Annotated in this window: 52 protein-coding genes and 3 pseudogenes (1 of these 55 running past the window's edge); 30 read left to right on the top strand and 25 right to left on the bottom strand. The window is 68.0% G+C overall.

Annotated features, from left to right (window positions below):
• The first annotated feature begins 478 nt into the window (after positions 1-478).
• Positions 479-1,327 (top strand): ureidoglycolate lyase, encoded by an 849-nt coding sequence (locus BTE28158_RS10390; RefSeq protein ID WP_151049298.1) that lies wholly within the window; start codon positions 479-481, stop codon positions 1,325-1,327.
• A gap of 199 nt (positions 1,328-1,526) precedes the next feature.
• Here BTE28158_RS10390 and BTE28158_RS10385 read toward each other — a convergent pair whose 3' ends face one another.
• Complete coding sequence (locus tag BTE28158_RS10385; RefSeq protein ID WP_059508454.1) at positions 1,527-1,910, bottom strand: VOC family protein; 384 nt, start codon at positions 1,908-1,910, stop codon at positions 1,527-1,529.
• 100 nt (positions 1,911-2,010) lie between these two features.
• Between BTE28158_RS10385 and BTE28158_RS10380 the strand changes: the two genes are divergently transcribed.
• Entirely contained in the window at positions 2,011-2,655 is a 645-nt protein-coding gene (locus tag BTE28158_RS10380; protein WP_151049296.1) for a CGNR zinc finger domain-containing protein, read from the top strand.
• Positions 2,656-2,707: 52 nt separating this feature from the next.
• On the opposite strand, the gene prpR is transcribed toward BTE28158_RS10380, so the two are convergent.
• Positions 2,708-4,687 (bottom strand): propionate catabolism operon regulatory protein PrpR, encoded by a 1,980-nt coding sequence (prpR, locus tag BTE28158_RS10375; protein ID WP_059598929.1) that lies wholly within the window; start codon positions 4,685-4,687, stop codon positions 2,708-2,710.
• Between the two features lie 171 nt (positions 4,688-4,858).
• Here prpR and prpB point away from each other — a divergent pair, with 171 nt between their 5' ends.
• From prpB to BTE28158_RS10350, 5 genes are all read left to right on the top strand, one after another.
• The gene (prpB, locus tag BTE28158_RS10370; RefSeq protein ID WP_059598930.1) at positions 4,859-5,752 is read left to right on the top strand and encodes a methylisocitrate lyase; all 894 of its coding nucleotides are present in this window, start codon (positions 4,859-4,861) and stop codon (positions 5,750-5,752) included.
• Between the two features lie 115 nt (positions 5,753-5,867).
• Positions 5,868-7,040 (top strand): bifunctional 2-methylcitrate synthase/citrate synthase, encoded by a 1,173-nt coding sequence (prpC, locus tag BTE28158_RS10365; RefSeq protein ID WP_031400290.1) that lies wholly within the window; start codon positions 5,868-5,870, stop codon positions 7,038-7,040.
• An 82-nt stretch (positions 7,041-7,122) separates the two neighbouring features.
• Entirely contained in the window at positions 7,123-9,717 is a 2,595-nt protein-coding gene (acnD, locus tag BTE28158_RS10360) for a Fe/S-dependent 2-methylisocitrate dehydratase AcnD (RefSeq protein WP_059598932.1), read from the top strand.
• A gap of 26 nt (positions 9,718-9,743) precedes the next feature.
• On the top strand, positions 9,744-10,934 hold the full coding sequence (gene prpF, locus BTE28158_RS10355) for a 2-methylaconitate cis-trans isomerase PrpF (RefSeq protein WP_151049294.1): 1,191 nt from the start codon (positions 9,744-9,746) through the stop codon (positions 10,932-10,934).
• 518 nt (positions 10,935-11,452) lie between these two features.
• A complete protein-coding gene (locus BTE28158_RS10350) occupies positions 11,453-12,505 on the top strand; it encodes a CaiB/BaiF CoA transferase family protein (RefSeq protein ID WP_151049292.1) in 1,053 nt (350 codons plus the stop codon).
• A gap of 274 nt (positions 12,506-12,779) precedes the next feature.
• On the opposite strand, the gene BTE28158_RS10345 is transcribed toward BTE28158_RS10350, so the two are convergent.
• Positions 12,780-13,223 (bottom strand): PaaI family thioesterase, encoded by a 444-nt coding sequence (locus tag BTE28158_RS10345; RefSeq protein ID WP_059467287.1) that lies wholly within the window; start codon positions 13,221-13,223, stop codon positions 12,780-12,782.
• 271 nt (positions 13,224-13,494) lie between these two features.
• Between BTE28158_RS10345 and BTE28158_RS10340 the strand changes: the two genes are divergently transcribed.
• Positions 13,495-15,123 (top strand): methyl-accepting chemotaxis protein, encoded by a 1,629-nt coding sequence (locus BTE28158_RS10340; RefSeq protein WP_151049290.1) that lies wholly within the window; start codon positions 13,495-13,497, stop codon positions 15,121-15,123.
• Here BTE28158_RS10340 and BTE28158_RS10335 read toward each other — a convergent pair.
• Entirely contained in the window at positions 15,096-16,205 is a 1,110-nt protein-coding gene (locus BTE28158_RS10335) for an AGE family epimerase/isomerase (RefSeq protein WP_151049288.1), read from the bottom strand. The genes BTE28158_RS10340 and BTE28158_RS10335 overlap by 28 nt on opposite strands.
• A gap of 105 nt (positions 16,206-16,310) precedes the next feature.
• On the opposite strand from BTE28158_RS10335, the gene BTE28158_RS10330 reads away from it, so the two are divergent.
• The 4 genes from BTE28158_RS10330 (at position 16,311) to BTE28158_RS10315 (ending at position 19,513) form a co-directional block, all read left to right on the top strand.
• On the top strand, positions 16,311-17,009 hold the full coding sequence (locus tag BTE28158_RS10330) for an MgtC/SapB family protein (protein ID WP_124624448.1): 699 nt from the start codon (positions 16,311-16,313) through the stop codon (positions 17,007-17,009).
• A 104-nt stretch (positions 17,010-17,113) separates the two neighbouring features.
• Complete coding sequence (locus tag BTE28158_RS10325; RefSeq protein ID WP_151049286.1) at positions 17,114-18,559, top strand: flagellar hook-length control protein FliK; 1,446 nt, start codon at positions 17,114-17,116, stop codon at positions 18,557-18,559.
• Positions 18,560-18,734: 175 nt separating this feature from the next.
• Entirely contained in the window at positions 18,735-18,890 is a 156-nt protein-coding gene (locus tag BTE28158_RS10320) for a hypothetical protein (protein WP_170296432.1), read from the top strand.
• Positions 18,891-19,033: 143 nt separating this feature from the next.
• Positions 19,034-19,513, top strand: a complete 480-nt coding sequence (locus BTE28158_RS10315) for a GNAT family N-acetyltransferase (protein ID WP_059598939.1) — start codon at positions 19,034-19,036, stop codon at positions 19,511-19,513.
• Positions 19,514-19,681: 168 nt separating this feature from the next.
• On the opposite strand, the gene BTE28158_RS10310 is transcribed toward BTE28158_RS10315, so the two are convergent.
• Complete coding sequence (locus tag BTE28158_RS10310; RefSeq protein WP_174919842.1) at positions 19,682-22,495, bottom strand: heavy metal translocating P-type ATPase; 2,814 nt, start codon at positions 22,493-22,495, stop codon at positions 19,682-19,684.
• 378 nt (positions 22,496-22,873) lie between these two features.
• Here BTE28158_RS10310 and BTE28158_RS10305 point away from each other — a divergent pair, with 378 nt between their 5' ends.
• Both BTE28158_RS10305 and BTE28158_RS10300 read left to right on the top strand, forming a co-directional pair.
• On the top strand, positions 22,874-24,313 hold the full coding sequence (locus BTE28158_RS10305; RefSeq protein WP_151052380.1) for a DUF1254 domain-containing protein: 1,440 nt from the start codon (positions 22,874-22,876) through the stop codon (positions 24,311-24,313).
• Positions 24,314-24,465: 152 nt separating this feature from the next.
• Complete coding sequence (locus BTE28158_RS10300; RefSeq protein WP_174919840.1) at positions 24,466-28,254, top strand: DUF748 domain-containing protein; 3,789 nt, start codon at positions 24,466-24,468, stop codon at positions 28,252-28,254.
• Between the two features lie 69 nt (positions 28,255-28,323).
• Here BTE28158_RS10300 and BTE28158_RS10295 read toward each other — a convergent pair whose 3' ends face one another.
• Positions 28,324-28,545 (bottom strand): hypothetical protein, encoded by a 222-nt coding sequence (locus tag BTE28158_RS10295; RefSeq protein WP_059448952.1) that lies wholly within the window; start codon positions 28,543-28,545, stop codon positions 28,324-28,326.
• Positions 28,546-28,834: 289 nt separating this feature from the next.
• Between BTE28158_RS10295 and BTE28158_RS10290 the strand changes: the two genes are divergently transcribed.
• Entirely contained in the window at positions 28,835-30,511 is a 1,677-nt protein-coding gene (locus BTE28158_RS10290) for an alkaline phosphatase family protein (protein ID WP_151051823.1), read from the top strand.
• Positions 30,512-30,590: 79 nt separating this feature from the next.
• Here the strand turns inward: BTE28158_RS10290 and BTE28158_RS10285 are convergent, their stop codons facing one another.
• The gene (locus BTE28158_RS10285) at positions 30,591-31,487 is read right to left on the bottom strand and encodes a LysR substrate-binding domain-containing protein (protein WP_151051825.1); all 897 of its coding nucleotides are present in this window, start codon (positions 31,485-31,487) and stop codon (positions 30,591-30,593) included.
• Positions 31,488-31,649: 162 nt separating this feature from the next.
• Here BTE28158_RS10285 and BTE28158_RS10280 point away from each other — a divergent pair, with 162 nt between their 5' ends.
• The 6 genes from BTE28158_RS10280 (at position 31,650) to BTE28158_RS10255 (ending at position 36,304) form a co-directional block, all read left to right on the top strand.
• The gene (locus BTE28158_RS10280) at positions 31,650-32,501 is read left to right on the top strand and encodes an ABC transporter permease (RefSeq protein ID WP_151051827.1); all 852 of its coding nucleotides are present in this window, start codon (positions 31,650-31,652) and stop codon (positions 32,499-32,501) included.
• Between the two features lie 7 nt (positions 32,502-32,508).
• Positions 32,509-33,540: an ABC transporter ATP-binding protein gene (locus BTE28158_RS10275; RefSeq protein ID WP_151051829.1), complete on the top strand. Its 1,032-nt coding sequence runs from the start codon at positions 32,509-32,511 to the stop codon at positions 33,538-33,540.
• Positions 33,541-33,575: 35 nt separating this feature from the next.
• Complete coding sequence (locus tag BTE28158_RS10270; protein ID WP_151051831.1) at positions 33,576-34,664, top strand: extracellular solute-binding protein; 1,089 nt, start codon at positions 33,576-33,578, stop codon at positions 34,662-34,664.
• A 10-nt stretch (positions 34,665-34,674) separates the two neighbouring features.
• On the top strand, positions 34,675-35,505 hold the full coding sequence (locus tag BTE28158_RS10265) for an ABC transporter permease (RefSeq protein ID WP_174919838.1): 831 nt from the start codon (positions 34,675-34,677) through the stop codon (positions 35,503-35,505).
• A gap of 70 nt (positions 35,506-35,575) precedes the next feature.
• Positions 35,576-36,046, top strand: coding sequence for an SLOG cluster 4 domain-containing protein (locus tag BTE28158_RS10260; protein WP_420868020.1), 471 nt, complete (start codon positions 35,576-35,578; stop codon positions 36,044-36,046).
• A 63-nt stretch (positions 36,047-36,109) separates the two neighbouring features.
• Positions 36,110-36,304: a YqaE/Pmp3 family membrane protein gene (locus BTE28158_RS10255; protein WP_044848494.1), complete on the top strand. Its 195-nt coding sequence runs from the start codon at positions 36,110-36,112 to the stop codon at positions 36,302-36,304.
• 103 nt (positions 36,305-36,407) lie between these two features.
• On the opposite strand, the gene BTE28158_RS10250 is transcribed toward BTE28158_RS10255, so the two are convergent.
• Genes BTE28158_RS10250 through BTE28158_RS10240 form a run of 3 tightly spaced genes read right to left on the bottom strand, consistent with a single transcriptional unit; the run spans position 36,408 to position 39,017 of the window.
• Entirely contained in the window at positions 36,408-36,587 is a 180-nt protein-coding gene (locus BTE28158_RS10250) for a hypothetical protein (protein ID WP_059598950.1), read from the bottom strand.
• Positions 36,559-37,566: a cytochrome d ubiquinol oxidase subunit II gene (gene cydB, locus BTE28158_RS10245; protein WP_151052346.1), complete on the bottom strand. Its 1,008-nt coding sequence runs from the start codon at positions 37,564-37,566 to the stop codon at positions 36,559-36,561. Before cydB ends, BTE28158_RS10250 begins: the two co-directional genes overlap by 29 nt.
• Before the next feature lie 29 nt (positions 37,567-37,595).
• On the bottom strand, positions 37,596-39,017 hold the full coding sequence (locus BTE28158_RS10240) for a cytochrome ubiquinol oxidase subunit I (protein WP_124624418.1): 1,422 nt from the start codon (positions 39,015-39,017) through the stop codon (positions 37,596-37,598).
• 491 nt (positions 39,018-39,508) lie between these two features.
• Here BTE28158_RS10240 and BTE28158_RS10235 point away from each other — a divergent pair, with 491 nt between their 5' ends.
• From BTE28158_RS10235 to ltaE, 3 genes are all read left to right on the top strand, one after another.
• Entirely contained in the window at positions 39,509-39,835 is a 327-nt protein-coding gene (locus BTE28158_RS10235; RefSeq protein ID WP_059598953.1) for a hypothetical protein, read from the top strand.
• Between the two features lie 13 nt (positions 39,836-39,848).
• Positions 39,849-40,376 (top strand): hypothetical protein, encoded by a 528-nt coding sequence (locus tag BTE28158_RS10230; RefSeq protein ID WP_174919836.1) that lies wholly within the window; start codon positions 39,849-39,851, stop codon positions 40,374-40,376.
• Between the two features lie 218 nt (positions 40,377-40,594).
• On the top strand, positions 40,595-41,608 hold the full coding sequence (gene ltaE, locus BTE28158_RS10225) for a low-specificity L-threonine aldolase (RefSeq protein ID WP_151050228.1): 1,014 nt from the start codon (positions 40,595-40,597) through the stop codon (positions 41,606-41,608).
• A 110-nt stretch (positions 41,609-41,718) separates the two neighbouring features.
• Here ltaE and BTE28158_RS10220 read toward each other — a convergent pair whose 3' ends face one another.
• The 3 genes and pseudogenes from BTE28158_RS10220 to BTE28158_RS10210 form a co-directional block, all read right to left on the bottom strand.
• Entirely contained in the window at positions 41,719-41,931 is a 213-nt protein-coding gene (locus BTE28158_RS10220) for a DUF1059 domain-containing protein (RefSeq protein ID WP_059598956.1), read from the bottom strand.
• Positions 41,932-42,037: 106 nt separating this feature from the next.
• A complete protein-coding gene (locus BTE28158_RS10215) occupies positions 42,038-42,943 on the bottom strand; it encodes an HTH-type transcriptional regulator ArgP (protein ID WP_151050226.1) in 906 nt (301 codons plus the stop codon).
• Between the two features lie 217 nt (positions 42,944-43,160).
• Positions 43,161-43,337: pseudogene (locus tag BTE28158_RS10210) on the bottom strand (integrase core domain-containing protein); the annotation flags it as partial.
• A gap of 95 nt (positions 43,338-43,432) precedes the next feature.
• On the opposite strand from BTE28158_RS10210, the pseudogene BTE28158_RS10205 reads away from it, so the two are divergent.
• A pseudogene (locus tag BTE28158_RS10205) lies at positions 43,433-43,837 on the top strand (DNA adenine methylase); the annotation flags it as partial.
• A 39-nt stretch (positions 43,838-43,876) separates the two neighbouring features.
• On the opposite strand, the gene BTE28158_RS10200 reads toward BTE28158_RS10205, so the two are convergent.
• The 5 genes from BTE28158_RS10200 to BTE28158_RS10180 form a co-directional block, all read right to left on the bottom strand.
• A complete protein-coding gene (locus BTE28158_RS10200) occupies positions 43,877-44,587 on the bottom strand; it encodes an immunity 52 family protein (RefSeq protein WP_151050224.1) in 711 nt (236 codons plus the stop codon).
• A 12-nt stretch (positions 44,588-44,599) separates the two neighbouring features.
• On the bottom strand, positions 44,600-44,968 hold the full coding sequence (locus tag BTE28158_RS32910) for a restriction endonuclease fold toxin 5 domain-containing protein (protein ID WP_338084137.1): 369 nt from the start codon (positions 44,966-44,968) through the stop codon (positions 44,600-44,602).
• Between the two features lie 118 nt (positions 44,969-45,086).
• Entirely contained in the window at positions 45,087-45,566 is a 480-nt protein-coding gene (locus tag BTE28158_RS10190) for a hypothetical protein (RefSeq protein WP_239007227.1), read from the bottom strand.
• Positions 45,559-46,062 (bottom strand): DUF4123 domain-containing protein, encoded by a 504-nt coding sequence (locus BTE28158_RS10185; protein WP_151050220.1) that lies wholly within the window; start codon positions 46,060-46,062, stop codon positions 45,559-45,561. The genes BTE28158_RS10190 and BTE28158_RS10185 overlap by 8 nt, the downstream gene beginning before the upstream one ends.
• 4 nt (positions 46,063-46,066) lie before the next feature.
• Positions 46,067-46,474, bottom strand: a complete 408-nt coding sequence (locus BTE28158_RS10180) for a PAAR domain-containing protein (protein ID WP_151050218.1) — start codon at positions 46,472-46,474, stop codon at positions 46,067-46,069.
• 412 nt (positions 46,475-46,886) lie between these two features.
• Between BTE28158_RS10180 and BTE28158_RS10175 the strand changes: the two genes are divergently transcribed.
• Entirely contained in the window at positions 46,887-47,957 is a 1,071-nt protein-coding gene (locus BTE28158_RS10175; RefSeq protein WP_124624409.1) for a rhodanese-like domain-containing protein, read from the top strand.
• Positions 47,958-48,081: 124 nt separating this feature from the next.
• Positions 48,082-48,741, top strand: a complete 660-nt coding sequence (locus BTE28158_RS10170; RefSeq protein WP_059608119.1) for a glutathione S-transferase family protein — start codon at positions 48,082-48,084, stop codon at positions 48,739-48,741.
• Between the two features lie 136 nt (positions 48,742-48,877).
• Here the strand turns inward: BTE28158_RS10170 and BTE28158_RS10165 are convergent, their stop codons facing one another.
• The 3 genes from BTE28158_RS10165 to BTE28158_RS10155 form a co-directional block, all read right to left on the bottom strand.
• A complete protein-coding gene (locus tag BTE28158_RS10165; protein ID WP_059608079.1) occupies positions 48,878-49,573 on the bottom strand; it encodes a phosphatase PAP2 family protein in 696 nt (231 codons plus the stop codon).
• Between the two features lie 227 nt (positions 49,574-49,800).
• The gene (locus tag BTE28158_RS10160; protein WP_151050216.1) at positions 49,801-50,064 is read right to left on the bottom strand and encodes a hypothetical protein; all 264 of its coding nucleotides are present in this window, start codon (positions 50,062-50,064) and stop codon (positions 49,801-49,803) included.
• 18 nt (positions 50,065-50,082) lie between these two features.
• Entirely contained in the window at positions 50,083-50,721 is a 639-nt protein-coding gene (locus tag BTE28158_RS10155; protein ID WP_059608120.1) for a 2-hydroxychromene-2-carboxylate isomerase, read from the bottom strand.
• 163 nt (positions 50,722-50,884) lie between these two features.
• Here BTE28158_RS10155 and BTE28158_RS32905 point away from each other — a divergent pair.
• Positions 50,885-51,100 (top strand): annotated as a pseudogene (locus tag BTE28158_RS32905) (amidohydrolase family protein); the annotation flags it as partial.
• 25 nt (positions 51,101-51,125) lie between these two features.
• Here the strand turns inward: BTE28158_RS32905 and BTE28158_RS10145 are convergent.
• From BTE28158_RS10145 to BTE28158_RS10135, 3 genes are all read right to left on the bottom strand, one after another.
• Positions 51,126-51,602: an SRPBCC family protein gene (locus BTE28158_RS10145; RefSeq protein WP_151050214.1), complete on the bottom strand. Its 477-nt coding sequence runs from the start codon at positions 51,600-51,602 to the stop codon at positions 51,126-51,128.
• 120 nt (positions 51,603-51,722) lie between these two features.
• A complete protein-coding gene (locus BTE28158_RS10140) occupies positions 51,723-52,208 on the bottom strand; it encodes an SRPBCC family protein (RefSeq protein WP_151050213.1) in 486 nt (161 codons plus the stop codon).
• Positions 52,171-52,548, bottom strand: coding sequence for an ArsR/SmtB family transcription factor (locus tag BTE28158_RS10135; RefSeq protein ID WP_124624388.1), 378 nt, complete (start codon positions 52,546-52,548; stop codon positions 52,171-52,173). The genes BTE28158_RS10140 and BTE28158_RS10135 overlap by 38 nt, the downstream gene beginning before the upstream one ends.
• Positions 52,549-52,744: 196 nt before the next feature.
• On the opposite strand from BTE28158_RS10135, the gene BTE28158_RS10130 reads away from it, so the two are divergent.
• Positions 52,745-53,275, top strand: coding sequence for a GNAT family N-acetyltransferase (locus BTE28158_RS10130; RefSeq protein WP_124901698.1), 531 nt, complete (start codon positions 52,745-52,747; stop codon positions 53,273-53,275).
• 171 nt (positions 53,276-53,446) lie between these two features.
• Positions 53,447-54,025 carry a hypothetical protein gene (locus tag BTE28158_RS10125; protein WP_151050211.1) on the top strand — a complete coding sequence of 193 codons (579 nt, stop codon included), beginning with the start codon at positions 53,447-53,449 and terminating at the stop codon, positions 54,023-54,025.
• 164 nt (positions 54,026-54,189) lie between these two features.
• On the opposite strand, the gene fabV is transcribed toward BTE28158_RS10125, so the two are convergent.
• Positions 54,190-55,325, bottom strand: the 3' portion of a protein-coding gene (fabV, locus tag BTE28158_RS10120; RefSeq protein ID WP_151050209.1) for an enoyl-ACP reductase FabV. Its footprint extends 67 nt past the window's final position; 1,136 of the gene's 1,203 nt are visible here — the last part of the coding sequence; its start codon lies off the right edge, out of view; its stop codon occupies positions 54,190-54,192.

Genomic DNA, 55,325 nt, shown 5'->3' with positions numbered 1-55,325 from the left:
CGATGACAGGTTCATAAGAAATATTCGCAATTCATCTTTTGGTGTCGACGGACGGCGGCATTTGGCGTAAAGCCGAACGGTTTGGCAGGCCCGATGCTGCGGTGCAACCTCCATGGGCGCACCAATAGTCGGTATCCGTCGCGCGCCATTTCACGGCGGGCCGCCGATGGTACAAAGAGCGGCGGGCCAGCGACGGCGCGGCCGCGCGTGAAGCCGGCCGGCACAGCACAGGCCGGCACGTGTCGCGAATGCCGGGCCGTCGTCGCCGATGCGCAGACCGGCGGCCGCCCGTTCGATGCGCGTCGCACTCCGGTGCGGCGCCGCGATCGCTGCGCCTGCGCGAGCCTCGCGTGTCGATTGGCCTGCCGGATGCGGCGCCGACGCGCGTCATCGACGATCGACATTCAGTCCGGCGAGTGGCCGTCAACGGCTGCGTCGGCCGGTATCCTGTCACATTCGACAACAGAGGTTGAGCACGATGAAACTGCTTCGCTATGGCCCGCCGGGCCAGGAAAAGCCCGGTATTCTCGACGCGGACGGCCGGATTCGCGACCTGTCCGCGCACGTGCCGGATCTTGCTGGCGACGCGCTGTCCGACGCCGCGCTCGCGCGCCTGCGCGCGATCGATCCGGCCACGCTGCCGCTCGTCCCTGGCGAGCCGCGCATTGGCGCGTGCGTCGGGCGCGTCGGCAAGTTCATCGGCATTGGTCTGAATTATGCCGATCACGCGGCCGAAGCCGGCATGCCGGTACCGAAGGAGCCGGTAGTATTCGGCAAATGGACGAGTTCGATCTGCGGCCCGAACGACGGCATCGACATCCCGAAGGGCTCGGTGAAGACGGACTGGGAAGTCGAGCTGGGCGTCGTGATCGGCGCGACGTGCAAGGACGTCGACGAGGCGCGCGCGCTGGATTACGTCGCCGGCTATTGCGTCGTCAACGACGTCTCTGAGCGCGAGTGGCAGATCGAACGCGGCGGCCAGTGGGACAAGGGCAAGGGCTTCGATACGTTCGGCCCGATCGGCCCGTGGCTCGTGACGCGCGACGAGGTGCCCGATCCGCAGCGCCTCGACCTGTGGCTCGAGATCGACGGCGACCGCTACCAGAACGGCAACACGCGCACGATGGTGTTCACCGTCGCGCAACTGATCGCCTACCTGTCGACCTGCATGACGCTGCAACCGGGCGACGTGATCACGACCGGTACGCCGCCGGGCGTCGGGATGGGCATCAAGCCATCGCCGGTGTTCCTGAAGGCCGGCCAGACCGTGCGCCTCGGGGTCGAGGGGCTGGGCGAGCAACGGCAGGGCACGCGCAACGCGCAGTAGGCCAGTGTGCGGCGCGGGCCGGATCGTGGGCGCAATCGACCGCAACCCGGCCGCGCCGTCCGGCCGCCCGCTCGGCCACTGGCGTGATTGCGCGCGGTGGCCGTCGCGAACCGGCCATCGATGCAGCAAAGACAAGGGCCCGATTCCGCGCGATGCGGAATCGGGCCCTTGTCGTTCACCCGTGTCGGTGCGAACCGGATCAGACGACGTTGTCCAGCTCGCAATGGGCTTCGAGCCGATACCCGTCGGGATCGACGACGAATGCCGCGTAATAGCCGGGGCCGTAGTGCTCGCGCTTGCCCGGCCCGCCATTGTCCTGTCCGCCGTGCTGCAGCGCGGCGCGATAGAACGCGTCGACTTCCACGGGCGACGAGGCGCGAAACGACACGTGCAACCCTGAGTCGGGATCGGCGACGACCGGACGCGCCGCGTGCTGCAACCACAGCACCGGTTCGCTGGTGCCGTAGCCGAGGGATCCGTCGTCGCTGTACAGCCGCTTGTAGCCGAGCGCGCCGAGCGTGTTGTCGTAGAACGCGCGGCTGCGGTCGATGTGGGCAACGCCGAACGAAAGGTGATCGATCATCTGTGGCTCCTTGAACTGAAGAGGGGACGTCAGTGCAGCAAACCTTCTTTAACCACCATGCTGGTTATGTTAGAAAGCGTCCGGCCACTTGTCAACCGGTATGGTGGTTAGATACGATCGCGTCATGAGCAAAACGCAACCTTCCGTCGCGGACTGCCTGGTTCCGGCGCCGTCCGAAACGCTGAGCATCGATTTCGCGAACACGCTGTACTGGCGCGGCGCGGACGCACCGACCGAAACCTTCGGCACGCTGGATGACCTGTTCACATGGTGCTGCGAGCAGGCGGGGATGCCGGCCGGCCTGGCCGACGTATGTCGTGCACAAGTGAAGGAGAAGGAGAGCGAGCCGGCGATGCTGGCGCGCGCGCTCGCGTTACGCGAGGCGCTGTATCGGCTCTTTCACGCGCAGGCCGAGCGGCGCGAGCCGCAAGCCGACGATCTCGCGCTGCTGGGCGGTTTTCTGGCGGAAGCGGCGCCGCGCGTCGCGCTCGCGCGGATCGACGGCGGCTACGCGTGGCGGATCGGGGCAGCGGACGCGACGCTCGCGAGGTTGCTGAGCCCGGTGCTGTGGTCGGCGACGGACCTGCTGGGCGGCGCGCGGCTCGCGAAGGTCAAGCGCTGCGCGAACGACGCATGCCAGTGGCTGTTCATCGACGACAGCAAGAACGGCAGCCGTCGCTGGTGCTCGATGTCTTCGTGCGGGAATCGCGCGAAGGCTTACCGCCACTATCACAAGGCCGATTGACGGCGGCGCGCGTCCGGCGCGTCATTACCTGCCGCTCCTGCCTCGCCCGAACCTATTTCGCCGACAGCTTCCGCCACAGCGTCGTCTTGCTGATGCCGAGCATCGCGCACGCGCGATCGCGATCGCCGCCGCACGCGTCGAGCACCGCGCGGATCTCGTCGGCTTCGGCGCGGCGGCGGCGCGCGTGGAGTGTCTGCGCGTCGTCGGTGTCGGTCGAGTCCGGCGGCGCGGCGAACAACTCGGGCGCGATCGCCTGCAGCGCATCGGGGGTGAGCGCCGCGCATGAGGCGCCCGGATGCGCGTCGACTTCCTCGGCCAGTTCCACCGCGATCCGCTCGACCACGTTCTGCAGTTCCCGCACGTTGCCGGGCCATCGGTAGCGAGCGAGCGTCGCCTGCGTCGCGTCGAGCACGCGCACCGCATCGCCGACCTCGCGCACGCGTTCGGCCAGCCGCGGTTCGCGCCGCGCGGCCTGCACGAGCAGCGTGGCCGCGAGCGCCGGAATGTCGGTGGCGCGCTCGCGCAGCGGCGGCAGGCCAATGTTCAGGATGTTGAGACGGTAATACAGGTCCGCGCGGAACGTGCCGTCCTCGACGGCCGCGAGCAGCGGGCGGTGCGTCGCGGCGATCACGCGCACGTCGATGCGGATCGGCTCGGTCGAGCCGAGGCGGATCACCTCGCGCTCCTGCAGCACGCGCAGCAGCCGGCTCTGCAGCGACGGCGGCATTTCGCCGATCTCGTCGAGAAACAGCGTGCCGCGGTGCGCGGCTTCGAACAGGCCGGTCTTGCCGCCGCGCCGCGCGCCGGTGAACGCGCCTTCCTCGTAACCGAACAGCTCGCTCTCGAGCAGCGCCTCCGGAAACGCGCCGCAGTTGATCGCGACGAACGGATAGCTGTGCCGCACGGACAGCGCGTGCAGGCTCTGCGCGATCATCTCCTTGCCGGTGCCGCTTTCGCCGAGCACGAGGACGGTCGCGTCGGATTTCGCGTAGCGCCGCACGAGATCGCGCACGCGCGCCATCGGCGCGGACGCGCCGATCACGTCGTCGAGCGTGTAGCGCGCCGCGAACTGCTGCGTGTTCGGCTGCGAACGCAGCGCGCGGTCGAGCCGTTCGACCGCGCGCGATTCCTGGAACGTCAGCACGCTGCCCGACGTCACGCCGCGATCGACGAGCGGCCCGCGATGCACGACGTAGCGCACGCCGCGCACGGTCGCAAGCGCGTCGCCGTCCTCGCCGCGCAGCGTGCGCAACTCCGGGCGCAGGTCGACCAGCGCGCGGCCGACGGCCGCCGCGGGTTCGACCCCGAGCGCCGACGCGAGCCGTTCGTTGATGGCTTCGACGCGACCGCGCGCATCGAGCGCGACCACGCCGTCGCGCAGATGCTGCAACAGGTTGTCGAGCCGCTGGCGGCGAAACGCCTCGGCGTGCGTCGCGTACGCGACTTCGAGCGCCGTCTCGACCGCCTGGCGCACCGACGCGTGCGAATACAGGAACACGGCGCCCATGCCGGCGCTCGCCGCGAGATCGGTGACGAGGCCGGGGCCGACGATCGTCTCGATGCCGCGGTCGTGCAGGTCGTGCACGCAGGCTTCCGCTTCCTGCGCGGACTGATATGACGCAAACTGCACGTCGAGGCCGTAAGCGGCGACGAAGCGACGCACTTCGGGCGGCGTTTCGCCGGCGCTGACGAGCGCGATCCGCGTGGCATCGCGCCGTGCGCGCGCGAGCGCCTGCATCACGTCGAAGCCGGTCGGCGACACGACCACGACCGGCACCTGCGCACGCGTTTTCAGGAAGCCGCCGTTCGAGCCGGCCGCGACGATCACGTCGGGCCGCGCGGTGCCGGCCTCCGCGATCGCGCTCAACGCATCTTCGTACGCGCGCGTGACGATGCGCACGTCGGCACGCTCGTCGAATTCGCCGGCGATCTCGCGAAACAGGTCGCGCAGGCGGCTGATGCCCATCGCCCAGATGCGCGGGCGAACGGTGCGGTCGGCCGGGCCGACGGGCTTGGTCGAGGAGAGGTCCATGGCGATCGATTATGCGCGCGGGATTTCATTTCTGAAACATGAAATTGCCAAATTGAAATCACCGGACGATTCATCGCATGTGCCGGTTGCTTAAGAATCAGTGGGTTAGCGGTGTTTCGCGAGCTGGCCCGGTCCTTGCTGTTTGATGGGCATTCCTTCAGGAGGCCGTTCATGAGCAACACGCATCTTCAGAGCGCCGGCGCGAAATTCCGCGCGGCAGTCGCGGCCGAGCAGCCGCTGCAGGTGGTCGGCGCGATTACCGCGTATGCAGCCAAGATGGCGCAGGCCGTCGGCTTCAAGGCCGTCTACCTGTCGGGTGGCGGCGTCGCCGCGAATTCGCTCGGCATCCCCGATCTCGGCATCAGCACGATGGAAGACGTGCTGATCGACGCGAACCGGATCACCAACGCGACCGACCTGCCGCTGCTGGTCGACATCGACACGGGCTGGGGCGGCGCGTTCAACATCGCGCGCACGGTCCGTTCGTTCATCAAGGCCGGCGTCGCGGCCGTCCACCTCGAGGACCAGGTCGGCCAGAAGCGCTGCGGCCACCGTCCGGGCAAGGAAGTCGTGCCGACCGACGAAATGGTCGATCGCGTGAAGGCCGCGGTCGATGCGCGCACCGACGACCAGTTCGTGATCATGGCCCGCACCGACGCGGCCGCCGCCGAAGGGATCGACGCCGCGATCGAGCGCGCGATCGCATACGTGGAAGCCGGCGCCGACATGATCTTCCCGGAAGCGATGAAGACGCTCGACGACTACCGCCGCTTCAAGGCCGCCGTGAAGGTGCCGATCCTCGCGAACCTGACCGAATTCGGCTCGACGCCGCTGTTCACGCTCGACGAGTTGCGCGAGGCGAACGTCGACATCGCGCTGTACTGCTGCGGCGCCTATCGCGCGATGAACAAGGCCGCGCTGAATTTCTACGAGACGTTGCGTCGCGACGGCACGCAGAAGGCTGCGGTGCCGACCATGCAGACCCGCGCCGAGCTGTACGACTTCCTCGGCTATCACGAATACGAGCGCAAGCTCGACGAACTGTTCGCGCAGGGCAAGAAGTAACGCGGCCCGCGCGCCGGGACACGGTTCCCGGAATGCTTTGCATGAAGCCGGAACGCGCGCACCCGCGCCGCGCCCGGCCGACATGACACCCCGATACCCATTGGAGAATCGAAACATGAGCGAGACGAAAGACGCAGCAGCACCGGCCGCCGCAGGCGCATTCAAGCCGAAGAAGTCGGTGGCGCTGTCGGGCGTGACGGCCGGCAACACGGCGCTGTGCACGGTCGGCAAGACCGGCAACGACCTCCACTACCGCGGCTACGACATTCTCGACGTCGCCGAATCGTGCGAGTTCGAGGAAATCGCGCACCTGCTCGTGCACGGCACGCTGCCGAACCTGACCGAACTGGCCGCGTACAAGACCAAGCTGCGCGCGCTGCGCGGCCTGCCGAACGCGCTGAAGGCCGCGCTCGAGCAGATCCCGGCGTCGGCCCACCCGATGGACGTGATGCGCACCGGCGTGTCGGTGCTCGGCACCGTGCTGCCCGAGAAGGACGATCACAACCTGCCGGGCGCGCGCGACATCGCCGACCGCCTGATGGCGTCGCTCGGCTCGATGCTGCTGTACTGGTATCACTTCTCGCACAACGGCAAGCGCATCGAGACGGAAACCGACGACGACTCGATCGGCGGCCACTTCCTGCACCTGCTGCACGGCAAGACGCCGTCGAAGTCGTGGGTCGAAGCGATGCACACGTCGCTGATCCTGTACGCGGAGCACGAGTTCAACGCATCGACGTTCACCGGCCGCGTGATCGCGGGCACGGGCTCGGACATCTATTCGGCGATCACCGGCGCGATCGGTGCGCTGCGCGGGCCGAAGCATGGCGGCGCGAACGAAGTCGCGTATGAAATCCAGAGCCGCTACAGCTCGCCGGACGACGCCGAAGCCGATATCCGCCGCCGCGTCGAGAACAAGGAAGTCGTGATCGGCTTCGGCCATCCGGTCTACACGATCTCCGATCCGCGCAACAAGGTGATCAAGGGCGTCGCGCACAAGCTGTCGAAGGAAGCGGGCGACCTGAAGCTGTACAACATCGCCGAGCGCCTCGAGTCGGTGATGTGGGAAGCGAAGAAGATGTTCCCGAACCTCGACTGGTTCAGCGCCGTGTCGTATCACATGATGGGCGTGCCGACCGCGATGTTCACGCCGCTGTTCGTGATCTCGCGCACGTCCGGCTGGAGCGCGCACATCATCGAGCAGCGCATCGACAACAAGATCATCCGCCCGAGCGCGAACTACACGGGTCCGGAAGACCTGCAGTTCGTGCCGATCGAGAAGCGCTGAAACGCCTGCCGCTCGCGCCGGCGCCCGTGATGCGGGTTGCCGGCGCGCGCGGAACGTCTTACCCCGATTTCCGCCCCACATCATGAATACCGCCTACCGCAAACCCCTGCCCGGCACGTCGCTGGACTTCTTCGACGCGCGTGCCGCGGTCGAAGCGATCGCCCCCGGCGCGTACGACACGCTGCCGTACACGTCGCGCGTGCTCGCCGAAAACCTCGTGCGTCGCTGCGATCCGGCAATCCTCGCCGATTCGCTGAAGCAGATCATCGAGCGCAAGCGCGAACGCGACTTCCCGTGGTTCCCGGCGCGCGTGGTGTGCCACGACATCCTCGGCCAGACGGCCCTCGTCGACCTCGCGGGCCTGCGCGACGCGATCGCCGAGCGCGGCGGCGACCCGGCGAAGGTGAACCCGGTCGTGCCCGTGCAGCTGATCGTCGACCACTCGCTCGCCGTCGAGTGCGGCGGCTTCGATCCGGACGCGTTCGCGAAGAACCGCGCGATCGAGGATCGCCGCAACGAGGATCGTTTCCACTTCATCGAATGGACCAAGCAGTCGTTCGAGAACGTCGACGTGATCCCGCCGGGCAACGGCATCATGCACCAGATCAACCTGGAGAAGATGTCGCCGGTGATCCAGGCGCAGGATGGCGTGGCGTATCCGGACACCTGCGTCGGCACCGACAGCCACACGCCGCACGTCGACGCGCTCGGCGTGATCGCGATCGGCGTGGGCGGGCTGGAGGCGGAGAACGTGATGCTCGGCCGCGCATCGTGGATGCGCCTGCCCGACATCGTCGGCGTCGAACTGACCGGCAAGCGCCAGCCCGGCATCACCGCGACCGACATCGTGCTCGCGCTGACCGAATTCCTGCGCAAGGAAAAGGTGGTCGGCGCGTACCTGGAATTCCGCGGTGCGGGCGCGGCGAGCCTCACGCTCGGCGACCGCGCGACGATCTCGAACATGGCGCCCGAATACGGCGCGACGGCCGCGATGTTCTTCATCGACGGCCAGACGACCGACTATCTGCGCCTCACCGGCCGCAGCGACGAGCAGGTCAAGCTCGTCGAGACCTACGCGAAGGCAGCGGGCCTGTGGGCCGACACGCTGAACGGCGCGCAGTACGAGCGCACGCTGACGTTCGACCTGTCGAGCGTGGTGCGCAACATGGCCGGCCCGTCGAACCCGCACAAGCGGCTGCCGACATCCGACCTCGCCGCGCGCGGCATCGCTGGCCAGTGGGAAGAGAAGCCGGGCGAGATGCCCGACGGCGCGGTGATCATCGCCGCGATCACGAGCTGCACGAACACCAGCAACCCGCGCAACGTGATCGCCGCGGCCCTGCTCGCACGCAACGCGAACGCGAAGGGCCTCACGCGCAAGCCGTGGGTGAAGAGCTCGCTCGCGCCGGGCTCGAAGGCGGTCGAGCTGTATCTGGAAGAAGCGAACCTGCTGCCGGAACTCGAGAAGCTCGGCTTCGGCATCGTCGCGTTCGCGTGCACGACCTGCAACGGGATGTCGGGCGCGCTCGATCCGAAGATCCAGCAGGAGATCGTCGATCGCGACCTGTACGCGACGGCCGTGCTGTCCGGCAACCGCAACTTCGACGGCCGCATCCATCCGTATGCGAAGCAGGCGTTTCTCGCGTCGCCGCCGCTCGTCGTCGCGTATGCCATCGCCGGCACGATTCGCTTCGACATCGAGAAGGACGCGCTCGGCCACGATCAGGACGGCAAGCCCGTCACGCTGAAGGACATCTGGCCGACCGACGAGGAGATCGACGCGATCGTCGCATCGAGCGTGAAGCCCGAGCAGTTCCGCAAGGTCTACGAACCGATGTTCGCGCGCAGCGCGGATGCGGGCGAGCGTGCGGCGCCGCTGTACGACTGGCGTCCGCAAAGCACGTACATCCGCCGTCCGCCGTACTGGGAAGGCGCGCTGGCCGGCGAGCGCACGCTCAAGGGCATGCGCCCGCTCGCGGTGCTCGGCGACAACATCACGACCGACCACCTGTCGCCGTCGAACGCGATCATGGCGAACAGCGCGGCCGGCGAATACCTCGCGAAGATGGGCCTGCCGGAAGAAGACTTCAACTCGTACGCGACGCACCGGGGAGACCACCTGACCGCACAGCGCGCGACCTTCGCGAATCCGACGCTCGTCAACGAGATGGCGGTGGTCGACGGTGTGGTGAAGAAGGGCTCGCTCGCGCGTGTGGAGCCGGAAGGCAAGGTCATGCGGATGTGGGAAGCGATCGAGACGTACATGAATCGCAAGCAGCCGCTGATCGTCGTCGCCGGCGCCGACTACGGCCAGGGCTCGTCGCGCGACTGGGCCGCGAAGGGTGTGCGGCTCGCGGGCGTCGAGGCGATCGTCGCCGAGGGCTTCGAGCGGATCCACCGCACGAACCTGATCGGGATGGGCGTGTTGCCGCTCGAGTTCAAGCCGGGCACGAATCGCGCAACGCTCGGCATCGATGGCACCGAGACCTTCGACGTGGTCGGCGCGCGCACGCCGCGCGCCGATCTCACGCTCGTGATTCACCGCAAGAACGGCGAGCGCGTCGAGGTGCCGGTGACGTGCCGGCTCGATACGGCCGAGGAGGTGTCGATCTACGACGCAGGCGGCGTGCTGCAGCGTTTCGCGCAGGACTTCCTCGAATCGTCGCAGGCTGCCTGACCGGGTCACACAGGGACAACGCAAACATGGCTCACATTCCTCAAATCAGGATTCCGGCGACGTACATCCGCGGCGGCACCAGCAAGGGCGTGTTCTTCCGGCTGCAGGATCTGCCAGACGCCGCGCAGGCGCCGGGCGCCGCACGCGACGCGCTGCTGCTGCGCGTGATCGGCAGCCCCGATCCGTACGGCAAGCAGATCGACGGGATGGGTGGCGCGACGTCGTCGACCAGCAAGACGGTGATCGTGTCGAAGAGCACGCGGCCCGGTCACGACGTCGACTACCTATTCGGGCAGGTCTCGATCGAGCGCGCGTTCGTCGACTGGACCGGCAACTGCGGCAACCTGTCGGCGGCCGTCGGCCCGTTCGCGATCAGCGGTGGCCTCGTCGATGCGTCGCGCGTGCCGCGCGACGGCATCGCGACCGTGCGTATCTGGCAGGCGAACATCGGCAAGACGATCGTCGCGCACGTACCGATCACGAACGGCGCGGTGCAGGAGACGGGCGATTTCGAGCTGGACGGCGTCACGTTTCCGGCCGCCGAAGTGCAGCTCGAGTTCATGGACCCGGCCGCCGAGGAAGAAGGCTCGGGCGGCTCGATGTTCCCGACCGGCAACCTCGTCGACGACCTCGTCGTGCCGGGCATCGGCATCCTGAAGGCGACCATGATCAACGCGGGGATTCCGACCATCTTCGTCGAGGCCGAGGCGATCGGCTATACGGGCACGGAGTTGCAGGACGCGATCAACGGCGACGCGAAGGCGCTCGAGAAGTTCGAGACGATCCGCGCGCATGGCGCGCTGCGCATGGGCCTGATCGACACGCTCGACGAGATCGCGACGCGTCAGCACACGCCCAAGGTCGCGTTCGTCGCGAAGCCGGCCGATTACGTCGCGTCGAGCGGCAAGCGCGTGAATGCGGGCGACGTCGACCTGCTGGTGCGCGCGATGTCGATGGGCAAGCTGCACCACGCGATGATGGGCACGGCGGCGGTCGCGATCGGCACGGCCGCGGCGATTCCCGGCACGCTCGTCAACCTGGCGGCGGGCGGCGGTGAACGCAACGCGGTGCGCTTCGGCCATCCATCGGGCACGCTGCGCGTCGGCGCGGAAGCCCGGCTCGAAAAGGGCGAATGGACCGTCACGAAGGCGATCATGAGCCGCAGCGCGCGTGTGCTGATGGAAGGCTGGGTGCGGGTGCCGGGGGATGCGTTCTGAGTGTGTCGCGGTTCGCGCGCGCAACCCTGCAGTGCTGAAACGGACTGATCCCTGCGAAGCGGACCTGCTGCGCAGGGATTTTTCGTTTGGCGCACGTGTGATGACGGCAATTCGCGACGCAACGCGTCGCATCGGTGACCGTGCCGGTGCGTTGAAGCGCATTGCGGTCATGATGCACGCGGTTCGCGCTGGCTTGAGTCATCGCGGATCGACCGCAACGGATGGGGCCCGCGTAGGCGCTAAGGCGCTAACGCTGGTCGACCGCGAAGCATGGGACCAGCGTAAGTGTCAAAGCACGAACGCTGGTCGACCGCGAAGCATGGGGCCCGCGTAAGCGCTAAAGCACGAACGCTGGTCGACCGCGAAGCATGGGACCCGCGTAAGTGCTGAAGCACTAACGCTGGTCGACCGCGAAGCATGGGACCCGCGTAAGCGCTGAAGCACTAACGCGGGTCGACCGCGAAGCATGGGACCCGCGTAAGCGCTAAAGCGCCAACGCGGGTCGACAGGAGAATCGTATGTCGCTTGGTGTCCCGCTTTCCGGCGTCCACATCGTCGAATTCGAAGGCCTCGGCCCCGGCCCGCTCGCGGGCTGGATGCTCGCCGGGATGGGGGCGCGCATCACGCTGATCGCGCGTCCCGCGGGCCGCACCAGCGCGCCGGACGCGCTGCAGGGCCGCGACGGCGACCTGCTGCGCGAAGGCAAGACGATCGTCGAACTCGATCTGAAGACACCGGCCGGCCGCGATGCGGCGCTCGCGCTGATCGCGCAGGCCGACGCGCTGATCGAGGGGCTGCGGCCCGGTGTGATGGAGCGCCTCGGTCTCGGCCCGGACGATTGCGCACGCGACAATCCGAAGCTCGTGTACGGACGGATGACGGGCTGGGGCCAGGACGGACCGCTCGCGACGGCCGCCGGGCACGACCTGAACTACGTCGCGCTGACGGGGCTGCTGTCGCTGTCCGCGCCGCGCGACGGCCGGCCGGGCGTGCCGCCGACCGTCGTCGGCGATGCCGGCGGCGCGCTCGGGCTCGCATTCGGGATCATCTGCGCGCTGTTCGACGTGCGCGGCGGCGGCCCGGGGCGCGTGGTCGACGGCGCGATCGTCGACATCGTGTCGATGCTCGGCTCGCTCGCGCTGTGGGCGCGCGCGAACGGGCAGCTCGATGGCACGCAGCCGAGCCTCTTCCACGATGCGCCGTTTTACGACGTGTATCGCTGCGCGGACGGCGAATGCGTGACGATCGGTGCGCTGGAGCCGCCGTTCTACGCGCTGCTGGTCGAGCGGCTCGGGTTGACCGACGTCGATCCGGCGTCGCAGTACGATCGCGCACGCTGGCCGGCGCTGAAGGCGCGTTTTGCCGACATGTTCGCGCAGCAGCCGTCCGCGCACTGGCGCGCGCTGCTCGAAGGCACCGACGTGTGTTTCGCGCCGGTGCTGAGCGTGGCCGACGCGGTCGAGCATCCGCACAATGCGGCGCGCGGGATTTACCGCACCGACGCGAGCGGTAACGTTCGGGCGCGCGTGGCGCCGCGGTTTCTGCCGTTGAAAGCGGGCACTGCGGAATAGGTCGGCCGAAGCGTCGATCCGCGGATTCGGTTCGACACGACCCGTTCAAATCCCGGCTTGCCGGGCGGATCGAGCGGAAGTGATCGTGCTGGACGTCGCAGTCGGTCGCCGTGATCGCGACGCCGTCTATCGCTGCCGCGATGAAGCGATGGAACCGGACGGTGCGCGTCGCGCGTGCCGCGGCTGGTGGTTGCGATGTCGCATCACAGGCACGGGGCGCGATCGTCAGGACGACGCCGGCAGGTAATCCGATGGCCTTTGCGTCCGGGACCATTCACGCCGTTTCCTCCGGCGCATCCGGCATCTTGCCGTCGCCGACGCGATTGATCGTGCCTTGCGCGATCGCGACGAGCCGCTCGTGATCGCCGTCGATGACGAACACATGGCACTGGCAGGTCGCCTGGTGCCGCCCCGCGTAGACGACCTTCGCGCGCGCGACGAGCGTGCCGTTCACGGCGGGCCGCAGGTAGTTGATCTTGTATTCGGCGGTGATGACGCGCGGGCCGAGCACGAGCGCGCCTGCGAACGTCAGCGCGTTGTCGGCGAGGTAGCCGATCACGCCGCCGTGCACGAAGCCGTGCTGCTGCCGCAGTTCTTCCCGCACGGGCAGGCACAGCGACACTTCGTTGTCGCCGATATGCATCAGCTCCGTGCCCAGCAGCATGCTGAACGGTTGCGCGCGCAATGCGCCGCGCGCGTGGTCCGTGATGTCCGTCATCGACTGCCCTCGCAATGCGTGTCCGCTTGCGCTGAACTCTAGGAAGGGGGCTGCGGATAAGCAAGGAAATTCGTCCGCATTTCGCACAATGGCCGGCGCGATGCGACGCGATTATTGCGTCGAACGCGCACATCGTTCTCGTTTGCTGGCGATTCGGCGGCAATGGCGGGGCTCGGCCGGCCGCTTCTCACCCGCATTCCTAAAGTCCGACGAAGAAATGCCGCTAATGCCGGGGCATTGCTCCATCGTCGCCTTTCCAGGAATCTCCCCCATGTTCGGAAAAATCAAGCTCGCGTCGGGTCTGCTCGGCGTGTTGACCGTGTTTTGCCTCTTTCTGTTCGCGATCGAGGCACTCGGCTTCTGGGCGCTCGCATCGACGCGCAGCGGCGTCGACGATCTGTCGAACGTCGCGATCGGGCAGGTCGACGCGGCCAGCCAGGCGACCGAGCGCCTGCTCGACGCACGCGTGAACCTGTCGCGCGCGGGCACGCGGATGGTACGCGGCGGCCCGAAGCCCGACGAGATCATCCGCCATGCCAGCGCGTCGCTCGCCGAAGCGGACAAGGCGTTCTCCGCGCTGACGGCCGCGCAGGCCGTCGACGCGACGAACCGTGCGCGCGTAGCGGCGCTCGCCGAGCGCTATCGCGCGCTGCGCGGCGCGCTGGGCGAACTCGTGCAGTTCCTCGACGCCGACAACATCCAGGCGTTCCTCGACCAGCCGACACAGGGTTTCCAGGACGCGTACCTCGCCGAGCTGCACCGCTTCGCCGACTACGGCGCCGCGTCGAGCCGCGACGCGCTCGCCACGATCGATAGCGGGATTCAGTGGTTCAAGTGGGTCGGCGTCGTGCTGCTGGCGGCGATGCTCGCGGCGAGCGCGGCGATTTACGCTGCCGCGCGGCGCGCGGTGGTCGCGCCGCTGGACGAAGCCGGCCGCCATTTCGAGCGCATCGCGCAGGGCCGGCTCGACGAAGCCGTGCGGGCAGGCGGCGTGTTCGAGATCGACCGGATGTTGCGCGGCCTTGCCGCGATGCAGGCGAGCATCGCTGACACCGTGCGCACCGTGCGTCACGCGTCCGATGCGATCCACCTCGGCGCGGGCGAGATCGCCGGCGGCAACGCGGACCTGTCCGCGCGCACGGGCACCCAGGCCGCGTCGCTCGAGCAAACCGCCGCGAGCATGGAGGAACTGACCGCGACCGTTCGCCAGAACACCGACAGCGCGCGTGCGGCCAGCGCGCTGGCCGACGCGGCGCTCGACGCGACGCGTCACGGCGGCGGCGTGGTCGACAGCGTGATCGACCGGATGCGGGCCATCGCCCAAAGCTCCGGGCGCATCGCGGAGATCATCTCGGTGATCGACGGCATCGCGTTCCAGACCAACATCCTCGCGCTGAACGCGGCGGTCGAGGCCGCGCGGGCCGGCGAGCAGGGGCGCGGCTTCGCGGTGGTCGCGGGCGAAGTGCGCTCGCTCGCGCAGCGCAGCGCGCAATCGGCGAAGGAGATCAAGGCGCTGATCGAGGAGTCGGTCACGCAGATCGACGGCGGCTCGGAACTCGTCGAACGGGCGGGCGACGCGATGCGGACGGTATCGGCGTCGATCACGCGGGTCGTGCAGACCATGTCGGAGATCACGGCCGCGTCGGTCGAGCAGAGCGTCGGCATCGAGCAGGTCAATCAGGCGGTCACGCAGATGGACCAGTTGACGCAGCAGAACGCGGCGCTGGTGGAGGAAGTCGCGGCGGCGGCCGCGTCGCTGAACGACCAGACCGCGCACCTGATGCAGGCGGTGTCGGTGTTCGAACTGGGCGACGCGCGCGCGGCTCGCGGTCTTCGCGACGAGCGCGCGTCGTCGTCGTTTGCCGACGCCGGTTACGAAACGGCGGGCAGCGCCGCGTAAGCTGTCGCGAGGTGGTAGGGCGTCGTCGACGGCATGTCGGCGCGCGACACCTGCCCGTCGGCCGTCTTGCACTCGAACCAGCCGCGCGGATGCAGGAAGCGGGCGGCGAAGCGCTCGATCTGCTGCGCGAGCGGCGCGGAGGCCGGCGTGCCGCCGTGCATGGCGAGCGCGCGCAGGTATTCGGTCTGCGCCCAGATCCGTTGCGTGCCGTCGATGCATGCGCCTTGCGCGTCGACTGCCGCACACACGGCGCCCGTGCGCGGATCGATCCCGTGCTGCTCGGCGAATGCGAACGCGCGCGCGAGTGCGTCGGGGAGCCCGGTTTGCGCGAGACGCGCGCCGGCCGCATCGACCAGATAGAACCATTCGAACTGATGGCCGGGCTCGAAGCGGTTGTCGGTTGCCCCGAGCGGCAATTCGGCGATGCAGCCGGTCGCCGTATCGACGAACGTGCGCTCGACGGCCTGCGCGGTGCGCAGGAGCGCATCGTCGAACGCCGCATCGCCGAATGCATCGGCGGCCGCAAGCCATGCTTCGGTCAAGTGCATCAACGGGTTCTGCAGCGCGCCGCTGCCCGATGACGAGAAATCGGCGTGACGCGCGGCGTCGAGCAGCGCGTCGCCCGGCTGCGGCGCGAAGCGGTCCTGGATCAGCGCGGCGGTGTCCTCGGCGACCGTGCGCGCCGCGGTGTCGCCCGACGCCGCATGCCATGCGGCGCACGCGAACACGACGAACGCATGCGTATAAAGGTCCTTGGTCGTGTCGAGCGGCGCGCCTTGTGCATCGACGCTGTAGAACCAGCCGCCGTGGCGCGGGTCGCGGAAGCGGCTGCACAGCGAGTCGAACAGCGTGGCCGCGTGCGCGGTGTGGCCGGCCTGCGCGAACACGAACAGTTGTCGCGCGCATGCCATTGCGCGATAACGGGTGACGGGCAGCGGTGCATGGGTGGCCGGATCGACGGCCTCGAACGGAAGCCGCAGCGTCTGGTCGAACCCTGAACCCTGCCAGATCGGCAGGATGACGTGCGCAAAATGGTCGCGCAATCGGGCGGCCTGGGCGGAAGCGGAATCGGGAACGGACATGGCGGGTTGAGCGCTTGGATCGAATTGAGTCGGCGCGGAGCGGCGCGGCCGGGGCCAAGGATAAACCATTCCGCGCGGCCGTCCTCAAAACAGGAGAGAAATCGGATGCTCGGCAACCTGGAACTCGTGATGCGGCTGGTTCTCGCGGCCGCGCTCGGCAGTGTCATCGGCTTCGAGCGGGAGCGCCTTTCGTGGGCGGCCGGCCTGCGCACGCACATGCTGGTCTGTGTCGGCTCGACGCTCATCATGATCGTGTCGGCGTTCGGTTTCGCCGATGTGCTGGGCAGCAGCGACCACATCGTGCTCGATCCGTCGCGGATCGCCGCGCAGGTGGTGTCGGGCATCGGTTTCCTCGGCGCGGGTTCGATCCTGCTGCGCGGCGAGATCGTGCGCGGGCTGACGACCGCCGCGAGCCTGTGGTCGGTCGCCGCGATCGGCCTCGCGGTGGGCGGCGGACTGTACGTCGCGTCGATTTCCGCGACGATCATCATCCTGATCATCCTGGCCGGCATCAAGCCGCTCGAGCGGCGCTACTTCACGGTGCGGCAACGGCGTCAGCTCGCGCTGACGGTGGTGGGCGGCGCGCTGACGTTCGATTCGCTGCACGCGGCCCTCGGCCCCGACAGCGCGCGCGTGAAGCAATTCATCGTGCAGCGCGCCGACGACACGGGCGAGCACGACGAGGTGCGCATCGCGCTCGGGCGCGTGTCGGATCTCGAATACCGCGCGATCTGCGACAAGCTGCGCGGGCTGTCGTGCGTCACGCGATTCGAGGAAGGCAACGGGTTGTCGGGCGACGAATAGACGGCATCCGATCGGCCGGATCGGCGATCGGTCATGCGACAATGGCCGGTCACTGATTCCGTTCGACATCCGGTTCCGCGTTCGCGGGCCTGTAATCCGACTCCATGACCGAATCCGTTTCCCTGCCTCGCTCCCGTTCCCGCTCCGACCGCTCGTCGGCCCGTTCGCGTCCGCGTTCCATCGCGACCGCGGCAGACACCGCCGCCAGGGCAACCGCGCGCTCCGGCAACGCGACGGGCGGCGATGCGCCGCGGGACGAACGCACGCTCGACCTGTTCGGCGATCCGGTGCTCGAGCCGGCTGCGCGCGGGCCGGTGGCCTCGCACGATGACGGGGCGGCGGGTGCCGAGACGGTGGCCGCCGTCGCGGACGGCGATGACGCCGGTCGGCAGGCGACGCTGGCTGGGTTCGGTACGTCGGGCGCCGACGGCGGGGCGGTCGAGCCGGCGCCTGACGTTGCGAAAACGACGGAGTCTGCGCCGACGCGTGCAAACGGCGATGTGGCCGATGCCGATGTCGTGCGCGCGTCCGCTGCCGATGCCGATGCCGATGCCGATGCCGATGCCGATGCAACGAAGCTCGGCGCGGCGCGGCTGTCCGATGGTAGCGCCGCGACTGCAGCCGGCGAGCCGGCAACCGACGGCAGCCAGGTGAAGACCGGCAGTGTGGCGGAAGCCGGCGACACGGCCGGAACGCGCGCCGATCGTTCGACGGCGAATGCAGGGGCGGCGGAAGGTGCGGTCGATGCGGTCATCGGCGACCGACCGGCGAAAGCGGGCGGTGAGCCCGAAGGTGCCGCCGTGCCGGCCACACGCGACGAAGCAGCGCGGACGCCCGGCGAGCCCACGAAGGGGCGTCGCGCAGCTTCCGGTGGCAAGCGCCGTGTGGCCGCAGGCGCACGCGAAGCGGCAGCGGCGCGCGGCGCGCCGGAAGCGGTGGCCGTCGACGCGCAGTCGGAAGTGACCTCGGCGCAGCATCCTGCGCCATCAAGCGAGCCGTCGGCGACCGCCGAACCGGCGCAGCCCACGATTACCGCAGTTGCCGCGAGTGCCCGTGACGCCGCGCGGGCAGCCGCAGCGCCGGTCTCGCCATTCGTGCAGCCCGTTGCGTCCGCGGCGTCGTTCGTGACGAAGCCGTCGGCGGATCGTGCGCAACCTGCCACGTCGAGCGCGTCGGCTATCGACCCCGACACGCAACTGCGCCCGCTGTCGGATCGGCTCGCCGCGCTGCAGGCCGAGACGGCCGGCATGAAGCAGGCGGCCGATCGCGAGATGCGGCGCGTCAACCGGCTGCTGCTGGCGCTGACGGTCGTCGTGTTCGCGGGGCTCGTCGCGCTGATGCTGCAAACGCGGCAGATCGCGCACCTGAAACAGGAAGTTGACGCCCGGCAGCAGCGGATCGACCGGCTGGCTGCCGACCTGTCGACGCAGCAGGCAACGCTGATGACGCTCGCGGAACACCACGAAGCGATGCTGTCGCAGGTCGACCGGCTGCAGCGCAATGCGAACCGCGAGGCGGCGGCCGCGAAGCGTGTGCGTCGAGCGCATTAAATCGTCCGACCCTATCTGCAAACCCCGGCACGACAAGGCGCGTCGGGGCGGACCGTCGATCGGCGGTGGCGCGGGTGCGGCAAACTGATGCGGTGAGCTGGCGGAGTTAAGGGAAAACCCTTAGAATGGCATCCATCTACGGGAAAACCCTAGATCCATCTGTCAGGAGTCTCACATGAGCTTCATTCTTGCCCTGCTGCAAAAGATCGACGACCTGTTCGTCTCCCCGCACCTGCCGCTCGACGCGGAATATTCGTACGCTGCGCGTCACGCCGAAGCCGAGCGCGTGCGTCGTGCGAGCCTCGTGCCGATCGTCCTGTACCGTCGCTGATTCGCTGATTCGCTGATTCGCTGATTCGCTGATTCAGCGCGGCGCTCGCCGCCACTGCCTGCCCGTTTTCCACCGCCGCATCGCGCGCCGGTGCGATCGTCCCGCTACACTGGAAGTCCGACTTCCCTCGCGACCCCCGGGCCATGCTGCAGATGCGGCCGATGACGGCCGGTGAATTCCACGCATACCGCACGCGCGCCATCGACGGCTACGCGCGCGATCTCGTGTCATCCGGGCAGAACGCGACCGACGACGCGGCGAACCGCGCCCGCGCCTGCTTCGATACGCTGCTGCCCGACGGCCTGCTCACCTCCGGCCAGACGCTCGTCCAGCTGATCGACGCCGCCAGCGGCGACACGGTCGGCGACCTCTGGTACGCGATCGTGCCCGAAGGGCCGAACCGTACGCTGTTCATCTACGATCTCGACATCGTCCCGACCCGGCGCCGCCAGGGCTGGGCCATGCGCGCGCTCGATGCACTGGAGGCCGAGGCGCGCCGTCATGGCGTCACCGAAATCGGGCTGTCGGTGTTCAATCACAACACGGCTGCTCGTGCGCTGTATCGGGCGTGCGGCTTCGTGCCGATCACGACGACGCTGATCAAGCCGGTCGTCCAGAGCTGAGGCCAGTGCGCACGCGTCGGTGACGCGCGCTGCCGTTTTCCCGGCCTTCTTCCGGTGATCTGTCCCGACGCAGCGCATGCAATGTGCGCCCCGCCGGTCGGCAAGCCATTTCCAATACGACAAGCGCCGGACCTCCGTCGGATGACCCGTCGCCCGTCGTGGCCCGCATCAGCGTGCGCGGCCTTTCCATCTCCTCAGCAGCAGCGCGTTCGTCACGACGCTGACGCTGGAGAACGCCATCGCCGCACCCGCGATCACCGGATTCAGCCAGCCGAGCGCCGCGAGCGGCACGCCGATCAGGTTGTAGACGAACGCCCAGAACAGGTTCTGCTGGATCTTCCGATACGTCCGCTTCGAGATGTCGATCGCATCGGCGACGAGCGCCGGGTCGCCGCGCATCAGCGTGATGCCGGCCGTATGCATCGCGACGTCGGTGCCGGTCGCCATCGCGATGCCGACGTCGGCCGCGGCGAGCGCGGGTGCATCGTTGATCCCGTCGCCGACCATCGCGACGATTCCGCCGTGCGTGCGCTTCAGTTCGGCCACCACGCGCGCCTTGTCGTCGGGCAGCACCTGCGCATGCACTTCGCCGATCCCGAGTGCCGCCGCGACGGCGGCCGCGCTGCCGCGGTTGTCGCCCGTGACGAGTACGCTCGCGACGCCACGCGCCGACAGTGCCGCGACCGCCTCGCGCGCGCCCGGCTTCACGGTGTCGCCGAATGCGATCAGCGCGAGCAGCGCGCGCGGCGCGTCGGCACGCATCAGCCACGAAATCGTATTGCCCGCGCGCTCGAGTTCCGCGGCACGCGCGTCGAGTGCGGGCGGCACGACGATGCCGAGTTCGTCGCGCCAGCGGCTGCTGCCGAGTGCGAGAAGCTGACCGCCAACGCGCGCCTCGACGCCGCGTCCGGCCACCGCGCGCGCATCGGCCGCGACGACCTCGGCCGAACCCGCGCCGCCGCCGCGGGCCACGACGTCCGCATCGTGCGCGGCGACGACGGCGCGAGCGAGCGGGTGGTCGCTTTGCCGCTGGACCGCGGCCGCGAGAGCGAGCGCTTGCTCACGTGGGATGTCGACGGCCTCGAATGCCGTCACGGACGGTTTGCCTTCGGTCAGCGTGCCGGTCTTGTCGAACGCGATCACCGTGGTGCGCTGCGCGAGTTCGAGCGCCTCGGCGTCCTTGATCAGGACGCCATGGCGGGCCGCCACGCCGGTGCCCGCCATGATCGCGGCGGGCGTCGCGAGGCCGAGCGCGCACGGGCACGCGATGACGAGCACCGCGACCGCGTTGAGGATCGCTGTTTCGATGCCGGCGCCGGCGATCAGCCAGCCGACCAGCGTCAGCACGGCGATGCCGAGGATCGTCGGCACGAACACTTCGCTGACACGATCGACGAGCCGCTGGATCGGCGCCTTTTCCGCCTGCGCGGATTCGACGAGGCGGATGATGCGCGCGAGCGTCGTCTCCGCGCCGATCGCGGTGGTTTCCACGACGAGCGCGCCTTCGCCGTTGATCGAGCCGGCCGTGACCGGATCGCCGTCGTCCTTCGGCACCGGCAGGCTTTCGCCGGTGATCAGCGATTCGTCGACGTGCGAGCGGCCCGACACGATCCGGCCGTCGACGGGCACACGCTCGCCCGGACGGATGCTGACGGTCGTGCCGACGCGCACCTGCGCCAGCGGCACGTCGCGTTCGACGCCGTGCTCGACGACGCGCGCGCGGTCGGGACGCAGCGCGTTCAGCGCGCGGATCGCCTCGGTCGTCTGGCGTTTCGCGCGCGCTTCGAGCCATTTGCCGAAGCGCACCAGCGTGATGATGACGGCCGATGCCTCGAAATACAGATGGCCGGGGTGCGCGGGGTCGCGCAGCAGCATCCACAGGCTCAGGCCGAACGCGGCCGACGTGCCGAGCGCGACGAGCAGGTCCATGTTGCCGGTGCGTGCCTTCACCGCATGCCAGGCGGCGCGGTAGAAGCGTGCGCCGAAGCCGAACTGGACGATCGACGCGAGCACGAGCTGCAGCCAGCCGGGCAGCATCGCGTCGATGCCGAACGGCGCGACGAGCATCGGCACGACGAGCGGCACGCTCAGCACGGCCGAGCCGATCACGAGATTGCGTTCGCGGATGGCTTCGCGGCGCTTGCGGGCGTCGGGGGCTTGTGCGGGTTCGCCGGCGCGGGCGTCGGCGTCGGTCGAGGCGCTCGGGTCCGGCGCAGCGGCGAGCGACGCCCGATAACCGGCCGTCGTGACCGCTGCGATCAGCGTGGTGGCGTCGAGCGCGCCGGTGCCATGCACCGACGCGCGTTCGGTCGCGAGATTGACCGACGCGCGCGTGACGCCAGGCACGGCGGCCAGCGCCTTTTCGACGCGGCCGGCGCAGGATGCGCACGTCATGCCGCCGATGTCGAGTTCGAGATCGCGGGAAGCGGTCGGCGGCGGCGCGGCGACCCATGTCGCGTCGTAGCCGGCTTGCCGCACGGCTTCGGCCAGTTGCGACGCGGAAACGTCCGGTGCCGCGTCGATGGTCGCGCGCTCGGTGGCGAGGTTGACGGACGCGCGCGTGACGCCGGGCACCTTCGCCAGCGCCTTTTCGACGCGCGACACGCACGACGCGCAGGTCATGCCGTCGATGTCGAGTTCGATGCTGGCCGCGGGCGCGGGCAGTGCCGTCGCCGCCGTTGCGGGCCGGGCGTTCGCGTGCGTCGCGTGCTCGACGTGCGCGGACGCAACGGCTTCGACCGCCGCTTCGCGCACGGCCGCGCGATAGCCGGCGGCATCGACCGCGGCGATGAGCTGCGCAGGCTCGACCGTGTCCTGCGCGGTCACCGTCGCCGCATGCGCGTCGAGATCGACCGCGGCATCGACGACGCCCGGCACGGTGGCCAGCGCACGCTGCACGCGGCCCGTGCAGCCGCCGCAATGCATGCCGTCGATGGTCAGTTCGATCGTTTGCATGTCGGCGGAGGCGAGTGATTCAGTCATGTTGGATTCCCCAAAAGCGCGGTTCGTGCCGCGACTGACTCCAGTATCAACATTCCCATGATGGGAAGGTCAAGGGGGGCGATGCAATACGGGATCGTGCCGACGGCGACCCATTCTCGCCCGTCATGCTGCCCTGCGCAGGCGTCGGGCGGCTCCGGACGAGGGCCGGATCAATGGAAGTCCTGGCTGACGACAGCCCGGCTACCGCTGCACCCGATATTCGGCATATTGGGGGATGCCCTTAGGCGCTATGATACCGGCCTGACATCAGCGCCCGCCCGGCGAAGCGGCGACCGGGCACGCTGGGGTGCCTTGCTTTCGCCGATCGTGAGTCGAACAAGGCGTTGACTGACAAGAACGATATTCGGCCAATAATCAATGATTGAAAACCTACGAGAATCAATTTCTCTGCGTCGCGCTGCAGGCGCGTCGCTGGCCCTGGCGGCGCTGCTGTCCGGATGCGCGTCGCAACCGGACGCGATCCAGCGGAAAACCGGCTGGATGCGCGCCGAAGTGGCCGACTCCTACATATACGCGTATCCGCTCGTGCTGATGGACGTCGCGAAGGAAGCCGCGACGGGCGGCGACAGCGCGCAGCCGGGCCAGGCGCCGCTCAACACGCTGCGTCACGCGCAGGCGCTGCCGCCCGTCGGCGCGCTCAACCCGCCGCTGCCGGGCGTCGACACGCTTGACTCGACCGGCTGGCTCGACGTCGGTGCCGAGCCGGTGATCGTGACGCTGCCGGATACCCGCGGCCGCTACTGGGATGCCCGCGCGCTCGACATGTGGACGAACGTGCTGTGGTCGTCGTCGAGCGTGGCGGCGCGTGGCGCTCGCGGCGCCGCGCGATCGCAAACGATTGCCTTCGCCGCGAAGGACTGGCAGGGCACCCTGCCGAAGGGCGCATTGCGTATCGACGTGCCGTCGGCCAACGCGTGGCTCGAAGTGCGGCTGCAGACGAGCGGCGGGCGCGACCTCACGAATGTGAAGAAACTGCAGCGGGCGATCCGCGTGGTGCCGCTGTCCGTCTATACGGGCAGCACGCGTGGCGCGTCGGTCGCGGTCCATGCGGGCAGCGCGCCGCTGGAAGCGGCGAGCGGCGGCACGCCGGCCGAGCAGGTGGCCGCGCTCGACCCGAAGGCGTTCTTCACGCGCTTCGCGCAGGCGCTGCAAGACAACCCGGCACCGGCCGACGACGCGCACGCGAACGAATTGCTCGGCGACATCGGCGTGAGGGCCGGCTATCCGGTGCTGTGGACGGGCGATCGCCTGAGCGCCGCGACGGCCGGCGTCGCCGAGGCGCGCGCGCGGCTCGCGACGCCGCCGTCGAACCTGCTGAGCGCGAACGGCTGGAGCTGGATCGGCGACACGGCCGGCAAGTACGGCCAGGACTACGCGCTGCGCGCGTACGCGGCCTACACGCAGTTCGGCACCGCGACGCGCGACGACGAGACGCTCGCGCTCGTGCGCGTCGACAGCGACGGCCACTCGCTGAACGGCGCAAACCGCTACGTGCTGCATTTCGCGCCGGGCGCGCTGCCGCCGGTGCGCGGGTTCTGGACGCTCACGCCGTACGCGACGAACGGCGCGCTGCCCGACGTCGGCTCGGCGCGCCGCTCGCTCGGCGACCGCGACCGCTTGCGCCGCAACCACGACGGCTCGATCGACGTGGTCGTGTCGGCGTCGCCTGGCGGCACGCATGCGGCCAACTGGCTGCCGGCGCCGCGCGCCGATTTCGCGCTCGCGCTGCGACTCTACGCACCGAAGCCGCAGGCGAGCGACGGCTCGTGGATGCCGCCCGTCGTCGTCCGAAAATGAACCGATGGGCGCCGCCACTGTCCGATGCGCGGGCGCGGCGGCCTCGCCCGAACGTCGTTCCGTCACCACCTGAGCCTATACTTTCGGGATAGCGTGCGCGGCCGTGCCGGTTTTCCGGCGCGGCCCGGCATCCATTCCCGAGGCATCCAAGCATGTCAAGCGCAGACAAAGAAACCGTATCCTCGACCCTTCATGCCCTCGGCGGCGTGGCACGCTCGCGCCGGACCCGGCGCATCGGCCTCGGCGTGCTGATCTTCCTCGTTTTATTCGGACTGCTCGGATTCTTCGCGGCGCCGCCGCTGATTCGTCACATTGCTGAACAGCAACTGAGCCAGCAGCTCGGCCGGCCGTCCACCATCCGGCGCATCGCGCTGAACCCTTACACGCTGAACCTCGAAGCCGACGGCGTGCACGTCGGCGAGCGCGGCGGCCAGGGCGACTTCATCGACATCGGCAAGCTCGTCGTGCGGCCGTCGTGGTCGTCGCTGTTCCGCGGCGCGCCGATCGTCAACGAAGTGCGCGTCGACTCGCCGCGCTTCCATGTCGTCCGATACGACGCGCAGCGCTTCAACTTCACCGATCTGATCGAGAAGTTCTCGACGCCGTCCAAACCCGAAAGCAAGCCGACCCATTTCTCGGTATCGAACATTCAGGTCAACGACGGGCGGATCGACTTCGACGACCGCCTGCTGAACGAAAAGCACGTGGTCGACAACTGGACGCTCGGCATTCCGTTCATCGCGACGCTGCCATCGAAGACCGACATCTTCGTGCAGCCGAAGCTGCGCGCGCGATTCGACGGCAGCCCGATCGCGATCGACGGCAAGACGAAGCCGTTCGCGCTGTCGCGTGAGTCGGAAGTCGCGCTGAAGTTCGACCGGCTCGACGTGCCGAAGCTGATTTCGTACGCGCCGGCGAAGCTGCCGGTGATCGTCACGAGCGGCCTGCTGAGCAGCGACCTCACGCTGAATTTCGTGATGAGCGGCGACACGCCGTCGCTGCGCGTGTCGGGCACCGTGGATCTCAACGACGCGAAGGTGACCGACCGCGCGTCGGCGCCGCTGTTCGCCGCGCGCGGCGTGCACGTCGCGGCCGCCGGCCTCGAGCCGCTGCGCAACGTGCTGCATTTCGACGAGATCCGGCTCGACCAGCCGGTCGTCGACCTGGCGCGCGACAAGCAGGGCCTGCTGAACGTCGAGAAGCTGGCCGGCCCGCCGGCCGCCGCGCCGAAGGCCGACGCGGGCAAGCCGGCCGCATCGGGCGCCGCCGCATCGACTGCCGCCGTCGCCGCCGCCAACGCCGCGAGCGGCGCGAAGGTCGAAGCCGCCGCGAAGGAAGCGCCGCCGCTCGACCTGACGATCCGTCATTTCGCGATCGACGGCGGCACGATCAACGTCGACGACCGCGTGCCCGCGACGCCGACCGCGATGTCGCTGACGAAGCTCGCCGCGACGCTCGACGGCTTCACGCTGCAGGGCAAGACGCCCGCGAAATACACGCTGTCGACGTCGCTGTCGCGCGGCGGCGACGTGAAGGCCGAAGGCGCGTTCAGCCTGGCGGCGAAGCAGGCCGACACGAAGCTGACGGTCGACGCGCTCGCGTTGCCGGCGCTGCAGCCGTATCTCGGCGAGGCGACCCGTGCGCGCGTGCTCGACGGCACGCTCGGCGCGAGCGTCAACGCGAAGGCCGACTGGGGCAAGACGCCGCTCGACGCGCAGGTCGCCGACAGCACGGTGAGCCTGAAGTCGCTCAAGCTCGCGACGCCGGACGCGAAGGCGCCCGCGATCGTGCTGCCCGACGCGAGCGCGAAGATCGCGAAGGTCGACGTCGCCGCGCGCACGGCGGAAATCGCGAGCGTCGATGCGACCGGGCTCGCGCTCGACGTGAAGCGCCTGAAGGACGGCAAGATCGACCTGGCTGCGCTGGCCGAACCCGCGCAGAAGGCGGTGCCCAAGCGCACGGTCGCGCGCAAGGCCGAGGCGGCCGCGCCGTCGTGGCATTACCGGATCGACGCGCTCAACGTGAAGGAGTCGTCCGCGAACTTCACGGACCTGTCGACGCCGCGCCCGGTGAAGCTCGCGATCAAGCCGCTCGACCTGTCGGTGCAGAAGATCAGCGATGACATGACGAAGCCGCTGCCGGTTCAGCTGAAGGCGACGCTGAACCGCAAGGGCTCGGTGAACGTGTCGGGCGATGTGACCGCGCAGCCGCTGAAGCTCGGCCTGAAGATCAACGGCAACCGCCTCGACGCGGCTGCGTTCGAGCCGTACTTCGGCAGCGCGCTGAACGCGACCATCGCGAGCGCGCTGCTCAACGCGCAGGGCAACCTGACGTTCGCGCAGGTGAAGGACGTGCCGCGCGCGACCTATCGCGGCGATGTCGCGCTGGTCGACGTGCGGATGCTCGACAAGGCGACGTCCGACCCGTTCGCGGGCTGGCGCTCGCTCGCGCTGTCGAACCTGAAGGTGAACTACGACGAGAGGGGCACCGACGTCGACGCCGCGCGCGTGACCTTCTCGAACTTCTACGGCCGCGTGCTGCTCGATGCGCAGGGGCGGCTGAACCTGAAGGACGTCGTCGCGAAGGAGACGGGCCCCGCGCAGTCGCTCACGCGCGACGCGAGCAAGAACGAACCTGTGCCGCTGTCACCGGGCATGACGCCGCCGGCCGCGGCCGTGCAGCAGGCGTCCGCGCCGGCCGCCGCATCGGCGACGGTCGCCGTGAAGGCCCCGCCGCCGCCGCAGAATCCGGTGCGCATGCATTTCGGCCAGCTCGTGCTGCAGAACGGCCGCGTGACCTACACCGACAACTTCATCAAGCCGAACTACACGGCGAACCTGGTCGCGATCAAGGGGACGGTCGGCGCGTTCGGCACGGACTCGACGACGTCCGCGCCGGTCGACGTCGCCGCGAATCTCGCGGGCAACGGGCCGATCTCGATCAAGGGCTCGGTGAACCCGCTGATCGACAAGCCGGCGCTGGACCTCACGGCGACCGCGCATGACATCGAGCTGACCAACCTGACGCCGTACTCGGCGAAGTACGCCGGCTACCCGATCACGAAGGGCAAGCTCAACGTCGACCTGCATTACGAGCTCGCGAACGACCAGTTGAAGGCGAACAACCACATCTTCATCGACCAGCTCACGTTCGGCGATCACGTCGAGAACGACACGGCGACGAAGCTGCCCGTGAAGCTCGCGATCTCGCTCCTGAAGAACACGCGCGGCGAGATCGACGTGAACCTGCCGGTGTCGGGCTCGCTGTCGAATCCGGAGTTCAGCGTCGGCGGGCTGATCTGGCGCGCGGTGCTGAACCTGATCGCGAAGGCCGTGACGTCGCCGTTCACGCTGCTCGCGAACGCGTTTGGCGGCAGCGGCGGCGAGGATCTCGGGTACGTCGAGTTCGCGCCGGGCTCGTACGCGCTGACCGACGCGCAGCAGAAGAAGCTCGACACCGTCGTGAAGATGCTGACCGAGAAGCCGTCGATCCGGCTGGACCTGATCGGCCGCGTCGATCCGGCGAAGGACACGCCGGGGCTGCGCGACGCGTACGTCGAGCGGCTGGTGCGTCAGCAGAAGCTGAAGGACGTGGTCGGCCAGGGCGAGAGCATCGATCCGATGTCGGTGAAGGTCGAACCGGCCGAGTACACCAAGTACCTGACGCGTGCATACAAGGCCGCCGACTTCAAGAAGCCGCGCAACCTGATCGGCCTGCAGAAGACGCTGCCCGATGCGGACATGAAGAAGGCGCTCGCCGATCACGCGCCGGCCGACGACAACGCGCTGCGCGCGCTCGCGCAGCAGCGCGCGCAGGCCGTGCGCCAGTACCTCGACGGCAAGATCGATTCGAGCCGCATGTTCGTCGTGGCGCCGAAGCTCGATGCGAAGGGCATCGAGGACAAGGGCGCGACGACCCGCGTCGACTTCGGCCTGCAGTAAGCCGCGTCACGCCATCATCCGCCGCCGCCGCGCCCGACCGGCAATCGGGCGCGGCGGCGCGCCTTCCTTTCAGCGCTCGGCGATCGCCGGTTCGCGCTTGTCCAGTTCCTTCCTCGCGGCCAGCGGCAGGCGGGCATCGTCCCACTGCGTCAGCCACTCGACCTCCTTCGCGGTAAACACTTGTCCGTAGTTGCGCAGCGCGTATTGCAGCGCGTCGACGACGTGGTGGCGAATGATTTCGGGGGTACGTGCATCGTCCAGCACGAACCGGAGAGCTTCCAGGGTCGACATACTCGTGCTCCGGGTCAGGGAAAACCCTTTATCACACGCCAATAGTCATGCGCCAAGTGCGAAAAAAATGCCGCGGCGGGCGATGGCGCGCACGATGCACCGGCCCGGTGCGCACGTCGCGGCGTGCGCCCGCTCGCCTTGCTTTGCGACGGCGTCGTGTCATTTGCGATTGGTTACGTTTGACAGAAAACAGAAAGCCCCGCTTCATCGGAGCGCCGCACGATCCGGCCATATTCTGCTCGCCTGTTGGCAGGTCACGCAGTTCAACGTCAATCGATGAGGTGGGGTGATGATGTCTTTTCTTGGTAAGCAGCGGAAGGTGGCGGCGATGCTGGCGGGCGCGCTGGCGCTCGCAAGCGCGGGTGTCTACGCGGCGCAGCAGGACGGCGACGGTCAGGGTAATGACGCCGGCCGCGGCCGGCGCGTCGTGAAGCACGTGCTGCTGATCAGCGTCGACGGCCTGCACGAACAGGACCTCGCGCGCTGCATCGGCGCGAACACGTGTCCGAACATCGCGGTGCTCGCGCAAAACGGCGTCACGTACGCGAACGCCTATACACCGGGCCTGTCGGATTCGTTCCCGGGCCTCGCGGCGCTCGTGACGGGCGGCTCGCCGAAGACGGCCGGCCTGTTCTACGACGTGTCGTACGACCGCAACCTGTATGCGCCGAGCGACACGACCTGCTCGGGCAAGCAGGGCTGGAACGTCGTGTTCGACGAGACGACCGGCATCGATGCCTTCAATGGCGGCGCGCTCGTGCACCTCGACGGCGGCGGCGCGTTCAACCCGCAGGCGATCCCGCATGCGAAGGTCAATGGCCAGTGCGTGCCCGTCTATCCGCACAACTATGTGAAGACCAACACGGTGTTCGAGGCCGTCAAGGCCGGCGTGCCGAACGCGTACACCGCGTGGGCCGACAAGCACGCGTGGGGCTACGACTGGCTGAACGGCCCGTCGGGCACCGGCGTCGACGATCTGATGCGTACCGAGATCAACTCGATCGACCCGGCGACGAACACCGACTACACGGACGTCTATTCACACACCGCGCGCTTCGACAACCTGCACGTGCAGGCGCTGGTCAACCAGATCGACGGCCGCGACTCGACCGGCACGAAGAACGCGCCGGTGCCGACGCTGTTCGGCGCCAACTTCCAGACGCTCAGCGTCGCGCAGAAGGCGCCGGTCGCGAAGGGCGGCGGCTATCTCGACGCGAACTTCACGCCGAACGGCCAGGTCGCGAACGCGATCACGTACGTCGACAACTCGATCGGCCGCATCGTCAACGAGTTGAAGCAGCGCAACCTGTACACGTCGACGGCGGTGATCGTCACGGCGAAGCACGGCCAGTCGCCGACTGATCACACCAAGCTCGTGAAGAATGGCGACACGCTGACGAAGCTGCTCGAAGCGAACAACTATCTCGACCCGAACGGCAACTTCGGCCAGAACAACACGACGACGGGCAACCTGAACGACGGCTCGGGCCTGGTCGGCACGGGCTTCGTGCAGACCGACGACGTCGGCCTGATCTGGCTGCGCGACCGCGGCCAGCGCACGGCCGTGGTGCAGACGCTGAAGGCGAACCTCGGCTGCAACGCGCCCGGGATCTGCGCGGACGGCTCGCAGGCGTACATCCTGTACGGCGCGGCGCTGGCCGAACGATTCGGCGATCCGGCCAACGGCCGCACGCCGGACATCGTCGTGCAGCCGAATCCGGGCGTGATCTACACGTCGAGCACGAAGAAGGACGAGGAGCACGGCGGCAATGCGCCGGACGACAGCCACCTTGGCCTGCTCGTGTCGTATCCGGGGCTTCACCGCGCGCGCATCGTGAGCGATCTCGTCGGCACGAAGCAGGTCGCGCCGACGATCCTCGGGCTGCTCGGCGCCGATCCGAAGCTGCTGCACGCGGTCGTGGCCGAGAACACGCACGTGCTGCCGGGGCTCGGCATCGACCACTGACGCAACGTGAGGGGCGGTTCGGCGACGTGCTACGGGCGCCGCCGTGCCGTCCAGGCGCGCCCGGCCTTGGCGGGCGCGCTCATCGGTCCGCGCATTCGTCGAGCATCCATTCCCTGAAGCGCCGCAACGCGGCGCTCGTCTCCAGGCGCTCCGGCGCGTAGCACAGGTAGTGCCCTTGCGCGTCGACGTCGACGGGCGCGTCGAACGGTTCGACGAGCGCACCGCTCGCGAGCGTGTCAGCGATCAGGAAGCGCGGCACGAGCGCGAGCCCGAGCCCGGCTTGCGCGGCCTGGATCAGCACCGAATACTGTTCGAAGCGCGGCCCCGCGAGCGCGTTCATCCCGGCGACGCGGTGGCGCTCCGCCCAGAGGGACCACGCGATGTCCGCCTGCTCGTGCACGAGCCGCGGCGCGGCGGCCGTGTCGCCGGGCGTGCGCAGCGCATGTCGCGCCGCGAATTCGCGGGAACAGACCGGCACGAAGGTGCGACCGTCCAGGTAATCGCATCGGACGCCTTCCCATGCGCCGTCGCCATAGCGTATTGCTGCGTCGAGTCCGAACGGAAACATGTCGCCGTGCGCGAGATGGCGGCGAAAACTCAGCGTGACCTCCGGCGCGCCGGCCAGAAAGCGCGCGAGGCGCGGCACCAGCCACTTCGTCGTGAAGGTCGGCACGCTTGCGATCGTCAGCAGGTCGCTGTCCTCGCGCGCGCTCAGCAATTCGATCGATGCGTTGCCGATCTCGCGCAGCGGGCCGATCACGCGCGCGTGATAAAGCTGCCCGGCGCGCGTGAGCGCGAGATTGCGCCCCTCGCGCACGAATAGCTTCACGCCGAACAGCGTCTCGAGATTCGCGATCTGCCGGCTGACCGCGCTCGGCGTCAGGCCGAGCTCGCGCGCCGCATACGAGAAGTTCAGGTACTTCACGGAACTCGCGAACGCGTGCAGCTCCGCGACGTTGGGAAACAGGTGCTTCACGGCGAACTATTCCTTGCGCGCACAGATCGATGCGGGCGTTGTACGTTTTTTTCATGACGATGCCATGTCGGATCCGCACACTGCGTCCGTCATGACAACGCGTTCCGGCCGGGCCCGGCGGGCGTTGCATGACCCGTTCCGTGTCCGTCAGCGAGATTCGCCATGCATCCGCCATCCGCTCCGGCCCTTGCCGAAGCTATTCCGATTCGTCGTAACAAACGGCCGCGCGCGATCGCGGGACGCCTGCTGCTGCGGGCGTTCGTCGCGGTGTTCGGGCTGTATCTCGCGCTGCCGATCGTGCTGCTGCTGATCGGCTCGGTCGGCCAGTCGTGGACGAACACGCTGCTGCCGACCGGCATCACGTCGCACTGGTTCGTCGATCTGGCCGCGAATCGCAGCTTTACCCGCGCATTCGGCACGAGCCTCGTGGTCGCGCTCGCCTGCTGCGCGATCAATGCCGTGCTGGCGTTGCCGCTCGCCTACGCGCTGCATCACCGCGCACTGGCCGGCCGCGGCTTCGCGGCGCGCATCGTGATGCTGATGCCGATCGCGGTGCCGGCGCTGACGCTCGGGTTCGGCTACATCGCGATCTTCAGCGGCGATGCGCTGCCGTGGCTCGGCACGCTGCCGCTGATGATCGCCGCGCACGCCGTGCTGACGCTGCCGTACCTGCTGCAGACGCTGCTGAGCGACCTGCGCCACCTTGGCCTCGCGCATCTCGAGGCATGCGCGGCCACGCTCGGCGCGACGCCGCTGCGCCAGTTCTTCACGATCGTGCTGCCGAACCTGCGGCACAGCCTGTTCTCCGGCCTGGTGATGGTCGCCGCGCTGTCGATCGGCGAATTCCAGATCTCGAACCTCATCGCGGGCTTCCGTTACCGCAACTATCCGATCGTGCTGCTGCAGGCGTTCTACGGCGCGTCCGGGATGGCCTGCGCGGCGACCGTCGTGCTGCTCGTCCTCGCCGTGCTCGCGACGCTCGCCTCCGTCTTCACCGTGCAACGCCTGAAGTGAAACCGTCATGAGTCTCGATTTCGAAAACGTCAGCTTCCAGTATCCGGGCGCCCGTCACGGCGTCGACGCGGTCACGCTGTCCGCGGCCCAGGGCGAACTGCTCGCCGTGATGGGCCGCAGCGGCTCCGGCAAATCGACGCTGCTGCGCCTCGCCGCCGGCCTGCTCGACGGCTACCGCGGCCGCATCGCGATCGGCGGCCGCGACATGGCCGGCGTGCCGGTGTGGCAGCGCGAGGTCGGGATGGTGTTTCAGCACTACGCGCTGTTTCCGAACCTGTCGGTCGTCGACAACGTCGCCTATGGCCTGAAGATGCGCGGCATCGCCGCGGCGCCGCGCCGCCGTCGCGCGCTCGAGATGCTCGAACGTGTCGGCCTCGCCGCGCAGGCCGATCGCAGCACGGCGCTGCTGTCCGGGGGGCAGCAGCAGCGCGTCGCGCTGGCCCGCGCGCTCGTGATCCAACCGAAGCTGCTGCTGCTCGACGAGCCGCTCGCAGCGCTCGACGCCGGCATTCGCCACCAGTTGCGCGACGAGATCCGCGCGCTGCAGCGCGCCTGCGGCGCGACGACGCTGCTCGTCACGCACGACCAGGATGAAGCGCTCAGCATGGCCGATCGCGTGGCGATCGTCGACGGCGGACGCATGCTGCAGGCCGGCACCCCGCGCGACCTGTACGAGCGTCCTGCGACCGCACAGGTCGCGCGTTTCGTCGGCCATTCGACGCTGCTGCGCGGCCGTGTGCTCGCACATGGCGCGGTCGACGTGCGGTTCACGACGCTGTGCGCGGAGACGGGTACGCACCGGCCGGGCGATCCGGTCGAGGTGCTGATCCGGCCGGAACACCTGCAACCCGATCCACCCGGGGACGTCGCGAACCGCATCGATGGCCGCGTCGGCGAGGTGCGCTACTTCGGCGCGACACAGCGCTTCGACTTCGTGCCGGCCGGCGCGACCGACGCACTGCTCGGCGAAGGGCGCGAACTGCCCGCGCGCTGCGTGTCGATCGAGCCGCGCCATCTGCTCGTGCTGCCCGTCGCGTGAGCGCGGGCGACCTATTCATTCAACGGAGAATCACGATGTCTGCACGCCGCCACTTTCTTCATGCGACGCGTCGCCGCCTGCTGGCACTCTGCGCATTCGCGACCTTCGCGCCGGCGCTCGCCCATGCCGCGTCGCTGTATCCCGGGGAGGATGCGCTGTACGAGAAGGCCGCCGACGAAGGGCTCGTCGTGTCGTTCGACACGGGCCCGGAATGGGCGAACTGGAAGTCGCTGTTCGCCGAATTCCGCAAGCGTTACCCGAAGGTCGAGATCACGTACAACGACATCGGCTCGGCGGCCACGGTCGTCGCGCTCGACAAGTCGCGACGCCGCCCGCAGGCCGACACGGCGTACTACTTCGCGGCGTCGGCGCTCGATGCGACGGCCAAGGACGTCGTCGCGCCGTTCAAGCCGGTCAATTTCGACAAGCTGCCCACGGTGTTTCGCGCGGCCGACGGCCGCTGGTTCGCGGTGCACTCGCTGAACATCGCGTTGCTCGTCAACAAGAAGCTCGTGAAGAACGTGCCGCAGCGCTGGTCCGACCTGCTGAAGCCCGAATATCGCAATGCGGTCGTCTATCTCGACCCGCGCTCGACCGGGCAGGGGCAGGTCGCCGTGTTCGCCGCCGCCTATGCGAACGGCGGCAGCGTCGACAACCCGAAGCCTGGCGCGGAGTTCTTCGGCAAGCTGAAGCAGGCGGGCAACGTGCTGCGCGTCGAGGGGACGACGCCCTACGCGAAATTCGTCAAGGGCGAGATTCCGATCCTGATCGGCTACGAGAACGACGGGCTCAAGGCCAAGTACACGGACGGCATGGGCGATGCGGCCGAAGTCGTGATCCCGCAGGACGGCAGTGTATCGGCGCCGTATGCCATGAGTCTCGTGAAGAACGGACCGAATCCGGCCGCCGCGCAATTGTGGCTCAACCTCGTGATGAGCGACGTCGGACAGGGGCTGTTCGCGCAGGGCTACGTGCGCCCGGCCGTGCCCGGCACGCCGGTCGCGCAGGACGTCGCGGCGAAGCTGCCGAACGCGCCGCAGGTGCGTCCGCTCGACGTCGCGAAGGCCGCGACGCACAAGGCCGAAGTCGACCAGCTCTGGTCGCAGGCCACGCTCGGCAAGTAAGGGGCGCGCGATGCGGGTTTCGTCCATGCGGCATGGCGTCCTGCGCCGCTACGGCGCGGTGCCGGCGGCCGCGCTGTTCGCGGTGTGCTTCGCGCTGCCGCTCGCCGCGCTCGTCGGCGCCGCGTTCGACGGCGGCGGTCGCGCGTTCGCCGCGGTGTTCGGCGATCCGCTCGTCGCCGACGCGATCGTGCGTTCGCTGGCGCTCGCGATCGGCGCCGGCACGCTGTCCGTCGCCGTTGGCGTGCCGGTGGCGTTCGTGCTGGCCGGGCAGTCGCCGGCGCGCCGCCGCTGGTCGCTCGCGCTGCTCGGCGTGCCGCTCGCCTTCTCCGGCCTCGTGATCGCGTACGGCTTCATCCTCGTGTTCGGCCGCGCCGGTTTCGTGACGATGCTGCTGGCGTCGCTCGGCGCGGACCCGACCGTGGTCGGCGGCGCGATCTACTCGATGCCGGGGCTGGCGTTCGCCTATGCGTATTACCTGATCCCGCGCGTCGCGCTGATGCTCTACCCGGCGCTCGCGAATCTCGACCGGCGGCCGCTCGAGGCGGCGCTGACGCTCGGCGCGCGGCCGTGGCGCGCGTGGTTCGACGTCGCGTGGCGGGAGCTGTGGCCGTCGATCGCGTCCGCGTGGTGCCTCGTGGGTGCGATCGCGCTCGGCACGTACGGCACGGCGCTCGCGCTGGCCGGCACGCAGGTCAACATCCTGCCGCTGCTGATGTATCTGAAGCTGTCCGACGGACAGACCGATTTCTCGCAGGCCGCCGTGCTGTCGATCGTGCTGACGGCGCTTTGCACCTGCGTTCTTGCACTGGGGGAAGGACTTGCACGGCAACGACGTCATTGAATGGTCGGACGACACGCGCGCCGCGCTGGCGCAACTCGCGCAGCGACAGCGCGGCGCGCAACCGCACCGGATGCCGGTCGGCGTGATCGGGCCGCGCGACGCGACGGACACGCAGCTCGCCGTCGCCGAGCGGATCGCGTACGGGATCGCGGCGACGGGCATCGCGATCGTCGGCGGCGGCAAGCAGGGCGTGATGGAGGCCGCCGCGCGCGGCGCGCGGGCCGCGGGTGGATGTGCGATCGGGCTGCTGCCCGAGGATGATGCGCGGGACGCGAATCCGTATCTGACCGTTGCGCTGCCGACCGGGCTCGGCATTACGCGCAACGCGCTGATCGCGCGCGCGTCAGTGTGCCTGATCGCGGTCGGCGGCGGTCTCGGCACGCTGTCGGAAATCGCGCTGGGGCTGCAATGGGGCAAGCCGGTGTTCGGCATCTGCGACGCGCCGCAGGTGGCGGGCGTCGAGCGTTTCGACGAAGCGGGCCTGCTCGTCGCGCGCGTTGCGCGATGGCTGTCCGGTTCGGAGCAGGTCGGCTTGAAATGAGGGGCATGACGCGCCATATTGGCCGCGTACGTTGCTCCTCATTGATGAGAAAAAGGAAATCCGATGCGTCTGCTGCTTGCCCTCTTGCTGCCGTGGTTCCAGTTCTTCACGATCGGCCGCCCGATCGCCGGTGTGATCTGCCTGATCCTGCAGCTCACGATCATCGGCTGGCTGCCGGCCGCGATCTGGTCGGTGTATGCGCTGAGCCAGTACAAGACCGATCGCAAGATCGAGGCGGCGCTGCGCGAGCGGCGGTAGGGGCGAGGCGCGCGGCGCCGGCGAGGCCGGCGAATCGGAAACATCGGCCGGCGATATGAAAACGGCCGCTCCGATCGTCGTTCGATCGAAGCGGCCGCGCAGCTTACTTCACCGCGAACAGCGTCAGGTTCATGAAGATCTTGAACGCATAGCCGAGCGTGACGGCGCCGAGCACGCCGCCCGCCCACAGCACGACGAACCACATCCAGCCGCGCATCCGCGGCCGCGGCGCGTCGGGCTGGCGAGCGGCGGAATCAGTGGTGGTAGTAATGCTGGTCTTCATGGCGCACCTTGCCTCGGAATACCCAGTAACCCATCGTCGTGTAGGCGATGATGATCGGGAGGATAACCGCTGCGCCGACCAGCGTGAAGGTCTGGCTCGAACGCGGTGCCGCCGCATCCCAGATCGTCATCGTCTGGGGAATCGCATACGGGAACAGCGTGACGAGCAGGCCGACGTAGCCGAGCAGCACGAGCGCCAGCGCGAGCACGAACGGCGTCATGTCGTGCCGGTCGCGCACCGCGCGACGCATCCACACCGCGCACCCGGCGACCAGGAACGGCACCGGCAGCAGGCGCCAGAACAGCCCCGAATCGAACCAGCGCTGCGCGATGGCCGGATCCTGCAGCGGCGTCCACAGGCTGACGACCGCGATGAAGCCGAGCAGCACGACGGTCAGCGGCCACACGACGCGATGCAGGCGCCGTTGCAGGTCGCCTTCCGTCTTCGCGACGAGCCAGCAGCAGCCGAGCAGCGCATACGTGACGATCAGGCCGAGGCCCGTCAGCAGGCTGAACGGCGTGAGCCAGTCGAACGCGCCGCCGGCGTACACGCCGTCCTTCACGTCGATGCCCTGCAGGAACGCGCCGAGCGCGATCCCCTGGAACAGCGTCGCGCCGGCCGAGCCGCCGATGAACGCGAGATCCCACAGCTGCTTCGTGCGGCGCGCCTTCGCGCGGATCTCGAACGACACGCCGCGGAAGATGAGGCACACCAGCATGAAGATCAGCGGCAGGTACAGCGCCGACAGCACCGTCGAATAGACGACCGGGAACACCGCGAACAGCCCGGCGCCGCCGAGCACGAGCCACGTCTCGTTGCCGTCCCACACGGGCGCGACGGTGTTCATCATCAGGTCGCGCTCCTTCTCGTCCGGGAAGAACGGGAAGACGATGCCGATGCCGAGGTCGAAGCCGTCGAGCACGACGTACATGAAGAGCCCCAATGCGATGATCGCGGCCCAGATTACGGTGACGTCCATAGGTTTTCTCGTTTGCGAATGGGGTGGGCTCAGACGGTCTCGATCAGCTCGTCGACGGCCGACATCGGGCGGCGCGCGGTGTGATCGGGGCGCGTGTCGGGCATGTCGTGTTTCGGGTCGTGCTTGACGTCGGGCAGCGCGGGGCCGGCCTTCATCAGCTTCAGCATGTAGTACACGCCGGTGCCGAACACGAGGAAGTACACGATCACGAACGTCATCATCGACAGGCTGACCTGCTGCACCGAAAGCGGCGACACGGCCTGCGCGGTGCGCATCACGCCATACACGACCCACGGCTGGCGGCCCGCTTCGGTCGTCACCCAGCCCGCGAGCAACGACACGAAGCCGGTCGGACCCATCACGAGCGCGAAGCGCTGGAACCACTTCGATTCATACAGCGTGCCGCGGCGGCGCAGCAGCCACGCGAGCGCGGCGAGGCCGATCATCGCGAAGCCGAGGCCGACCATGATCCGGAAGCTCCAGAACACGACCGTCGAGTTCGGGCGGTCCTCGGGCGGGAAGTCCTTGAGCCCGCGGATCTCGCCGTCCCAGCTGTGCGTGAGGATCAGGCTGCCGAGATGCGGCACCTTCACCGCGTAGCGGGTGGTCTCCGCCTGCATGTCCGGAATGCCGAACAGGTTGAGCGCGGTGCCGCCCTTTTCGGTTTCCCACAGCCCTTCGATCGCGGCGATCTTCGCGGGCTGGTGCTTCAGCGTGTTGATGCCGTGCTGGTCGCCGATCACGGCCTGCAGCGGCGCGAGCACCAGCAGCAGCCACAGCGCCATCGAGAACATCTTCTTCACGCCCTTGTCGCGGCGCCCCTTCAACAGGTGCCATGCGCCCGTCGCGGCCACGACGAGCGCGGCGACGATGAACGCGGCGATCGCCATGTGGAACAGGCGGTACGGGAACGACGGGTTGAAGATGATCGCGAACCAGTCGGTCGGCACGATGCGGCCGTCGACGATCTCGAAGCCTTGCGGCGTCTGCATCCAGCTGTTCGACGCGAGGATCCAGAACGTCGAGATCAGCGTGCCGATCGCGACCATCAGCGTCGCGCCGAAGTGCGCGCGCGGGCTCACGCGATTCCAGCCGAACAGCATGATGCCGAGGAAGCCGGCTTCGAGGAAGAACGCGGTCATCACCTCGTACATCAGCAGCGGGCCGGTGACGGCGCCGGCGAAGCTCGAGAAGCCCGACCAGTTCGTGCCGAACTGATAGCTCATCACCACGCCGGAGACGACGCCCATCCCGAACGCGACCGCGAAGATCTTCGACCAGAACAGGCAGAGGGTTTTGTAGTACTGCTTGCCGGTCTTCAGCCAGCGATATTCGAGCACGGCGATGAAGCTGGCGAGGCCGATGCTCAGCGCCGGGAAGACGATGTGAAAGGAGACGGTGAACGCGAATTGCAGGCGGGCCAGATCGAGGGCCGAAAAAGCGGTGTCCATACCAGTTGACCGAGGCTGACGATACCCGCCGGCGGGTGCCGGCGGACCCCGGCCGACGGGGCATCGGGGTTGGCTGGAGTATGTGCCGCGATATTGCGCCGCGAAATGCGCCAACTCGTCGCAGATGTCCAGTCCGCCGCGCGCGTTTTCGGGATAAATCGTTGATTCGTATCAACAACACCGGTCGTCGCGTGCGCGATCGTGACGTGGCGGTCTGTCGCACGTGCGTCAATATGGCGCGTCGCGTCATCGGAACGGCGCGTTGCGAACCTGCGTGCTGCGTGGCGCCGCCGCCTGCGGCCAGTCCGTTTCGGCGCGTTGACGCGTAACGCGTGCAGTCCCGCTGGCGGGCCCTGGCTGACGGGGCCGGTTACATGGGTAACGTCGCGCAACATTGGCGCCCGCGCCTGTAATGGCTGGCGAATCGCGCACGGCGTAGCGTTCGATATGTCCGGTTCGTATCGACGAACCGTCCTGCCGGAGAACGTGACGTGAATGGATTGAAGCTCGCGCTGGGCGCGGTCGCCGCGGTGGCCGTCGCGACGGGCGGCGTCGCGCATGCCGCCCGGGTCGGCGTGTACGTCGGCCCCGGTTACCCGTATTACTACCCGGTCGTTCCGGCGCCGTACTACTACCCGCCGCCCGTGGTCGTGGTGCCCGTCGATCCCGGTCCGCCGCCGGAGTACGTCGAGAAGGACCAGCCGCAGCAAGGCGGCGGCGCGGACGTCTGGTACTACTGCGACGCGTCGAAGCATTACTACCCGTATGTGAAGACCTGCAAGTCGGGCTGGCGATCGGTGCCGGCGCGGCCGCAATGAGGGAGGCCCGACGATGAACCCCATGATTCGATCGCTGCGTGTGCCGGCCGTGCTGGCGCTGGCCGGCCTGCTCGGCGCGTGCGCGTACATGCCGACCGGGCCCAGCGTGATGTCGCTGCCGGGCACCGGCAAGTCGTTCGACCAGTTCCGCGTCGACGATGCGAACTGCCGCCAGTACGCGTTCCAGCAATCGGGCGGCGTGAGCGCCGGGCAGGCGTCCACCGCGAGCGCGGTCGGCAGCGCGGCCGTCGGCACCGCGCTCGGCGCGGCCGCGGGCGCCGCGTTCAACGGCGGCTCCGGCGCGGCCGTCGGCGCGGGTGCCGGGCTGCTCGCGGGTAGCGTCGTGGGCGCGGGCACCGCACAGGGCTCGGCCTACGACGTCCAGCGCCGCTACGACTACGCGTATCTGCAATGCATGTACGCAACCGGCAACCGCGTGCCGGTGCCGGGAGGGATGAGCGGCGGATATGTCGGAGGCGCGCAGCGCGCGGCGCCGCCGATGCCGCCGCCGGGTGTCCAGCCGCCGCCGCCGCGTTATTGACGATGCCGCCCCGAATGCCGGCCGCCCCGCCCCGGTGCGGGGCGCGTCGCTTCGTGCCGGTCGCGGGGGGATCGTGCGGCGGTGGCGCGCGATCGAGCGCCGCTTCCTTGTGCGGCGCGATGCATCGGCAGGCGCTGCGCGAATTGCGTACACTCTGAGTCTCGTTTCGGCAGGGCCGGGCGCATCGGTTCCGGTCCGCGTTCACTCAGGGCACGAAGATGATCGATTTACGCAGCGATACCGTCACACGTCCGAGCCAGGCGATGCTGGCCGCAATGACTGCCGCCGAAGTCGGCGACGACGTATGGGGCGACGACCCGACCGTGCTGCGCCTGCAGGCGGTCGCGGCCGAGCGGGCCGGCAAGGAGGCCGGCCTGTTCTTCCCGAGCGGCACGCAAAGCAACCTGGCTGCGCTGATGGCGCATTGCGAACGCGGCGACGAATACATCGTCGGCCAGCTCGCCCACACCTACAAGTACGAAGGCGGCGGCGCGGCCGTGCTCGGCAGCATCCAGCCGCAGCCGATCGAGAATGCGCCGGACGGCACGCTGCCGCTCGCGAAGATCGCCGCGGCGATCAAGCCGCTCGACAACCACTTCGCCCGCACGCGCCTGCTCGCGCTCGAAAATACGATCGGAGGCCAGGTATTGCCGGACGGCTATGTGCAGGAAGCCGTCGCGCTCGCGCGCAGCCGCGGGCTGGCGACCCACCTCGACGGCGCGCGCGTGTGCAATGCGGCCGTCGCGTCGGGCCGCCCGATCGCCGAACTGTGCGCGCTGTTCGATACCGTGTCGATCTGCTTCTCGAAAGGGCTCGGCGCGCCGGTCGGTTCGGTACTGGTCGGCAATCGCGCGCTGGTCGAGCGCGCGCAGCGCTGGCGCAAGGTGCTCGGCGGCGGGATGCGGCAGTCCGGCATTCTCGCGGCGGCCTGCCTGTATGCGCTCGACCACAACGTCGAGCGGCTCGCCGACGATCACGCGAACGCCGCGCATCTCGCCGCCGGCCTCGCGCGCATCGAGCCGGTGAAGGTGCTGTCGCACGCGACGAACATGGTGTTCGCGCAATTCCCCGAAGCCGATTGCGCGCCGCTCGAGGCGTGGCTGAAGGAACGCGGGATCCTCACGCAGATGCTGTACGCGTCGCGCTTCGTCACGCACTGCGACGTGTCGCGCGCGGATATCGATACCTTCATCGACGCGGTTGGCGCGTATTTCGCGCAGCGGCGCGCGTAAGGTGGAATGCGCCGGCCGGCGCCGGGGGCGCAGGCGCGGCGCGAAGCGGGAGTGGGGAGGCGACGGGGCGGTGCTGTGGCCCGTCTGTCGATATCTGGCGTGCCGGTGGACTACGCGTGCCGGGGCATGTCGGCGGGCGGCGTGCCGTCGCGGAACAGTGCTTTCAGCTGCGTGCGAAGTTCGGCGCTGTCGGTGTGCTGGTGCACCGAGACCGCATGCTGCACGGCGGCCTCCAGTAGTTCGTTGTCGGAGTCGGCGGAAATCGCGACCGAGCAATGCATCGCGCTGGGAAACTCGCGGCAATCGATATAGCGGCGGGACATGATGTTCTCCTCACGGGAAAGGGAACGGCCGGATGGGCGTGATCGGCCGCGCGGCGCGTTCGCGAGGCCGATGAAAAAAGTATAGGCGACGTGCCGGCGACGCTCGTCACGACAGCGGCGCGAGCAGCCGGCGCGCCGCTTCGACCACCCGCGTGGACAGCGACGCCATCGTCGGCGACTGCACGGTCCATGCGTGCCAGTACAGCGCGATATCGGTCGGATGCATGGGCGCGAGATCAACGAGCCCCTGCGCGTCGAGCGGCGCGCCGCCGATCAGCGGCTCCGGCACCATCGCGTAGCCGAGCCCGTGCCGCACCGCCGCGAAATGCGCGTGCGTGCCCGGCACGTAATGGCACGGATACGCGCCTTCAGGCAACCCGAATTTCTCCTTGAGGAACGTGGACTGCAGCGTGTCGCGCCGCGAATACGCGACGACCGGTGCGACGCGCGCGCTCGTGCGGCTCAGGCCGCGCGGGAACCAGCGCCCGGCGAACGCGGCGGCCGCGAGCAGCCGGTAGCGCATCGTGCCCAGCGGCGTCGCGACGCAGCCGCGCATCGGCTTCGGCTCGGTCGTCACGCAACCGACGGCCATCCCGCTTTCGAGCAGCGCGAACGTGTGATCCTGATCCTCGACGATCAGCTCGAACAGGATGCGCTCGCCCGCGAGCACCGACGTCAGCGCGGGCAGGAACCAGGTGCCGAGGCTGTCGGAGTTCAGCGCGATCGTGACCGAGATCGGCGATTCGCGCTCGGCCGCGAGCGTGCTTTGCAGGTCGGCCTGCAGCAGCGCGACGCGGCGCAGGTGCTGCAGCACGCGTTGCCCGGCCACCGTCGGCCGGCACGGTCGCGTGCGCAGCACGAGCGGCGTGCCGAGGCTCGCTTCCAGCGCGCGCACCCGCTGCGTGACGGCGGATGCGGTCACGTGCAGGCGCACGGCGGCCTGCTCGAAGCTGCCGGTGTCGGCGACGGCCAGCAGCGCGGCGGCCTGTTTCGGATCGATCGTCAGAGACATGTACCAGATAGACCGAGACAGGTTGTCATACTTAAAATGATGAAGCCTTGGTAGTCATGGCATTGGGGCCGATCATGATGCTTGGCGATCAAGTGTGGCATGGAAATCGGTCACACCTTGGGACCAAACTGCGACCGATTCGGCATGATGTGCCAGATGGTCTGGCGCAAGATGCGCATATCGGATGAAGTTGACCCCTGTAGTTCCGGACACAGCGTCACACTAAGGTTGCTGAATCCATCGAGCGCCGGAACTCGCGAGGCGAGCGGTATTTCAGCGCGCTATGGGGATGCTTCTCGTTGTAATGCTCGAACGCGATGGCCAGGTTGTGTGCAGCAGTTGCTGCGTCCGGCTTCGGCATGAAGGCGACGTAGTCGCGCTTCATCGTCTTCACGACCTGCCTGGTGTTAGTCAAAAACACAGTCTTATGCCTACCCGTTATTGTAAGTGGGTGACTGTGTCCGGCGTTTCAGGGGGCTGCTCCAAACGCCGCCGGGCCTTAACCTGCTGCGCATCGACGAAGAACTGTCAGCGGCACACCTGCGGCTCGCGAACACGTTCGTCGAGCGGCTCGATTGGGCCGCGTGCATTGATCGATACGACCGGACACATACGCTGTTCTATCTGGACCCGCCGTATTACGAGACGGAGGGCTACGGCGTGGCATTCCCGTTTGGAGAGTACGAGAAAATGGCGCAGCGCCTGCGGTCGATCAAGGGGCGTGCAATCGTGAGCCTCAACGATCATCCCGATATTCGACGTGTGTTCGACGGGTTCCACATCGAGACCGTGCCGATTCAGTACACCGTTGGTGGAGGCGGCCGGGCCGCTGAACGGAACGAACTGATCATCTTCAGTTGGGACGACGCGGCGCAGCCCGTGGGGCTGTTCTAATCAACGTTGCCGGCGCGGTGCATCGTGCCGGCAACCTACTTACAGGTCGGCGAATGTAGGCAGGAGGTCTTGGTCGACGAGTCGAATCTCGATACGGTTCGCTGTCTCGATGTGCTCGGGATTCTTCATCGAGAACGGGGCGTCAGTTGTGCTGACGACGATTGTGCCGGTCTGAATCTTTCCGGCCTCAGGGACAGGAACAATCGCGTGTGCCTCCGGAACCTGCTGTTGCGTGATCACCTTCGGCAAATAAATCATCCAGCCGACCCCCGGCTTGTCGTCGAATACCTGCTTCGCCGCGTAACTCCTTGGAGAAACCGAAACATAGGCGGGCCGAAACGCGGCGACCGTGGCGCTCACAATTCGTTGAACTGAATCGATGTTCCCTAGTACCGCCGAACTGGATATTTTGATCTCGAAGGAATGCGGCACGGCATTCTCGCCGACGTGACATGCGATCGTGGCTCCTTCGCCCTTGTTCTGAATCCCGTTCCACAGCGCAACGTAGGATCGCGACGGATCGTCTGAAAACTGATGCTTTAGGACCGCGAGCAGTGCCGTCGATGGCTGGCCATTTTCGAACGCTGGGTACAGTAGCGCTTCATCCAAGGTGTCGCCTTGCGCGAACCAAGTACTTAGCGTCGAATCGATTGCACCCATCGTCGACACGACGATGTGAATGCGTGACAGTATCTTCTCGAAGTCTGTAGGGGCTAGTGTCTCGTCCCTGAACTGAAGGCTGAAGTCCATCTTGTTCTCGGTTTACGGTTGTACGACGGAAAGAACCGCATTGCGTCGGAGATCTTTGAGCAGGTACTCACGCACCTCCGCTTCTTCAAAGTACCACGTCAAACGTGCCGGGGGAAACAGCTTCACTTTGCCGCCTTGCCGCTCAATATCGGAGACCATTCCGGGGAAGCCTTTGAACCAAGAGACAGGTTCCAGTTCGCCATCGTCGTCTCGCTGAAGGAACTGCGCATAGCGGGACTTTGCCTCCTGCAGCATGCACGCGGCCGGCAGGAAGCCGTCGAATGCGATGCCTTGCCACACCCATTCCTCATTCCATTTTCCCGCGTTACTGTACGGCCGGCCGGTGATGCGGCCTTGATACTCGCGCGAGTGGTCGGACATATGGTGCGTCTTATTTTCCGCCCTGCCAGTTTCCTCTGGCGGGCACTTCTTGCAGCTCTCGCCGGTTCGTGGAATTGCGCGCACGTCGGGCTTTGCGTCACTTTTGTCCTTCGGCGTATCACCCGACAGACTCCCCGTTCCCGCCACTGCCACCCCGCCCAACAAGGCTGCGCCAGCGCGCGCCAAGAGCGGCCCAAGTTCCACTGCCGCCGCTTCGATTATCGGTACCACCAATCCCGCCATCTCGAGATCCCCCGTTGTATTGCGGATGTTCGATGCGCCATTTGATGACGCGAAGGTAATCATGAAAACGCGCGTCGGTTGAGCGTCCTGGCCGAGTAAGCCACGCGCGGGTTGCGGGCTTCTCGTAGAAGTTCGGAGCGTATGCCTCGATCCGAAGAAATGCAGCGACATTCTCGTCGGACTGGATGCCGAGTCGCCGAGCAGCGACGTATGCGTTCCAGAGCCGCGTTGGCAGCGTGGCGTCATCGGCCAGCTTCGGATCTGCTTTGATGAGATCGAGCCGGGTGCGTTCGACGTATCCGCGCGCATCGATCTCGGCCAGGCCGGCGATCTGTTCGCTTGTCAGTTCAAGCATGCGGGTGCACTCCCTTCAATTTTCCGTTCACCTCCACGAGCCAGTTGAATGTCGGGACGAAGAACTGCATGCGCTGCGTGAGCTCCATCAGCGACGCCATGTCGGCCATGATGCGGGCATCGTAGAACCGGAGGAGGGCAGTGCGTCCGTCCGGCAGGCTCACATCGAGGCGGCCACGCAGCTCGTCCGCGAGCGATTCGGTCGGATAGGCGCTGATCAGCCAAGATACGCCGGTCGGGCCGCCGGCCATGACGGATAGCGAGCGTCGCACGTTGCCGGTTGCTCGCTCGTAGTCGAGCAACCACGGACCCGCATCGGCCAGCGAAGCGTCCGGTGTGCCGTCGAATAGTGCCACGGCTGCTTGCGATCGCTGAGGGGGTGATCTGCCGGCTGCGTCTTCGAACAGGAGGCCGTCGACGAGGGCGTACAAGTGCACCTGCATGGTCAACTGCTGTTGCCGCGTGAAGTAGAACGCTTCGATCGAATTGCCGGTCATGGTTCTACCCGCGCGCGGTCATAGTTGCAGCATTTTCGGCCGCGGACTTCAGGCATTCGAGGCAGAGCGTCGGCGAAGGAGCCAACGTGGCAGAGGCGGTTGCTACTGCGCCGCCGGTCGATGCCTCGCCGGCCCCGACGTCGTCGAGCGTCGCGGATGACTGCGAGGCAATCAGCGTAGCGCCGCACGCGGTTTTCATGCCTTCGATGGCCGTTTCCCGACCTGCAATTTGGTGCGGGTAACGTCGCCCGGTGGCGGGCAGGATCGGAAATACCCCCTTGCACTGCGGGCAAAGTACCTTATGCCCGACACCGGCAATGGGTTTTCCGTCAATCGTCGCGCTCGCGCTGCCCTCCAGCACGCGGCCACCGTGCGTCGTCGTGTCGCCGACGCAGATCATGGCTCGGGCCATAGTTCTCTCGTAGGTGTGGTTTTGGTATGAATTTACCATTTCCGGGAGAGAGACCGGCCGTTGGCTATCGCGCAGTCGGTCAACTATTGTCAATCGAAGCTAGCGCTGTTGATCATGCGACGAAGCTGGTCGAGCGCGAACGAGTCGGGATACCTGTCTTTGTCTGTGATCGATCGTCATCGAGATGCCGACGCAATTCCCGTGAACGTAAGACGAGAACAGGCGGTAGCGTAAGACCGCGCGCGCGATGGCCGGGGCGCGGCATGACACCTCACCGCATGCAACGATGCGGGTGGCGTGCGCGTTTTGCACTACCCTGTATGAACGCGCGCCCCGCGCGGCGGGTGTCGCAACCGGCACCCTTCGCACTATCCGCACAACCCGCACGCCCAGCCGACGGAGCGACTTCGCCATGATCTTCCGGCAACTCTTCGACCCGCAATCGTCGACCTACACGTACCTCCTTGCCGACGGCGCATCGCGCGAAGCGCTGCTGATCGATCCTGTGTTCGAGCAGGTGCGCCGCGACGCGGCACTGCTCGACGAACTCGGGCTAAGGCTCGTCGCGACCGTCGACACGCACGTGCACGCCGATCACGTGACGGGTGCGTGGCTGCTGAAGCAGCGCACCGGCAGCGCGATCGCGATTTCGGCCGCGAGCGGCGCGCAGGGCGCCGACCGTTACCTGAACGACGGCGATCGCTGCGCATTCGGCACGCGCTACCTCACCGTTCGCGCGACACCGGGCCACACGAGCGGCTGCATCAGCCTCGTGCTCGACGACGAATCCATGGCGTTCACCGGCGACTGCCTGCTGATACGCGGCACCGGCCGCACGGATTTCCAGCAGGGCGACCCGCGCGCGCTGTATCGCGCGGTGCACGGCCGGCTGTTCACGCTGCCGGCCGCCTGCCTGCTGTATCCCGCGCACGACTATCGCGGGCTGACGGTGACGAGCGTCGGCGAGGAGCGGCGCTTCAACCCGCGCCTCGGCGGCGATCTCAGCGAGGACGATTTCGCGGGCTACATGCGCAATCTCGGGCTCGCGCATCCGCGCCAGATCGACGTCGCGGTGCCGGCGAACCTGCAGTGCGGCGTGGCTGCGAACGCACCCGACGCGCACGCGGTGGCCGACTGGGCGCCGCTCGTCTACACGTTCGCCGGGTTCTGGGAAATCGATCCGCAGTGGCTCGAAGATCACCTGCCGGAGGTGCAGGTCGTCGACGTGCGCGAGCCGGACGAATTCTCGGGCCCGCTCGGCCATCTGCCCGGCGCGACGCCGATTCCGCTCGGCGAACTGGCCTCGCGCACCGGCGAGCTCGCGCACGACCGGCCGATCGTGACCGTGTGTCGTGCCGGCGGCCGCTCCGCGCAGGCGACGGTGATTCTCCTGAAGGCCGGTTTCGATGCGGTCGCGAACCTCGGCGGCGGGATGCTGCGCTGGCGCGGCGAAGGCCGCGTCGTGATGGATGGCCGGTCGTAACGGCGCGATACCGCATACGAAAAAATGTTCGGGCCGCTGTCGAATCGGCGAGGCGCCGTTCGTCGTCAAGGTATCCGATCACATGGCGCCGCATGACGCGGCGCCGAAACCCGAGAGCCCCGCAATGACGCCGACGCTATACGCCCATCCCTTTTCGTCCTACTGCCAGAAGGTGCTGACCGCGCTGTACGAGAACGGCACGCCGTTCGCGTATCGCGTGCTCGCGCACGACGATCCGAAGCCGATGCAGGAACTGGCCGCACTATGGCCGATGAAGCGTTTCCCGGTGCTCGTCGACGCGGGCCGCACCGTGATCGAGGCGACGATCATCGTCGAATACCTCGACCTCTACCATCCGGGCCCCGTGCGACTCGTGCCCGACGACCGGCGCGCGGCGCTGGAAGTGCGGACGATGGATCGCTTCTTCGACAACTATGTATCGACGCCGCAGCAGAAGGTCGTGTTCGATGCGCTGCGTCCGGCGCACGAGCGTGATGCGCGGGGTGTCGCCGACGCGCGCGCGATGCTCGAAACGTCGTATGCGTGGCTGGATCGCACGATGGCCGATCGCGAATGGGCGGCCGGCGACCGCTTCAGCCTCGCCGACTGCGGCGCGGCGCCGTTCCTGTTCTACGCGGACTGGACGCACCGGATCGACCCGTCGTTCGCGAACGTGATCGCGTATCGCAAGCGGCTGCTTGCGCGGCCGTCGTTCGCGCGGGCGGTCGACGAAGCGCGGCCGTATCGTGCGTTCTTCCCGCTCGGCGCGCCCGATCGCGACTGACATGCGCGGCCGCGGGTGCCGACGCAGCGGCGACCTGACCGGCGGCGTGCGCATGGCGTGATGCCGCCGCGCAGGGCCGGCAGCGCGTGCCTGGGCGTCGTGACGACAGCAGCGGATGCATGGCGGCGCCGTCCCGTTACATCGCCGTGTGCTTGACCGACTGCGCGAGCGTCAGCAGTTCGTCGAACTGCGTGATCAGCTCGAAACACAGCAGGAACGCGAGCGTATAGGCCGGCGCGGGGAAGCGCCGGATCGCCTCCAGCACCTGCGGCGCGAAGCGCGATCGAATCGCATCGCGCGTCAGCAGCCACGCGATCGCGATGCCGATCGCGGCACCGGCGATCAGGTCGGTGGGATAGTGATAGCCGAGATACGCGCGCGGCACGCAGATGAACACGACCGCATACAGCAGCGCGAGCACGCCGGCCCGGCGCGCGATGATGAAGATGCCTGTCGCGATCGCCATCCACAGCATCGCGTGATCGCTCGGAAACGAACTCCACGCCTGCAGCGTGGCCGCGCGCAGTTCCTCGGACGGGAAGTGCAGGTGCAGATCGGGGTTGTAGATCGGCCGCACGCGGAACGGCAGGACTTTCGCGAGCAGCCGGCCGAACGCGAGCGCGACGAGCCCGCTCGCGACCGTCGCGATGACCAGCTCGCGTTGCCGTTCGCGTTCCGGTCCCGGCTGGAACCACAGCCAGCACAGCACGGGGATGAGGATGAAGCCCTTGAACGTATAGAGTCCGGCGATCACACGGATCGCGTGATTCATCAGCGGTCCGAACGTGATGTGGGTGAGGAAGGTCTGGATCGCGGTGTCGAAATTGTTCATGTTCTGCGACCCCGGCGGACACGCAGCACATGACACGCGACCGGCAGGGATCAGGAAGCGCGCTCGCACGGGAGCGCAATGGGGGGCAAGTATGTCACCGGTAATTTCGAAGAAAATGGGAAAAAATACCGGGATTCCCCTTAGAAAACGCGATTTTCCGATGGGGCCGGATTGGGAATGACCGTGCGGCGCAGTCATGTCGAATCATCTGACGGATGCGCGCGCGTTCACTGCGCATCGTCGAAAAATAATGTGTTGAACTGGATAATCCGGTGAGCGATCGCGTACTTGCATCGGATGACCGAATGCGCGTCGCATCCCGCGTGGATCTGCCGTGCTGCGCCGGGCCGCGAAGCACCGAACGAAAATAAAAAGAAAAGATGTGCAAGCCGCGTGGGGTTGCCCCGCGCTCGCCCCAAGCGCTGCTCGCGGACTTCGTCGCGATGATGCGCGAAGCCGTGCCGCTGCTCGTCGAAGGGCGCGACACGCAAGCGTCGTCACACGCGCCGTCAACCGCGCCGGATACCTTCGGGCAGCGCGCTGATGCGGCGCACTTCGGGCGAGTCGAGCCACGCGCGCGACGTCGCGCAGTCGACGAACATGTCCGTCGCGTCGTCGCCCCAGAACAGGTCGCCGTCGAGTTCGAAGGTCGGCACGCCGAACACGCCGTGCGCGATCGCCTGATCGGTGTTCGCACGCAGCGCGTCCTTCACCGGTTGGGCTTCGACGGCCGTCACGCCTTCCGGAAAGCCGACCGCCTCGCACAGCGCGGCGAAGCCGTCCGGTGTCGATACGTCCTGGCCGTCGCGCCAGATGTGGCGGAAGATCCGCCGGATCGCGTCGGGCGAGCCGCCCATCGCGATCGCGAGACGCAGCGGCCGGATCGGGTTGAACGGATGGGCGGGCGGCATCCGGAACGGAATGCCGAGCTTGTCCGCGCGGTATTGCGCGTGGCGGTACGTGAAGATGCGCTTCGCCGCGATCTCGGCCGGCGCCTTCTGGCCCCAGTGTGCGAGCAGCGCGCCGAGCACGATCGGCTTCGGCTCGTATGCGGCGGCAGGCGGCAATTGGTCGAACCGTTCCTGCTGCAGATACGCGAACGGCGAAACGAAATCGAAATACCAGGTGGCGGTGCGCGCGGCGTTCATCGTGGGGTTCCCTTGCGTGTCCGGACGGCGGTTGCATGTGCGGCGCCGTTCGACGGCGTGCTGCATGCGTCGACGGCCAGTGTCGCATGCGGCCGCCTTTTGCGCTGCCTCATCGCCGCATGCGCGTGGCCGGTTATGGCTGGGCGGGGTCGTCCGGTACCGCGAATCGGGCGAGACTGTCGCGCACGGCCGGCGCATCGTGGCGCGCGCCTGCGCCGCCGAGCGCTGCATGTTCGAGAGCAATTTCCCGGTCGACAAGGGTTCGTATTCGTACGTGAACGGCTGGAACGCGTTCAAGCGGTTGACCGCGCATGCGGGCCCGAGCGAGCGCGATGCGCTGTTGCGCGGGACCGTCACGCGCGCGTACCGGCTCGGCTGATGCGTCCTGCGCCCGTCGCCTCGCGCTAGCCCGTCTCGACCAGCGCGGCCAGCCGGGCGAGCGCCATTTGCCAGCCGGCCTCGTTGTCGGCGGCCGGCACGCCGGGCGGCACACCGTCATGTACCGCATCGATGCGTGTGCCGCCTGCTTCGTCGGACAGCATGATCGTGACCGTCATCGCGCCGCGCAGCATCGGATCGTCGGTTTCGAACACGTCGATTTCGACGATCTTCTGGTCCGGCACGAGCGTCACGAAGCGGCCGTGATAGATGTCGGTGTGCGCGGTGGTCTTGCCGGTGCCGTCCGAGGGTTCGTCGTAGCTCAGCGACACGCGCAGCGCGCCGCCTTCGCGCGCGTCGTATGCGTGTACGCGGCACGTCATGCCGTCCGGCACTTTCCATTGTTCGACGGCACGCGGATCGAGCAGCGCGCGGTAGACGCACTCGCGCGGCGCGTTCAGGTGCCGACTGACCCGGGTCGAATGCGTGTGCATGTGCAGCATATGGCCTCCCGCGGAACGCGCACGACGGCGCACGCCGGATGCCGGCGTCTCGTCATGCTCCCTTCAGGAATCCTAGGCGCGCGCGCAGCCCCATGCAATGGCCCGCGAATGCGGTCGCATTCAGCGCAACGCGGCCGCGAATTCGTCGAGCTGCGTGATGCAGATGTTCCAGCCATCGAAAAAGCCGAGGGCCTCGTGCCGCTCGCGCGTGGCGGCATCAGGGTGCATCACGCGCGCCTCGTAGCGGCAGCCGTCGTCGTCGTCGGCCATCGTGATGACGGCCGTGAAGCCCAGCCACGGCACCTGCGGCCGCCAGCCGCCCGTGAGCATCGACGTGAATGCGATTCGCGCTTCCGGCACGATTTCGAGGAAGCAGCCGGGGTTGTCGCTCGTGCCGCCGTCAGGGCCGCGCATGAACGTGTGGAAGGCGCCGCCCGGGCGCAGGTCGAACGCGTGCACTTCGGTGGTCCACGGTTTCGGGCACCACCATTGCTTCAGCAATTCCGGGTCGGTCCATGCGCGCCAGAGTGCGTGGCGCGGCGCGCGCAGCGTGCGCGTGATGACGAGGTCATGGGCTTCGGCGGGGTCGACGTGGCTGGCTGACATGCGCTTGCTCCTCCTGGTGACGGCGTTCGACGAATTCCACGAGACGATCGGAGCGCGCTTCCCAGTGCGCGCGCTGCGCGGCGAGCCACTGCTCCGCCTCCGCCAGCCGGCCGGCGACCAGCTCGCAGGTGCGCGAGCGGCCAGTCTTCCGGGTCGTGACGAGGCCGCTGCGCTCGAGCACCGCGAGATGCTTCATGAACGACGGCAGCGCCATGTCGAACGGCGCGGCCAGTGCCGAAACGGTCCGCCCGCCATTGCCGAGCGCGCCGACGATCGCGCAGCGTGTCGGATCGGCGAGTGCGTGGAATACGTCGCTGATGCCGGGTTGAAAGTTAGCCATGTGGCTAAGCATAGGCGATTCAGCCGGATTTTTCATCGCGTAGCATGATGGGGCGGTAACACGCGCCAATCGGGCTGGACGCTGTGTTGCCTTGCACCGGCCGCCGTTGCGCATGCATCGACCGCACGTCGGCGTTCCATTCGATCCGGGCGCACGCCGACCGAACGCGTGCCCCACCTGATATACCGGAGAGGGTATGACCGAACCCGTGACCGTGCGCCGCCTCGATGCGAGCGAAGCGCATGCGCGCATCGACGCGCTGGCCGACGTGCTGATCGATTGCGTCGAGGGTGGCGCGTCCGTCAGTTTCATGTTGCCGATCGAGCGTTCGACCGCCGTTGCGTTCTGGACGCGCGTCGCCGATGGCGTCGCGGGCGGCGAGCGCATTCTGCTCATCGCCGAGGACGTCGCCGGCCGGATCGTCGGCACCGTTCAGGTCGTGACCGCGCAGCCGGAGAACCAGCCGCATCGCGCGGACATCGCGAAGATGCTCGTGTCGCGCCATGCACGCCGGCAGGGGATCGCGGCGCGGCTGCTGACGGCTGCCGACGAAGCCGCGCGCGATGCCGGCAAGACCGTGCTCGTGCTCGACACCGTGACGGGCGGCGATGCCGAGCGCCTGTACGAGCGGGCCGGCTGGCAGCGCGTCGGCGTCGTGCCGAACTTCGCGCTGATGCCCGACGGCGCATTGTGCGCGACGACGTATTTTCACAAGCAGCTCGCGTAACCGGGCTGGATGCGATCGCACTCCGGTTCGCGATCGGCGCGCAGTGCGGCGGAGCGGGGCCGTGGGCCGGACGCCGGACGCCGGACGGAAAAATGTCGGACGGCGCCGGCGCCGCTCCGATATATTCGTGCTGGAACACGCCACCGCCATGCCAACGGAATCGCCGCCTCGATGAAACGCTCCCATGTCGCCTTCGCCCTCACGGGCCTGCTCGTCGCGGTGCCGATTGTCGCCTATGCGCTCGTCAAGCCGCTACGCGTCGTCGCGCCCGCGCTGCTTCCCGGCGTGTCGTGCCCCAGCGCGGACATCTGCACGGACGATGCCGCGAAGTTCGGCGCCGCGCAGCAGCTCTATCGTGACGGTTATGCGCGCGCGGCGGCGGTCGTGGGCCCGTTTCGCGAGGCACCGCGCGTCGTGTTCTGCTCGACGCGCGAGTGTGCCGACAAGTTCGGTCTGGGCGAACGCGCGGCATTGACGCTCGGGGATTTCGGCGTGATCGTCGCGCCGCGCGGCTGGCAGACCTACTTTCTTGCGCACGAGCTGATCCATCATCGTCAGGCCGAAGTGCTCGGCAACTTCGCGGTGGCGACCAAGCCGCGCTGGCTGATCGAGGGGATGGCCTATGCGCTCAGCGACGATCCGCGTCATCCGCTGAAGGAGCCCTTCGAGTCGTGGCGCGCGCGTTTCGGCGCGTGGCATGCGGCGCTGGGCGGACAGCCGCTGTGGGATGCCGCAAGGGCGGTGGAATAACGCGGGTCGCGATCGCCCGATCCGCGGATGGCGCCGCCGACGCGCTCGCACGGCAAGTGCGAACCGCGCTGTCGGCGGACGTGTCCGCACGGGGTGACGCCGTTCGGGCTTTGCTGCTGGAGAGTCGGCCCGCCGCCACGCGTCGCGCGCGGCGGGCCCGGTCGTCAGACCGTGGTGTCGATGATGCCCGGGATCTTCACGTCCGGGTTCACGTCCGCGTCGTAGTCGACGCCGGCGATCTCGAAGCCGAACAGGCGCAGGAACTCGGTCTTGTAGCCGGCGAAGTCGGTCATCTCGTACAGATTCTCGTTCGTCACCTTGTCCCACATGGCGACGACCTTGGCCTGCACTTGCGGATCGAGCTCCTTGTAGTCCGCGCGCAGGCGGCCTTCGTCGTCGATGTGCGGCGTCGCGCCGTACATGCTGTCCTTCAGGAGCCCGTACACCTGCTCGATGCAGCCTTCGTGCGTGCCCTTTTCCTTCATCACCTTGAACAGCAGCGACAGGTAGAGCGGCATCATCGGGATCGCCGAGCTCGCCTGCGTGACGACGGCCTTGAGCACCGACACGCGGGCATCGCCGCCGTGCGCGGCCAGCTTGTCGCGGATCGACAGCACCTTCTTGTCGAGATCCTTCTTCGCTTCGCCGATCGAGCCGTTCCAGTAGATGTCGTGCGTGATCTGCTCGCCGAGATACGTGAACGCGGTCGTCTTCGCGCCGTCGGCCAGCACGCCGGCTTCAGCGAGCGCGTCGATCCACATCTGCCAGTCCTCGCCGCCCATCACGGCGACGGTGCCGTCGATCTCTTCCTGCGTCGCCGGCTCGAGCGAGACTTCGCGGATCACTTCCTTGTCGGTGTCGAGGCCGCGGAACGTGACCGACTTGCCGACCGGCTTCAGCGTCGAGCTGATCGTTTCGCCCGTCTTCGGATGCGTGCGGCGCGGTGCCGCGAGGCTGTAGACGACCAGGTCGACCTTGCCGAGATCCTGCTTGATGGTGTCGATCGTGATCTGCTTGACCTTGTCGGAGAATGCGTCGCCGTTGATGCTGCGCGCATAGAGCCCCTTTTGCGCGGCGAACTTCTCGAACGCGGCGCTGTTGTACCAGCCGGCGGTGCCCGGCTTCGTTTCGCTGCCGGCGCGCTCGAAGAACACGCCCAGCGTGTCCGCGCCCGAGCCGAACGCGGCCGAGATCCGGGCGGCGAGGCCATAGCCCGTCGACGCGCCGATCACGAGCACCTTCTTCGGGCCGTTGGCGATCGGGCCGTGCGAAGTCACGTAGTCGATCTGTTCCTTGACGT

Origin of the sequence: Burkholderia diffusa (assembly GCF_902499115.1) — a bacterium.
Lineage (GTDB): Bacteria > Pseudomonadota > Gammaproteobacteria > Burkholderiales > Burkholderiaceae > Burkholderia > Burkholderia diffusa.
This window is presented reverse-complemented; position numbering and strand designations above follow the sequence as displayed.

Excerpts from the sequence above, each read along its gene's own strand:
- BTE28158_RS10390 (WP_151049298.1), top strand. The coding sequence starts at position 479 with ATGAAACTGCTTCGCTATGGCCCGCCGGGCCAGGAAAAGCCCGGTATT.
- BTE28158_RS10385 (WP_059508454.1), bottom strand. The coding sequence starts at position 1,910 with ATGATCGATCACCTTTCGTTCGGCGTTGCCCACATCGACCGCAGCCGC.
- BTE28158_RS10380 (WP_151049296.1), top strand. The coding sequence starts at position 2,011 with ATGGTGGTTAGATACGATCGCGTCATGAGCAAAACGCAACCTTCCGTC.
- prpR (WP_059598929.1), bottom strand. The coding sequence starts at position 4,687 with ATGGACCTCTCCTCGACCAAGCCCGTCGGCCCGGCCGACCGCACCGTT.
- prpB (WP_059598930.1), top strand. The coding sequence starts at position 4,859 with ATGAGCAACACGCATCTTCAGAGCGCCGGCGCGAAATTCCGCGCGGCA.
- prpC (WP_031400290.1), top strand. The coding sequence starts at position 5,868 with ATGAGCGAGACGAAAGACGCAGCAGCACCGGCCGCCGCAGGCGCATTC.
- acnD (WP_059598932.1), top strand. The coding sequence starts at position 7,123 with ATGAATACCGCCTACCGCAAACCCCTGCCCGGCACGTCGCTGGACTTC.
- prpF (WP_151049294.1), top strand. The coding sequence starts at position 9,744 with ATGGCTCACATTCCTCAAATCAGGATTCCGGCGACGTACATCCGCGGC.
- BTE28158_RS10350 (WP_151049292.1), top strand. The coding sequence starts at position 11,453 with ATGTCGCTTGGTGTCCCGCTTTCCGGCGTCCACATCGTCGAATTCGAA.
- BTE28158_RS10345 (WP_059467287.1), bottom strand. The coding sequence starts at position 13,223 with ATGACGGACATCACGGACCACGCGCGCGGCGCATTGCGCGCGCAACCG.
- BTE28158_RS10340 (WP_151049290.1), top strand. The coding sequence starts at position 13,495 with ATGTTCGGAAAAATCAAGCTCGCGTCGGGTCTGCTCGGCGTGTTGACC.
- BTE28158_RS10335 (WP_151049288.1), bottom strand. The coding sequence starts at position 16,205 with ATGTCCGTTCCCGATTCCGCTTCCGCCCAGGCCGCCCGATTGCGCGAC.
- BTE28158_RS10330 (WP_124624448.1), top strand. The coding sequence starts at position 16,311 with ATGCTCGGCAACCTGGAACTCGTGATGCGGCTGGTTCTCGCGGCCGCG.
- BTE28158_RS10325 (WP_151049286.1), top strand. The coding sequence starts at position 17,114 with ATGACCGAATCCGTTTCCCTGCCTCGCTCCCGTTCCCGCTCCGACCGC.
- BTE28158_RS10320 (WP_170296432.1), top strand. The coding sequence starts at position 18,735 with ATGAGCTTCATTCTTGCCCTGCTGCAAAAGATCGACGACCTGTTCGTC.
- BTE28158_RS10315 (WP_059598939.1), top strand. The coding sequence starts at position 19,034 with ATGCTGCAGATGCGGCCGATGACGGCCGGTGAATTCCACGCATACCGC.
- BTE28158_RS10310 (WP_174919842.1), bottom strand. The coding sequence starts at position 22,495 with ATGACTGAATCACTCGCCTCCGCCGACATGCAAACGATCGAACTGACC.
- BTE28158_RS10305 (WP_151052380.1), top strand. The coding sequence starts at position 22,874 with ATGATTGAAAACCTACGAGAATCAATTTCTCTGCGTCGCGCTGCAGGC.
- BTE28158_RS10300 (WP_174919840.1), top strand. The coding sequence starts at position 24,466 with ATGTCAAGCGCAGACAAAGAAACCGTATCCTCGACCCTTCATGCCCTC.
- BTE28158_RS10295 (WP_059448952.1), bottom strand. The coding sequence starts at position 28,545 with ATGTCGACCCTGGAAGCTCTCCGGTTCGTGCTGGACGATGCACGTACC.
- BTE28158_RS10290 (WP_151051823.1), top strand. The coding sequence starts at position 28,835 with ATGATGTCTTTTCTTGGTAAGCAGCGGAAGGTGGCGGCGATGCTGGCG.
- BTE28158_RS10280 (WP_151051827.1), top strand. The coding sequence starts at position 31,650 with ATGCATCCGCCATCCGCTCCGGCCCTTGCCGAAGCTATTCCGATTCGT.
- BTE28158_RS10275 (WP_151051829.1), top strand. The coding sequence starts at position 32,509 with ATGAGTCTCGATTTCGAAAACGTCAGCTTCCAGTATCCGGGCGCCCGT.
- BTE28158_RS10270 (WP_151051831.1), top strand. The coding sequence starts at position 33,576 with ATGTCTGCACGCCGCCACTTTCTTCATGCGACGCGTCGCCGCCTGCTG.
- BTE28158_RS10265 (WP_174919838.1), top strand. The coding sequence starts at position 34,675 with ATGCGGGTTTCGTCCATGCGGCATGGCGTCCTGCGCCGCTACGGCGCG.
- BTE28158_RS10260 (WP_420868020.1), top strand. The coding sequence starts at position 35,576 with ATGCCGGTCGGCGTGATCGGGCCGCGCGACGCGACGGACACGCAGCTC.
- BTE28158_RS10255 (WP_044848494.1), top strand. The coding sequence starts at position 36,110 with ATGCGTCTGCTGCTTGCCCTCTTGCTGCCGTGGTTCCAGTTCTTCACG.
- BTE28158_RS10250 (WP_059598950.1), bottom strand. The coding sequence starts at position 36,587 with ATGAAGACCAGCATTACTACCACCACTGATTCCGCCGCTCGCCAGCCC.
- cydB (WP_151052346.1), bottom strand. The coding sequence starts at position 37,566 with ATGGACGTCACCGTAATCTGGGCCGCGATCATCGCATTGGGGCTCTTC.
- BTE28158_RS10240 (WP_124624418.1), bottom strand. The coding sequence starts at position 39,017 with ATGGACACCGCTTTTTCGGCCCTCGATCTGGCCCGCCTGCAATTCGCG.
- BTE28158_RS10230 (WP_174919836.1), top strand. The coding sequence starts at position 39,849 with ATGAACCCCATGATTCGATCGCTGCGTGTGCCGGCCGTGCTGGCGCTG.
- ltaE (WP_151050228.1), top strand. The coding sequence starts at position 40,595 with ATGATCGATTTACGCAGCGATACCGTCACACGTCCGAGCCAGGCGATG.
- BTE28158_RS10220 (WP_059598956.1), bottom strand. The coding sequence starts at position 41,931 with ATGTCCCGCCGCTATATCGATTGCCGCGAGTTTCCCAGCGCGATGCAT.
- BTE28158_RS10215 (WP_151050226.1), bottom strand. The coding sequence starts at position 42,943 with ATGTCTCTGACGATCGATCCGAAACAGGCCGCCGCGCTGCTGGCCGTC.
- BTE28158_RS10200 (WP_151050224.1), bottom strand. The coding sequence starts at position 44,587 with ATGGACTTCAGCCTTCAGTTCAGGGACGAGACACTAGCCCCTACAGAC.
- BTE28158_RS32910 (WP_338084137.1), bottom strand. The coding sequence starts at position 44,968 with ATGTCCGACCACTCGCGCGAGTATCAAGGCCGCATCACCGGCCGGCCG.
- BTE28158_RS10190 (WP_239007227.1), bottom strand. The coding sequence starts at position 45,566 with ATGCTTGAACTGACAAGCGAACAGATCGCCGGCCTGGCCGAGATCGAT.
- BTE28158_RS10185 (WP_151050220.1), bottom strand. The coding sequence starts at position 46,062 with ATGACCGGCAATTCGATCGAAGCGTTCTACTTCACGCGGCAACAGCAG.
- BTE28158_RS10180 (WP_151050218.1), bottom strand. The coding sequence starts at position 46,474 with ATGGCCCGAGCCATGATCTGCGTCGGCGACACGACGACGCACGGTGGC.
- BTE28158_RS10175 (WP_124624409.1), top strand. The coding sequence starts at position 46,887 with ATGATCTTCCGGCAACTCTTCGACCCGCAATCGTCGACCTACACGTAC.
- BTE28158_RS10170 (WP_059608119.1), top strand. The coding sequence starts at position 48,082 with ATGACGCCGACGCTATACGCCCATCCCTTTTCGTCCTACTGCCAGAAG.
- BTE28158_RS10165 (WP_059608079.1), bottom strand. The coding sequence starts at position 49,573 with ATGAACAATTTCGACACCGCGATCCAGACCTTCCTCACCCACATCACG.
- BTE28158_RS10155 (WP_059608120.1), bottom strand. The coding sequence starts at position 50,721 with ATGAACGCCGCGCGCACCGCCACCTGGTATTTCGATTTCGTTTCGCCG.
- BTE28158_RS10145 (WP_151050214.1), bottom strand. The coding sequence starts at position 51,602 with ATGCTGCACATGCACACGCATTCGACCCGGGTCAGTCGGCACCTGAAC.
- BTE28158_RS10140 (WP_151050213.1), bottom strand. The coding sequence starts at position 52,208 with ATGTCAGCCAGCCACGTCGACCCCGCCGAAGCCCATGACCTCGTCATC.
- BTE28158_RS10135 (WP_124624388.1), bottom strand. The coding sequence starts at position 52,548 with ATGGCTAACTTTCAACCCGGCATCAGCGACGTATTCCACGCACTCGCC.
- BTE28158_RS10130 (WP_124901698.1), top strand. The coding sequence starts at position 52,745 with ATGACCGAACCCGTGACCGTGCGCCGCCTCGATGCGAGCGAAGCGCAT.
- BTE28158_RS10125 (WP_151050211.1), top strand. The coding sequence starts at position 53,447 with ATGAAACGCTCCCATGTCGCCTTCGCCCTCACGGGCCTGCTCGTCGCG.